This window comes from Streptomyces sp. CB02009 (genome assembly GCF_001905825.1).
Taxonomy (GTDB): domain Bacteria; phylum Actinomycetota; class Actinomycetes; order Streptomycetales; family Streptomycetaceae; genus Streptomyces.
Window position 1 is genome coordinate 283606 of the sequence record NZ_LIVV01000006.1, and the last position, 56730, is coordinate 340335.

Consider the following 56730-nt stretch of genomic DNA (forward strand, 5'->3'; position numbering starts at 1 on the left):
GGACGACGGTGGTGCCGTGCTCGTCGCGCAGCCGCCGCACCAGCGCCCACAGGTCGGCGCGGCTGCCGGGGTCGAGGCCGGTCGTCGGCTCGTCGAGGAAGAGGATCTCCGGCCGGTGGGTGAGCCCCATGGCGAGGTCGAGCCGGCGGCGCTGGCCGCCGGAGAGCGCCGGGGTCCTGCGGTCGAGGAGGTCGGTGAGCCCGAGGTCGTCCGCGAGTTCCTCGGCGCGGGCCGTCGCGCGGGCCCGGTTCATTCCGTAGAGCCGGCCCTGGGTGACGAGCTCGGAGCGGACGGTCTCCTGGGGGTCGAGGCCGCCGGACTGGGCGACGTACCCGATGCGGCGGCGGACGGCGGCGGGGTCCCGGACGAGGTCGTGGCCGGAGATGGTGGCGGCGCCGCCCGTGGGCGGCAGGAGCGTGGTGAGCATCCGGAGGGTGGTGGTCTTGCCGGCGCCGTTGGGGCCGAGCAGTCCGACGATCTCGCCGGGGCCGACGGTGAGGTCGATTCCGCGGACGGCCTCCACGGGGCCGCTCCTGGTCATGAAGGTCCGGGCGAGCCCGGCCGTGCTGATGACAAGGAGGACCTCTTCCTCGACCGGATGGACGGCGTCACCCAGCGCCTGGCCCGCGCGATCCGCGGCCGCGACCGGGGGGAGTCCGCCGCCCAGGCCGTCCTGCGGGAACTCCGCCAGGACATCGGGGCCGTGTCACCCGCGTACGGGCTCATGGACGGCTTCGACGCCTTCATGAACGTCATCGAGCACGCCCCCACCCTCAAGGCCCGGCTCTTCCACGTCCAGCAGCAGGTCCAGGGCGCCGTCGTCGCCACCCTCCGCGAGGAGACCGGCGCCGGCGCCGACGACCCGCTGCCGCTGCTCGTCGGCGGACAGCTCGCCTGGATCGAGAGCACCGTCGTCGGCCACATCACCCGCGCGATGACCGACGGCGGCAGGGCGACCGCCGTCTCCCGCGAGGCGCTCGTCCTCCTCGACGAGATCGAGGAGCTGCTGAGCGAGAAGGTGCTGAACTACGCGGTACGCGAGGGCTGAGAAGCGCCACCGGCCCGACCGCCACCCCGCTGGACCTACCCCCTGAGGGTATGCCGCGACCCCGGAGGCGCCCGAACGGGGTGCTGCGAGTGTGACGTCCGTCAAACAGGGCGTGACGCGCATTACTTCACGGTCACATGACGGCTCCCGACCGCTAATCTCCGCCGGAGAGCCAGAAGTGAACAGGCGTTAAGGGGTGGAACATCGTGGCCAGGAAGCTCGCCGTCATCGGGGCCGGACTCATGGGATCCGGCATCGCACAGGTCTCGGCACAGGCGGGCTGGGACGTCGTCCTGCGTGACGTCACCGACGCCGCCCTCACCCGGGGCACCGACGGCATCAAGGCGTCGTACGACCGGTTCGTCGCGAAGGGCAAGCTGGACGCCGCCGACGCCGAGGCCGCGCTCGGCCGCATCACCGCCACCACGGAGCTCGACGCCGTCGCCGACGCCGACATCGTCGTCGAGGCCGTCTTCGAGAACCTCGACGTCAAGCACGAGATCTTCCGCTCGCTCGACAAGATCGCCAAGGACGGCGCGGTCCTCGCCTCCAACACCTCCGCGATCCCGATCACCAAGATCGCCGCGGTGACCGGCCGCCCCGAGTCCGTCGTCGGCGTCCACTTCTTCTCGCCGGTCCCCATGATGCAGCTCGTCGAGCTCGTCCGCGGCTACAAGACCAGCGACGAGACCCTCGCCACCGCACGGGAGTTCGCCGAGTCCGTCGGCAAGACCTGCATCGTCGTCAACCGCGACGTGGCCGGCTTCGTCACCACCCGCCTCATCTCGGCCCTCGTCGTCGAGGCGGCCAAGCTCCAGGAGTCCGGCGTCGCCACCGCCGAGGACATCGACATCGCCTGCAAGCTCGGCTTCGGCCACGCCATGGGGCCGCTCGCCACCGCCGACCTCACCGGCATCGACATCCTGGTCAACGCGGCCAACAACATCTACACCGAGTCCCAGGACGAGAAGTTCGCGGTGCCCGAGCTGATGCGCCGGATGGTGGACGCGGGTGACATCGGCCGCAAGAGCGGGCAGGGCTTCTACAAGTACTGAGCCGGACCCGCCACCCCGCCTCACCCCGTGGGGTGAATTTCGGTATCGGTTCGCTGACAAGGCGCAACGTATCTGCCGGTGCGGCAGTCAGTTGTTGCGAAGACGGAGCACTCTCGGGGAGCGCATATGCACATCAGGGGCGACCATGTCGAGCTGGTCGTCGGGGGCCGCCTCGACGTCCGGAGCGCGGCGGACGCCCGTACGGTCCTGCACTCGGCCGTCGACGACGGCGTCGGCGACCTGGTGCTCGACCTGACCGGCCTCGACTCCTGGGACGCGACCGGACTCGGCGTCATCATGGGCGCCCACCGGCGCGCCGGCCGCTGCGGCCGACGGCTCGTCCTGCGCGGGGTGCCGCCCCAGATGCAGCGGCTGCTCGTCGCCACCAAGCTGCACCGCATCCTCGCCATCGAGGGCGGCCTCGCGCTGGAGTCCCTGCCCCGGGTGTGACCGCGGGACGACCAGCGGCGGCGCGTCTGTGAAGCAGCTGTGTGAACCAGGCGTCACGCTCAATCCTCACAAGACCGTGACGACTGGGTCTCCTGGGCACCCCACCTGTTCCCGAGCGCCTGACCACGGTCTAGGGTTCGGTCGCCTGCACATTGACGGACCCACCCGGCGGGCACCGGACACCGCTTCTTGGGGGCTTGGACCATGGACCCGATCAACCGGGGGCCGGAGGAGTACGGACACGACGGCGAGGGCGACGACGCCCGCCAGGGCCGCGGCACCCCCGCCCCGGCCCCCGCACCCGCGCGTGCCCGCGTCGTCCGGCTCGTCTCCGGCGACCTGCTCGTCACCGTCAACCCGGTCGACGGCAGCGAGATCGAACCCTGCCCGCCCGGCCACGAACCCTCGGCCCCCCGCCCCCGCACCGCCGAGGAACGCGCCGAGGCCGCCCGCGCCGCCGCCCCGCCCGTACCGCCCGGCCCCGCCGCGCCCACGCTGCCCCTCCTCGAACGCAAGGAACAGCGCGAGCGCCTCGTCGGCATCCTCGGCCGCGGCCGCTCCGCCCGCCTGAGCGGACCCGCCGGATCCGGCCGCACCGCCCTCCTCGACGCCGTCGCCGCCGACTGCGCCGACCTCGCGCCCGACGGAGTCGTCCGGCTCTCCGGCCACCACCGCACCCCCGCCGAACTCCTCCACGAGCTGTTCGCCGCCGTCCGGCACGCCCCGGACCACCGGCCCGGCAAGGCCGCGCTTCACGAACGGCTCCGCGAGATCGGCGCCGTCGTGGTCGTCGACGACCTGGAGTTCGGCGGCGCCGCCCTCGACGAGTTCCTGGCCGCAGCCCCCGAATGCGCCTTCCTGCTCGCCGCGGGACCCGACACCCCCGCCCCCTCCGCCGACTCCCACGTCGAGGACCTCCACCTCGCCGGACTCGGCCGGGGCGCCGCGCTCAAGCTCTTGGAGAGCGCCGTCGGCCGCACCCTCACCGACGACGAGGCCAACTGGGCCGGCGACCTCTGGTTCGAGTCCGAGGGCCTGCCCCTCCGCTTCGTCCAGGCCGGCGCCCTGCTCCGCCAGCGCGACCGGCTCCGCGTCACCCCCGCCGAGTTCGACGCCTTCGGCGCCCTCGAGGAGGCCTTCGGGCCCACCGACCCCGAAGCGGCCGCGGCCGCCGCCGCGGCGGCCTTCGACGGAGTCGACGACCCCGACGTCGAACTGCGCGAGATACCCCTGCCCAGCCTCGGCGAGGGCGCCGCGCCCGCCGCGCTGCTCGCCTCCCGCCTCAGCCGCTCCGCCCAGACGGCGCTGCGCTTCGCCGTCGCCCTCGGCGGCGAGGTCCCGCACCAGGCCCATCTGCCGGCCCTCGTCGGCGACACCCACGCCGACGCCGCCCTCGGAGAACTGCGGGCCTGCGGCCTGCTCTCCCCGGTCGGACCCCGCTACCGGCTGGCCGCCGGGGTCCTCACCCAGCTCCTCGCCCAGGGGTACGAGCCCGAGCACGCGGCCGCCGACCGCGCCCACACCGTCGCCCAGCACTACGCCTGGTGGGCCGCCCACCCCTCCGTCACCCCCGAGCGGGCCGCCGCCGAGTCCGACGCCCTGCTCGCCGCGCTGTCCGTGCTCGTCGCCGGCACCGGAGGCGACCCCGACACGGAGGCCGAGCACCGCGCCACCGCCGTCCTCCTCGCCCGCGCCGCCGCGCCCGCCTTCGCGGCGGGACTGCACTGGGGGGCCTGGGAGCGTGCGCTGCGCGCCGGACAGGAGGCCGCCCGGCTCACCGGCGAGGTCGCCGAGGAGGCCTACTTCCACCACGAGCTCGGTGTCCTGGCGCTGTGCGCCGGAAACCTGGAGCGGGCCCGGGCGGAGCTGGAGGCCTCCATCGGCATGCGGGGCGTGCTCGCCGACAAGCGCGGCACCGTCGCGGGACGCCGGGCCCTCGCCCTGGTCGCCGACCTCTCCGGGGAGCACACCGCCCCGGCCGCGACCCGCGCCGAGGAGCCCGTCTCGCCGCCCCGCGGCATCCCCTCCCTGCGCGGTCCCGGACGCAGACCCGCCGCCGATCCCTTCCCCGTGCCTCCGCCGGCCGGAGCCGCCGGAGCCATGGGGGCCGCGGCCCCGGCCCCGCTGCCCGGGGGACCCGGTCGCGGCCTGGCGAAGTCCCCGATGCCGGCGTTCCCCGACTTCGCCGACGAGGGCCCGACGCTCATCACCCGCCCCGACACCGAGAAGGGCTCCGGCCGCCCGAGCCTCAGGGGCGGCATCGTCAACGGCGCGCGCCGCAACCTCGCCGCCGTCGGCGCGGGCGCCCTCCTCGTCGCCGTCCTCGGCACCGTCGTGACCCTCGGCGCCACCTCGGGCAACGGCGAGGACCCGGCCACCAACCACGTCACCTCCGACAGCACGGCCACCGACGACACCACCGACGACGGCATCGACGGCGAGGAGCAGCCGGCCGAGGGCGAGACGGGCGAGCCCGGCAGGACCGGGGACGCCACCGGCTCCGGCTCCCCGAGCCCCTCCGCCTCCGGGAGCTCCGCCACGTCGAACCCGAGGGACCCGTCGAGCTCGGGCACCCCGGACACCTCGGGCACCCCGTCGTCCTCGGACGACCCGTCCACCACGGCGGCCCCCACGGAGACGACGGGACCGCCGCCGAGTTCGACCACCCGGCCGCCGCGCCCGACGACCTCGGGCCCGAAGCCGCCGACGAGCACGTCGAAGCCCCCGACGCCGACGGAGACCTCGGATCCGCCGACGGAGACACCCACCACCGAGCCGCCGACCACGGGCCCGACGCCGTCCGGATCCGCCAGCGAGGAGAACAGCCCCAGCATCTCCGCGTCCTCGTCCCTCGGCGGCCCGCCCGCCGCGGACGGGACCACCGGCTCCCCGACGCCCGCCTGACGGAGTCACGGAGCCCGGGCGCGGAGACGTACGGAGACGGGGACGGCCCCGGGCGCGTTCACCGCACCCGGGGCCGTCCCCGTACCGCCGTCGCCGTCCGCTAGAACAGCCGCAGCTTGTCGTCCTCGATGCCCCGCATCGCGTCGTAGTCCAGGACCACGCAACTGATCCCGCGGTCCGTCGCGAGGACCCGGGCCTGCGGCTTGATCTCCTGCGCCGCGAAGACGCCCCGCACCGGGGCGAGGTGCGGATCGCGGTTGAGCAGCTCCAGGTAGCGGGTCAGCTGCTCGACGCCGTCGATCTCGCCGCGCCGCTTGATCTCGACCGCGACCGTCGCGCCGTCCGAGTCCCGGCAGAGGATGTCCACCGGGCCGATCGCGGTCGGGTACTCGCGGCGGATCAGGGTGTAGCCCTCGCCGAGGGTCTCGATGCGGTCGGCGAGCAGCTCCTGGAGGTGCGCCTCGACGCCGTCCTTGATGAGACCCGGGTCCACGCCCAGTTCGTGCGAGGAGTCGTGGAGGATCTCCTCCATCGTGATGATCAGTTTCTCGCCCGCTTTGTTGATCACGGTCCAGACGCCCGCCTCGCCGTCCGCGCCCTCCTTGAGGGTGCAGGGCGGGGACATCCAGTTGAGCGGTTTGTACGCCCGGTCGTCCGCGTGGATGGAGACACTGCCGTCTGCCTTGATGAGGATCAGACGGGGCGCGGAGGGCAGGTGGGCCGTGAGCCGGCCCGCGTAGTCCACGGAGCAACGGGCAATGACGAGACGCATGGTCGGCAACGCTACAAGACGGGCGCTCTTCCGCGCGATTCGGGCATCACCCGGACCCCCTCCGGGCATGATCCTGAGCCGAACACCCGTCGGTTATCAGCCGGTTGTGTTCCCCATCTCCTGGTGCGTGCAGGACTGCGCGCTTACCGTGGAAGCTGGAGGTCGTCGTCCGTGCACGCTGCGTGGCGGGCGGCCCGGCCTTCGCCCCTGCCCGCAAGACCCCGTCCGCGGGGTCGCGAGAGGAGAACCCATGTCGCTCGACGTCTCACCGGCACTGTTGGAACAGGCCGAGCGAGGCGAGGTCGACGAAGCCGACTTCGTCGACTGCGTCCGGACCTCCCTGCCCTACGCATGGGAGATGATCAGTTCTCTGGTGGCCCAGCTGAAGGTCGACGGCGGAGAGTTCGCCGACAACCAGACGCCGCCGCCGAATGAGCAGGCACGTGGTCAACTGCTGCGCGCGCTCGCGAGCGACGCCATTCGTGGTGCGCTGCAGCGGCATTTCGGGGTGCGTCTCGCCTTCCAGAACTGCCACCGGGTGGCGGTCTTCCCGCTGGACCCGTCGGTGGACGAGCGGCTCGCCCGCTTCACGTCCGTCCGGGGGCAGCTGCTGAACCAGTCGCCGGAACTGCGCGACTGCTGAGACATGGTGCTGCCGCTCCGCATCGCGGGAGACGCGATCGATGCGTGTCGACGCGCATCGCCGCGCGGAGATGCCGGAGCGGCAGCACGGTCCGCCCCGAGTCCGTACGGTGCGCTCTTCCGTCCGTACGGTCGGAGGGAGCGGTGACCGCACGGTCAGACGAGCAGCGGCAGGACCTCCGCGCCGAGCCGCCGCACGTTCTCCTCGGTCGAGGCGAGGTCGCCCGTGCCCTCGGCGAGCAGGGCGAAGCGGGTGATGCCCGTGCGCTCGGCCGTCGCCGCCAGCCGGTCCGCCGCGTGCCGCGGGGTGCCCACCGGGTGCAGGCCGCACAGCAGCTCCGTGTACGCCACGGGGTCCCGCATCGCCCGGTGCCGGTCGTCGACCGTCACATGAGCGTCGAGGCCCTGCTTCAGCCAGCCCGGCATCGCCTTCACCAGTGCCTCGGCCGCGTCCGCCGCCCGGTCCGCGAGCTGGGCCACGCCCGCCGAGACGTGCTGGGAACCGATCCGCGCGATCTCGTCGGGGTCCCGCCCGGCCTCCCGCGCGGCGCGCGTCCAGGCCGTGACCATCTCGGCCTTCTCCTCGTCGCCGCAGTGCATCCCGAGCAGCATCGGCAGGCCCCGCTCGGCGGCCAGTCGCACGCTCTTCGGCGACGTGCAGGCCACCACGACCTCCGGGGCCGGGTCCCCGCCGATCAGCTCGTCGGCGCGGGGCACCACCGGTACCTCACGGAAGGCGAATCGTTCTCCCTCGGCGCCCACACGGGGCTCGGAGAGCCAGCGCAGCAGCAGGTCGAGCGATGCGGGGAAGCCGTTCTCGTACGCGTCGAGACCCGCGCCGAAGACCTCCAGGTCGACCCAGGGCCCGCCGCGGCCCACCCCGAGGGTGAACCTGCCGCCCGAGGTGAGGTGCAGCAGCGCCGCCTGCTCGCCCAGGGCGACCGGGTGGACGTTCGGCAGCACGCTCACCGCCGTGCCCACCCGCAGCCTCCGTGTGCGGCCCAGGAGCAGCGCGGCCAGTGTCACGGCCGAGGGGCAGACCCCGTACGGCACGAAGTGGTGCTCGGCCAGCCAGACCGAGTCGAGGCCCGCCTCCTCGGCGACCTCGGCGGTCCGCACCGCCCGGTGCAGGGCCTCTCCTTGTCCCTGGCCCGGGAACTGGGCTGCCAGAACGAACGTACCCACGCGCATCGCCTTGTGCCTCCTCTGCGGCCGACGCGTAACTCCCCTCGCACTGGCACCAACGTCTGACACGTGCCAAAGGCAACGGCCGTTCATGAAGTTCTTGCGATTTTCGGCTAAGCCGCCGCGGTCGGGGCCCGGGGCACCGCATCGCGGCCCGTAGGCTTGAGGGAACGGTCCGTGTTCCCAGACCCCGTGAGGTGTGCCCGTGTCCCCGCGCCACAACCGTTCCCGAGGCGGCGAGAAGCCCGAGCAGCAGCCGGGCGACCACGGCGACCGGTACGGCGGCGTGCAGCGTACCGAGACCTGGCAGGGCGAGGAGTGGTACGTCCGCCTCGTCGCCGGGGCGAGCGCGCCCGGCAAGCGCTACCGCTGCCCCGGCTGCGACCAGGAGATCCCGGGCGGCGCCCCGCACGTCGTCGCCTGGCCCGAGTACGGGGGAGTGGACGACCGGCGGCACTGGCACAAGGCCTGCTGGAACGCGAAGGACCGCCGCACCAGCAGGGTGCAGCGGTCCAGGAACGCGCCGAAGTACTGAGCAGGGGAGACGGCCCAGCCGCGGGTCACACGTCCCGGCTGTTCAGCAGGGCGTACGCGCCGGCCAGCGCGACCCCGGCGACCCCGGTCATGATCAGCAGCGGCTCCCAGCCCGCGGGGCCGTCGTCGCCGAACGGCGGCTGCGCGGCGTACAGCGCGATCATCTGCGAGGGGATCGCGTACGTGAAGAGCCACTCCTGGACCGACTTCAGCGCCTCCGAGAACATGAACATGGCCGCCACCAGCGGCAGCAGCAGCACACCGATCATCACCGTGATCGCACCGGCCGAGTGCCGGATCAGCGTGCCGAGCGCCAGCGAGAGCAGCCCGAGCGTCGCGAGATAGGCGCCCGCGCCGACCGTCGCCCGCAGCCACTCGCCCGCCGTCGGGGCGTCCGCCGTGTCCACCAGGGCGACCTGTCCCGCACCCACGAGCGCGGCGACCACCGTCGTCACCGTGAAGACGAGCAGGAAGAAGACGATCGCCTTCGCCGTGAGCACCCGGGCCCGGCTCGGGCAGGCCGTCAGGGTCGTGCGGATCATGCCGGTGCCGTACTCGGAGGCGATGGTCAGCACGCCGAGGGTGATCACGCAGATCGAGGCCGGCAGCATGCCGAAGAAGCCGAAGCCGAGGGCGGACTCCTCGCCCATCGGGGCCTCGGAGCTCGCGGCGATCGCCGCCACCCCCAGGCCGATGAGCAGCATCAGCAGGACCATGACGCCGAGCGTCCACAGCGTCGAACGCACCGAGCGGATCTTCGTCCACTCGGAGGCGAGGGCGTCACCGAGGGTCGCCCTGCGCACCGGGATGGGGGAGACGTAGGAGTGCGGCGCCGGAGCGTGGTGCGGGGCGGGGGCGGTCATCGGGCGTCCTTGGTGGTGTCGCTCGGCTGAGGGGCGGCCTGCTGCGGGGCGGCCGGAGGGGCGTACGGGCCCGGCGCGGGAGCCTGGCCGGGCGCCCCCGCGTACGGGTTCTGTCCGGGCGGCGGCGGGGCGTACCAGCCCTGCTGCGGCACGTCCTGCACCACCGGCTGCTGCGGCGGCACGCCGTACCCCGGGTGGCCGGGCTGCTGCGGCGGCTGCAGGTGCGCGAGCCGGTCGTCGGTGGAGCGGTAGTCCACCGCGCCCTGCGTCAGGCGCATGTACGCCTCCTCGAGGGAGGCCTGGTGCGGCGACAGCTCCCAGAGCCGTACGTCCGCGCCGTGCGCGAGGTCGCTGATCCGCGGCAGCGGCAGGCCCGTCACACGCAGCGCGCCGTCCGGCTCCGACATCACCTGGCCGCCGGCCTCCACGAGGGCCGCCGTCAGCTTCTCCCGCTGACCCGGATCGGTCTGGGGGGTCCGCACCCGGGCGAAGTCGGCGGAGTTCGCCGAGATGAAGTCCGTGACGCTCATGTCCGCGAGCAGCTGCCCGCGGCCGATCACGATCAGATGGTCGGCGGTGAGGGCCATCTCGCTCATGAGGTGGCTGGAGACGAAGACCGTCCGCCCCTCGGCGGCCAGCTTCTTCATCAGGTTGCGGACCCAGAGGATGCCCTCCGGGTCCAGGCCGTTGACCGGCTCGTCGAAGAGCAGCACCTGCGGGTCGCCGAGGAGCGCCGCCGCGATGCCCAGCCGCTGGCCCATGCCGAGCGAGAAGCCCTTGGAGCGCCGCTTGGCCACGTCCTGGAGGCCGACGACCCCGAGGACCTCGTCGACGCGCTGCGCCGGGATGCCGGCGAGCTGCGCGAGCGACAGCAGATGGCTGCGCGCGCTCCGCCCGCCGTGCACGGCCTTCGCGTCGAGGAGCGCGCCGACCTGACGGGGCGCGTTCGGCAGCTGCCGGAAGGGGTGGCCGCCGATCGTGACATGGCCCGCGGTGGGCTGGTCGAGTCCCAGGATCATGCGCATCGTGGTCGACTTGCCGGACCCGTTGGGCCCCAGGAATCCGGTGACGACACCGGGCCTCACCTGGAAGGAAAGGTTGTACACGGCCGTCTTGGCGCCGTAGCGCTTCGTCAGGCCGACTGCCTCGATCATTCTCCAGCCCCATCGACAGGTCGGTCGCACCATGGTCGGGGCGTGGCGGCCGTCGGCCGGAGCCCCCCGTATGAGCTAGGAGCTTATCCAGCCATTGACGGTTCCGGCGAAGTGGAGACGGCCTCCGCGCGGTCGTCGGGGAAACGTCAGGGGAAAACGTCAGGGTTCCCCCAGGGATCCTGACGTCCGATCCCGCGTCGCCTCAGGCGTCCCGCTTCTTCATCACCAGGTAGCCGCCGGCCAGCGCGGCCACCACCCAGATCACCATGATCCCCAGACCGGCCCAGGGGCCGTACGGAGCCTCCTCCGTGTTCATGGCGTCGGGGACGACCTGCATGATCTTCGATCCGGCCTGGTCGGGGAAGTAGCGGGCCACCTCCTTGGCCTTCGGCACGGCCGCCAGGATCTGCGAGACCAGGAAGAAGAACGGCATCAGGATGCCGAGCGACAGCATCGACGAGCGCAGCATCGCCGCCACGCCCATGGAGAACAGGGCGATGAGGCCCATGTAGAGGCCGCCGCCGATCACCGCCCGCAGCACGTTGTCGTCGCCGATCGAGGCCCGGTGCTCGCCGAGCAGCGCCTGCCCCAGGAAGAAGGAGAGGAAGCTCGTCGCGAGACCCACGGCGAACGCGAGGCCGCCCGCCACCGTGATCTTCGAGAACAGGAAGGTCGCGCGCTGCGGCACGGCCGCGAGGGAGGTGCGGATCATGCCCGAGGAGTACTCGGTCCCCACCACCAGGACACCGAAGACCACCATCGCCAGCTGCCCCAGGGTCATCCCGAAGAAGCTGACCAGGGTCGGGTCGAAGGTGGCCCGCTCGACCTCGCTCAGGTCGTCGAAGGTCGAGTTGAACACGGCGGACAGCGCCGCGCCGATCGCCACCGTGACGATCAGGGCGCTCGCCAGCGTCCAGACGGTCGACGACACCGTCCGGATCTTGGTCCACTCGGACTGCAGGACCGCGGATACCGCTGCCATGGTTCAGGCTCCCTGGGAGGTCGTGCCCCACTGGGGGCCGGGCGCCGGGGCGCCACCGTGTACATCGGTGCCGTGCGCGTGGTACTCCACCGCACTCGCCGTCATCTGCATGAAGGCCTCTTCGAGCGACGCGCGCTGGGAGCTCAGCTCGTGCAGGACGAGCCCGTTCTCGGCGGCGAGTTCACCCAGCTTCTCGGTCGTCGCCCCGTCCACCTCCAGGTTGCCGCTGCCCGCCTCCACGGCGACGAACCCGTGGGCGTGCAGCACGTCCCTGAGCCGCTCCTGCTGCGGCGAGCGCAGCCGTACATAACTCCGGGAATTCTCCTGGATGAAATCCGCCATCGACGTGTCGGCCAGCAGCTTTCCCTGTCCGATCACGATCAGGTGATCGGCCGTCAGGGCCATTTCACTCATCAGATGGCTGGAAACGAAGATCGTCCGGCCCTCGGCCGCCAACGCCTTCATCAGATTGCGGATCCAGTGAATTCCCTCGGGGTCCAGACCATTGACGGGTTCGTCGAACATCAGGATCTCGGGATCGCCGAGCAGCGCCGACGCGATGCCGAGGCGCTGCCCCATACCGAGGGAGAAACCTTTCGACTTCTTCCGCGCGACCGGTGTCAGACCCACCAGGTCCAGCACCTCGCCCACCCGGCGTTCCGGGATGCGGTTCGACTGCGCCAGGCACAGCAGGTTGTTGTAGGCGGAGCGGCCGCCGTTCATCGCCTTCGCGTCGAGCAGCGCGCCGATGTACTTCAGCGGCTCCTCGAGCTCCCGGTAGTGCTTGCCGTCGATCCGGACCGTCCCGCTCGTCGGGTTGTCCAGGTCCAGCATCATCCGCATCGTCGTGGACTTGCCCGCCCCGTTGGGCCCGAGGAAGCCCGTGATCACCCCAGGACGCACCTGGAAGGAGAGATGGTCGACCGCGGTCTTCGCCCCGTATCGCTTGGTCAGGCCCTCAAGCTCGATCATGCGTCCCAACCTACGGGTGCGCAAAACCCCCCGCCACCGGAATGACGGGGGGTTCTGGGGAACGCTGCGAACTCGTTACCGCTTGTGTGTCAGGTCGACGGTCACGACCCGGACGGCCGTACGGGGGGCGGCCGTACGCGTGACAGGCGTACGCGTGACGGGCGTCAGCGGGACTGCTGGGCCGGGACACCGGCCGGGCGCTCGTCGTCGATCGGCGAGCCGGCCGCCGCCACCGCGGCACCGGTCAGCGTCGCCAGCATCTCGCGGACGTTGGTCAGCTGGGCGTTGATCGAGTCCCGGCGGTTCGTCAGCGCCGCGAGCTCGCGCTCCGATTCGCTGCGGATCCGGTCGGCCTTGGCGTTCGCGTCGGCCACGATGTCCTCGGCCTGGCGCTGCGCCGTCTCCACCGTCTGACGGGCCCGGCGCTCCGCGTCCGTGCGCAGCTTCTCGGCCTCCAGGCGGAGCTGCTCGGCGCGGTGCTCGATCTCGGCGAGGCGCTTCTCGGCCTTGGCCTGACGCGAGGCCAGGTCGCGCTCCGACTGCTCGCGGCGCTTGGCCAGGTTGGTCTCGAAGTCCGCGGCGGCCTGGGCGGCCTTGGCGCGGGTCTCCTCGAAGAGGGCGTCCGCCTCCTCGCGCTTCGACTGGGCGTCCTTCTGCGCCTCGGCGCGCAGCGTGTTGGCCTCGCCCTGCGCCTTCTCGACGATGCGGACGCCCTCGTCCTCGGCCTTCGACTTGCGCTCGGCCGCGAAGGACTCCGCGTCGTTGCGCACCTGCTGGGCGGCCGACTCGGCCAGCTCGCGGTGCTGCTCGGCGGCGCGACGGGCCTCCTCACGCAGGTCCTTCGCCTCCTCCTCGGCGAGCCGGAGGATCTTCTCGACCCGGGCGCCGAGCCCCGCGTACGACGGCTCGGCGTCGGTGACCTGCGCCTGGGCGTTCTGCGTCTCGAGGTGGAGTTCCTCGATGCGCTTCTCCAGGGAGGTGATGCGGGACAGCGCACTGTCGCGGTCGGAAACGAGCTTGGTAATGCGGTCGTCCACCTGACCGCGGTCGTAACCGCGCCGCACGAGCTCGAAGCCGAAGGGGGAGGATGTGTCGCTCATGGGTTTCCTGTCGAATGAGACCGGTGAGGTGTTAGAGGGAATCCTAGGGGCCGAAGCGGCGTGTCATCGAGCGTATGCCCGTTTGATCTGGAGAATGTCCAGCCTTTTGAGTGGCTAGCCGTCCTGGGACTTGCCACTCGAACGAGTGGAGCCGGCCGACGCACCCGCCTTGGCACCCACTGCCCCGGCGGACTTGGCACCGGCGGACGGAGTCTCGAAAGACTCCAACGCCTCCAGCACGTCCTGGACACGGGAGATCTCGGCATTGATGTCCTTGCGGCGCCGCACGAGCACTTCCAGTTCGCGCTGGCCCTCCTCGATGGTCTGCTCCGCCTCGGACCGGGCCTCCGCCAGTACCCGCTCGGCCTCGGCCTTGATGCCCTCGGCCTCCGCGACCAGTGAGGCCTTCTTCTGCTCGGCCTCCTTGAGGAGCGCCTCGGCCTTGCGGACCGCGGCGATCCGGACCTTGCTGGCCTCCGAACTCGCCTCGGAGACCAGCTCCTTGGCCTTCTCGTCGGCCTCGGCCCGCTGTTCTGTCGCGGCCTTCATCAGGTTGTCGACCCGCTCGCCCGCCGTCTTCATCTGCTCGGCGCTCTCGCGGCGCGCCCGCTCGTGCAGCTCCTCGATCTCGCCCTCGATCCGGCCCCGCAGCTCCTCGGCCCGCTCCCTTATGGCCGTCGCGTCGCCGCGTGCCCCGACCAGGAGCTCGTCCGCGTCGGTACGGGCCTTCTCCACCAGCGAGTTGCCCTCGACGGTCGCCTCGGCGACGATCCGCTCGGCCTCCTTGCGGGCGGCGCCGACCATCAGGTCGGCCTGCGCCTCGGCCTCGGTGGTGGCGCGCAGCGCCTCCTCCTGGGCCTTGCCGATGAGCTGGTCGGCCTGCTCGGCCGCGTCCGAACGCTTCCGGGCACCGGCCTCCCGCGCCTCGTCGAGCGTCCGGTCCGCCTCCGCGCGGGCCTCCGAGCGCATCTGCTCGGCGGCCGCCTCGGCGGCGGCCTTGAGCCGCTCCGACTCGGTACGGATCCGCTCGGCGTCCTGCTGGGCGGAGCCCACGGTCGCCTCGGCCTCGGCCTGCGCCTCCGCCGTGACGGCGTCGGCGAGTTCACCGGCCTCGCGGGTGAGCCGCTCGGCCTCGGCGGTCGCCTCGGCGACGAGCCGCTCTGCCTCGGCGGCCGTCTCGCGGGTGAGGCGCTCGGCTTCCGAGGTCGCCTCGGCGAGGAGGGCGTCGGCCTGCTCGGCGGCGTCGCTGCGGCGCTTGTCGGCGGCCTTGCGGGCCTCGTCGAGGACCTGCTCGCCGTCGGCCAGGGCGGCGTTCCGCAGGGCCTGCGCGTGCGCCTCCCCGTCGATCTTGACCTGTTCGGCCTCGGTGCGGAGGCGTCGGGCGTCCTGCTCGGTGGTCTCCATGAGCTCGACCGCCTCGGCGGTGAGCCGCTCCGCTTCGGCGGCCGTCTCGCGGGTGAGGCGCTCGGCTTCCGAGGTCGCCTCGGCGAGGAGGGCGTCGGCCTGTTCGGCGGCGTCGCTGCGGCGCTTGTCGGCGGCCTTGCGGGCCTCGTCGAGGACCTGCTCGCCGTCGGCGACCGCGGCCGCGCGCAGCGCTTCCGCGTGCGCCTCGGCGTCCGCCTTGACCTGTTCGGCCTCGGTGCGGAGGCGCCGGGCGTCCTGCTCGGTGGTCTCCATCAGCTCGACCGCCTCGGCGGTGAGCCGCTCCGCTTCGGCGGCCGTCTCGCGGGTGAGCCGCTCGGCCTCCGAGGTCGCCTCGGCGAGGAGCGCGTCGGCCTGCTCGGCCGCGTCGCCGCGACGCTTGTCCGCCGCCTGACGCGCCTCGTCCAGGGCCTGCTCCGCCTCGGCGGCGATCCGGTCCGCCTCCGTACGGGCCTCGCCGACGACCGCCTCGGCGCGCTCGGCGGCCTCCGAGCGGATCCGGTTCGCGTCGTCGCGGGCGTCGGCCCGGGTACGGGCCGCGTCCTGCTCGGACGCGGCGAGCGAATCCGACACCTCGGTACGCACCCGCTGCGCGTACTCGGCGGTGTCCGCCCGCAGCTTCTCCGACTCGGCGATCGCGTCGGAGACCGTCCGCTCGGCCAGCGCCTTCGCGGCGTCCGTCTCCTCCTGCGCACGCGTCCGCGTGCGGGCGGCGTCCTCGGACGCCCGCTCCCGCTCCTCGAAGGCGTCGGCGCGGACCCGGTCCGCCTCCTCCTGCGCCTCGGAACGCGTCCGCTCGGCCGCGTGCTCGGCGGCGCTGCGCAGCCCGGTGACCTCCTCCTCGGCCTGCTCGCGCAGACCCGCCACCGAGTCCCGTACCTCCTGGGCGGCCCGCGAGGCCGCGGCGACCGTCTCGGTCGCCCGCGCGTCCGCCTCCTCGACCAGGCGCTGCGCCTCGACCTGCGCGTCCTCCACGCGCTTGCGGGCCGCGGCGAGCAGCTCCTCGGACTGCGCGCGGGCGTGCTCGCGCTCCCGGCCGGCCTCGGAACGGGCCGACTCGAGCGTCTCCTCGGCCTCCCGGCGACGCCGGACGGCCTCCTCCTGGGCGGCGGCCAGCGCCTCCGCGGCCTCGGTGGCCACCCGCTCGGCCGCGGCGGCGGCCTCGGCCCGTACCCGGTCGGCGGTCTCCTGGGCCTCCGAGCGCAGCCGCTCGGCCTCCTCGGCGGCCTCCTTGCGGAGCCGTCCTGCGGCGCCCTCGGCCTCGGTACGGGTGGTGGACGCGTCCGACGCGGCCTCGGCGCGCAGCCGCTCGGCCTCCTGCTCGGCCTGCTCCCGGAGCGTACGGATGCGCTCCGCGGCCTCGGTCCGCAGCCGCTCCGTCTCCTCGGCGGCCTCGCGCCGGATCAGCTCGCCCTCGGCACGCGCGTCGGTGAGCTCCTCCCCGGCCGCCGCGACCTTCGCCTCGGCGTCGGTGTGCAGCCGGGTCAGCTCCGCGGCGGCCTCGGCGCGGCGGGCCTCGGCGGCCCGCTCGGCGTCGGCGCGCAGCCCGGCCGCGGCCTCCTCGGCCGCCGCCTTGACCGCCTCGGCCTGCTCCTCGGCCTCGGCGCGCAGCCGCTCGGCCTCGGCGCGGGTCCGCTCCAGGGTCTCCTCGGCCTGGGTCCGGAGCGTCTGGGCGCGCTCCATGGCCTCGGACTTGACCCGCTCGCTCTCGGCGCCGGCCTTGGCCCGCATCTCGTCGGAGTCGGTCCGGGCCTTGGTGAGGAGCTCCTCGGCGCTGCTGGCCGCCTCCTCGATCTGCTGGACGGCCTCGCGGCGGGCCTCGCCGCGGATCCGCTCGCCCTCCGCGATGGCCTCGGCGCGCAGCTGCTCGGCCTCGCCGCGCAGCCGGCGGGCCTCCTCCTGCAGCTCGACGGTCTTGGCGCGGTACTCCTTCGTGTCGTCCTTCGCCGAACCGAGGAGTTCGTCCGCCTGCTCCTCGGCCTGGGAGCGCAGCCGGTCGATCTCCGCCTCGGTCTCGCGGCGGATCCGCTCGGCCTCCTCGGAGGCCTTGCGGGTGGTCTCCCTGGCGTCCTCTGACGCCTTAGTGAGGATCTCCTCGGCGTTGCGCGCGGCCTTGGCGAGCGCGGCGGCGGAGTCCTCCGCGGCGACCGTACGGGCCTTCTCGGAGGCCTCGGTGACGAGCTTCTCCGCCTCGGCGGTCGCCTCGCGCAGCTTCTCCGCGGCCTCGGCCTTGAGCGCCTCGGCGTCCTTGGTGGCCTCGCCGACCAGCCGGGCGATCTCGGTCTTCGCGGTGCGGGTGCGCTGCTCGTTGACCGACTCGGCGGTGGCGAGCTGCTTGGCGGCGGTCTCCTTGGCCTCGTTGAGGGCCTTCTCGGCCTCCGCGCGCGCGACGCGCAGCCTCTCCTCGGCCTCCTGCATGCGCTGCTCGGCGGCGCGGGAGAGCTCGGTGGCCTGACGGCGGGCCTGGTCGGTCTCGGCGGTGGTGGTGGAGCGGAGCTGCTCGGCGTGGCTGGTGGCCTCCTGCGCCTGGCTGGAGGCGGCCCCGAGGAGCCGCTCGGCGTCCTTGCGGGCGCGCAGCAGAATCGCTTCGGCCTCGGCACGGGCGGCCTCGGCCTCGGAGCCGACGCGCCGGCTGGTCTCCTCGGCGAGCCGGGTGGCCTCGGCGCGGGCGGTGGCGAGCGCCTGCTCGGCCTCCGCGCGGGACTCCTCCATGAGCCGGCGGGCCTGGGACTCGGTGCGGGCGCGGAGCTGCTCGGCCCAGGCGACGTTCTCGTTGACGTGCGCCTCGACGGTCTGCCGGCGCTCGCTGAGCTCCTGGTCGAGCTGCTGGCGGCGCTGGACCGCCTCGTTGTGCAGTTCGGCCTGGAGCCGGGACTGGTGCTCCGCGTGCTCCTGGAGGATGCGCTGCGTCTGCGCGCGGGCGTCGCGGAGCTCGCGCTCGGCGTCCTGGCGGAGCTGTTCGGCCTGCGCCTGCGCGTTCCGCAGCAGCTGCTCGGCCTGGTATCCGATGTCCGCGCTGTCGTAGGCGGGCCGGGACGCGATGGTGCGCCGCGCCTCGTGGAGCTTGGCGCGCAAGACCTCGACCTGGTATCCGAGATCCTCGGCGTGCTGAACGGCCTTCTCGCGCTCGGTCTTCAGCCGGTCCATCTCGGCTTCGAACCGGGCGAGATGGTCGTCTTCAGCTCGGTGGCTCTCCTGGCGTTCGTAGCCCCGCACTGCGCGGTCCATCCTTCCCCGAGCTCTTCGAGCAGGGGAGACCCCAACCCTGGTCGCAACTCCGACGAGCCGCCCTCACGGCCGAGGACGGACCCCCGGGGAATCGTGGCAGATCGGACGACCCCGACATCCCGACTACGGTGCCGCACGGAGCGGCCCCGACCGGCCCCGGCCCGGAGTCGCCCACTCTACCGGGCCAGGAATCCGGAGGTCAGTGCTCCGCTGAGGAGTGGTCAGCCGACGGCTCTGCCGAGGTGACCAGTTCCGTGAGGACGCCGTGGCAGTCCTTGGGGTGCAGGAAGGTGATCCGGGAGCCCATGGAGCCGATCCGCGGCTGGTCGTAGAGGACCCGGACGCCCTTGCCCCGGATGTCGTCGGCGTCGGCGTCGACGTCCGCCGTGCCGAAGGCGATGTGGTGCACGCCCTCGCCGTTCTTGGCGAGCCACTTGCCCACCGCGGAGTCCTCCCGGGTCGGCTCCAGGAGCTGGAGGTACGAGGCTCCGCCGTCCGAGGTCTCATTGATCTTGAGCATGGCCTCGCGGACGCCCTGCTCCTCGTTGACCTCGGAGTGGAAGACCTCGAAACCGTACGTGGCACGGTAGAACTCGACAGTCTTGTCCAGGTCGAAACAGGCGATCCCGATGTGGTCGATTCGCGTCAGCATGCCTCCAGTGCAACGCCGTGAGGATGGTTACGCAACGTGCGCGCCGTCACACCGACCGGCCGGTGACCCGGCGGTCCGCCGCTCAGTACATTGGCGGTAAACCCTCGTTCACTTCTCATCCCTAGGGGCCGTGCCTCATGTCTGGAACGACCGGTACCACCTCAGTGATCGTCGCGGGCGCCCGCACGCCCATGGGTCGCCTGCTCGGCTCGCTCAAGTCCTTCTCGGGCGCCGAGCTCGGCGGCTTCGCCATCAAGGCCGCGCTCGACCGGGCCGGCATCGGCGGCGACCAGGTCCAGTACGTGATCATGGGCCAGGTGCTCCAGGCGGGCGCCGGCCAGATCCCCGCCCGCCAGGCCGCGGTCAAGGCCGGCATCCCGATGAACGTCCCCGCGCTCACCATCAACAAGGTGTGCCTGTCGGGCCTCGACGCCATCGCGCTCGCCGACCAGCTGATCCGCGCCGGTGAGTTCGACGTGGTCGTCGCCGGCGGCCAGGAGTCGATGACCAACGCGCCGCACCTGCTGCCGAAGTCCCGCGAGGGCTTCAAGTACGGCGCCATCGAGATGCTCGACGCCATGGCGTACGACGGTCTGACCGACGCCTTCGAGAACATCGCCATGGGCGAGTCCACCGAGAAGCACAACAGCCGTCTGGGCATCCGGCGTCCCGAGCAGGACGAGATCGCCGCGCTCTCGCACCAGCGCGCCGCGGCCGCCCAGAAGAACGGCATCTTCGAGGCCGAGATCACCCCGGTCGAGATCCCGCAGCGCAAGGGCGAGCCGGTCGTCTTCTCCCAGGACGAGGGCATCCGCGCGGAGACCACCGCCGAGTCCCTCGGCAAGCTCCGCCCGGCCTTCGCCAAGGACGGCACCATCACCGCCGGCACCTCCTCGCAGATCTCCGACGGCGCCGCCGCCGTCGTCGTGATGAGCAAGGCCAAGGCCGAGGAGCTGGGCCTGGAGTGGATCGCCGAGATCGGCGCCCACGGCAACGTGGCGGGCCCGGACAACTCGCTCCAGTCGCAGCCGTCCAACGCCATCCTGCACGCGCTGAAGAAGGAGGGCCTGACCGTCGGCGACCTCGACCTGATCGAGATCAACGAGGCCTTCGCCGCGGTGGCCGTCCAGTCAATGAAGGACCTCGGCGTTACCCCCGAGAAGGTGAACGTCAACGGCGGCGCCATCGCCCTCGGCCACCCGATCGGCATGTCCGGCGCCCGCGTGGTGCTGCACCTGGCCCTGGAGCTCAAGCGGCGCGGCGGCGGCATCGGCGCGGCCGCCCTGTGCGGCGGTGGCGGTCAGGGCGACGCGCTGATCGTCCGCGTCGCCGGCAAGTAAGTCACCTCGGCACGGTCAGGCAAGGAGCTCAGCGCATGGTGGACGTCCCCGCTCTGGTCGCCCAGGCACGGGAGGGCCGGCCGCGGGCCGTGGCCCGGCTGATCTCGCTCGTGGAGGGGGCGTCCCCGCAGCTGCGCGAGGTCATGGCGGCGCTCGCGCCGCTCGCCGGCGGCGCGTACGTGGTGGGCCTGACCGGTTCGCCCGGCGTCGGCAAGTCCACGTCGACGTCCGCGCTGGTCTCCGCCTACCGGCGGGCGGGCAAGCGGGTCGGCGTCCTGGCCGTCGACCCGTCGTCGCCGTTCAGCGGCGGGGCGCTCCTCGGCGACCGGGTGCGGATGTCGGACCACGCCTCGGATCCGGGCGTCTACATCCGCTCCATGGCGACCCGCGGTCACCTGGGCGGTCTCGCCTGGTCCGCCCCGCAGGCCGTCCGCGTCCTGGACGCGGCCGGCTGCGAGGTGATCCTCGTGGAGACCGTGGGCGTCGGGCAGTCGGAGGTCGAGATCGCCTCCCAGGCCGACACCTCGGTCGTCCTGCTCGCGCCGGGCATGGGCGACGGGATCCAGGCCGCGAAGGCGGGCATCCTGGAGATCGGCGACGTGTACGTGGTGAACAAGGCCGACCGGGACGGCGCGGACGCCACCGCCCGCGAGCTCAACCACATGCTGGGCCTGGGCGAGGCGCGCGGTCCCGGCGACTGGCGGCCGCCGATCGTCAAGACGGTCGCGGCGCGCGGCGAGGGCGTCGACGAGGTCGTGGAGGCGCTGGAGAAGCACCGCGCCTGGATGGAGGAGCGCGGGGTCCTGGCGGAGCGCCGCCGGGCCCGTGCGGCGCGCGAGGTCGAGACCATCGCGGTCACGGCCCTGCGGGAGCGGATCGGCGATCTGCACGGCGACCGGCGCCTGGACGCGCTCGCGGAGCGGATCGTGGCGGGCGACCTCGATCCGTACGCGGCCTCGGACGAGCTGGTCGCGAGCCTGACGGGCAATTGAGCGGCGCGCGGGCGACGGAGCGGCGCGCGCTGCTCCACGGGTACGAACCAGGGCCTCACCGGGACGACCGGTGGGGCCCTACTTCGTCAGGTCCGCCCGGCGGCGCCGCCGCTACGGCTTGCCGCGCCGGCCGCGCAGCTGGTCCGCGACCGGCTTCAGGGACTCGCGCAGGTCGCCGAGGGCGTCCGTGCCGATCTGGTCGATGAAGTGCTTGCGCACCGACTCGACGTGGTGCGGGGCGACCTTGTGCATGGTCTCCATGCCCGCGTCGGTCAGCACGGCGTACAGTCCGCGGCGGTCGGACTCGCAGTTCTCGCGCCGGACGAGTCCGGCGTTCTCCATGCGGGTGATCTGGTGCGAGAGCCGGCTCTTCGACTGGAGCGTGGCCGCGGCCAGATCGCTCATGCGCAGCCGCCGTTCGGCCGACTCCGAGAGGTTCACGAGGATCTCGTAGTCGTTCATCGTCAGTCCGAAGGGCTGGAGGTCCCGCTCCAGCTGGTACGTCAGCATCCTCTGGACGTCCAGGAATGTGCGCCACGCACACTGCTCGGCGTCGGTGAGCCACGGGGTGGCGGTCTCGGTCTCCATGTATGGATTCTACCTAAGAAGTTGAATACTTGACGAAGTCTGGGAGCGTGCGTTCGAAGACGTCACCCTCCGCAGACTACCGCTCACAGACCGAAGCGACGCTGGAGGTCGCCGAGCTGGCCGGGAAGTCGCGGTACCGAGCCTTGCACAGACTGGCCGGAACCGGGCGATCCATGGCCCCCCGGCACCCCCGCCTGGGCCGGCGGTCCGCCGATCGCGCGGTCCGCCATCAGGATCTCCGTCGACTGCAGCAGGACCGTGCCCGCGCCCACGAACTCGAACTGGTGCTCCTCGCCCGAGGTGCCGCCGATGCCCGTCAGCGCGCGGACGCCGCCCATCACGCCCGTCATGTAGCCGTGGTCGTAGTGGTGGCACGGCGAGGGGCAGTCCGCCCAGCCCACCAGGGCCTGCGGGTCCACCCGCATCGGCGGCTCCATGAAGACCACCGGGCCGTTCGACGCGGCCACGAACTTCCCCGTGCCGATCAGCGTCACGAAGCCCGGCACGATCGACTGCTTCAGGGCCAGCGTCGGCTGGTAGGCGAGCAGGTTTCCGGAACGGATCGTCAGATTGCCCTCGTCGAGGTCGAACGAGTTCACGTCGAAGGCCCGGTCCGCCAGCAGCATCTTCCCGCTGCCCTCGGCCACCACCCAGTCGCTCGCGTGCAGCGGCGAGTGGAAGGACGTCCGGACCAGGCGGTCCAGCCGGCCGTGCCCGATGCCGTTGAACTCGATCCGCCCGTAGTAGGCGATCATCTTGCCCTTCTGCAGGAACCACTGGGAGCCCTTGAGCTCCACGCAGAAGGTGTACGGGTTCACGTTGTCGTCCGACGGCAGGGTCGTCGGGTCGTGGATCACGGGACCGGTCACAGCTTCTCCTCCGAGGCCTGCACGTACACCGCGCCGCTGCCGCTCAGCTCCAGCTGGAACGCCTCGCCCGAGCCGCGCCCCACCATGTCGCGCCAGCCCAGCGCGGTGGAGAGCTTGTTCCGTACGTCGCCGTGGTGGGCCACGTACGCCTGCGGGTCCACGTGGACCGGGCGCCCCGGGGTGATCGGCAGCTCGATGACGCCGCCGTGCGCCATGACGGCCACCGCGCCGTGGCCCTTCAGGGTGGTGGTGAAGAGGCCCTGGCCGGTCACCTGGCCGCGGACCATGCCCATGACGCCGCCCTGCGAGCCCATGAACATGGTGCCCTGCTCCAGGGTGCCGTCGAAGGCGAGGAGGCGGTCGGCCTCCACGTACAGGGTGTCGCCGGTCAGCCCGATCACCTGGATGTGGTGACCGCCGTGCCCGAACATCACGGTGCCGCTGCCCTCGACGGTCATCAGCGGCGTCGCCTCGCCGGCCACCCGGCGGCCGATCATCGACATCACGCCGCCCTGGCCGCCCGCCGTGTTCGGCGTGAAAGTGACGTCGCCGCGGTACGCGAGCATGGCGCCGCGCTGGCTGAACATGCGCTGCCCCGGGATGACGGTCGCCTCGACCATCTTCGAGTTGATCTCGCGGAACGGCACTAGACGTCTCCCCCGATCGTGTTCCGCTCGCTCGGCTGGACGTACACGAGGCCGTCCCCCTCGAAGCGGATCTGGAAGGCCTCGCCGCCGCCCTCGCCCATGAGGGTGCGGAAGGTCACACCCGACTGGAAGTGCTGCTGGAGGTTTCCCTGGTGCGCGATGTACGCGCCGGGGTCGACCTGGAGCGGGTACTGCGGGGTCACCCGCAGCACCACCGCCGGGCCGTCGGACATGATCGCGGCCTGGCCGGTGCCCTCCACGGTGGTGGTGAAGAGGCCGTTGCCGGTGGCCCCGCCGCGCAGGCCCGTGAACGTGGTGCCGGTGCGCAGCCCCGCGTCGGTGCAGAGCAGATTGCTCGCCTCGACCCAGAGCTTGTCGCCGTGGAGCGAGACGAGGTTGATCTCGGAGGCCCGGTCGGCGAACCAGCAGGTCCCCTGGCCGCGTACCTCCATCACCTCCATCTGCTCACCCGTGAGCCGGCGGGTGACCATGCCGCGCAGGCCCTCCCCACCACCGCTCATCTTCTTGAACGCCATCTGGCCGTCGTAGGCGACCATCGAGCCGTTCTTCGCCTTGACGGCGTCGCCGGTCATGGACACGGCGAGCACCTTGCTGCCCTGGAGTCGGAACGTTGCCACCCGCTGAAGGTACTGGGGACCCGGATAAAGAGACAGCAAAGTCGGCGTGCACAATGGACGGGCCCTTGTGCATCCGTTCACAAGATCGAACGAAGGTGACCCCCTCCGTGGACATCAAGACCGCTTCCTCCCTCCACCGGCTCCGGCTCGTCTCCGCGCCGGAGGCCGTCTCGTTCCTGCTCCTGCTGGTCTGCTCGGTGCTCAAGCGGACGACGGACTTCAACGCGGTGCCGGTCATGGGCGCGATCCACGGCGTGCTGTTCATCCTCTACGTGCTCTTCTGGCTGGACGCCTGGAACCGGACCAAGTGGAGCTTCGGGACGGCCGCCCTCTACTTCGCGCTCTCCGTGCTCCCCTTCGGCGGCTTCTACGCCGAGCGCAGGCTCAAGGGCGAGGCCGAGGACGCGGTCGTCGCCTCCCGCGCCCGCGCCGCGGCCGCCGAAGGCGCGGTGAAGGCGTGATCGTCGCGTTCTCCGTCACCCCGCTGGGCGTGGGGGAGGAGGTCGGCGAGTACGTCGCCGACGCCGTCCGCGTCGTCCGCGAGTCCGGGCTCCCGAACCGCACCGACGCGATGTTCACCTCCGTCGAGGGCGAGGACTGGGACCAGGTCATGGACGTCGTGAAGCGCGCGGTCGCCGCCGTCGAGGCGCGGGCCCCGCGGGTCTCCGTGGTCATGAAGGTCGACATCCGCCCCGGTGTCACGGACGGTCTCCACAGCAAGGTCGCCACGGTGGAGCGGTACCTGGAGGGCTGAGGCCCCCGCTCCCGATCCCCGGCGAGAAGCCCCCGGCCCCCCTGCGGAGCCGGGGGCTTCGTCATGCCGGGAGACCTGCGGGGCCCGGGGGCTTCGGCATCCCGGGAGACCCGTCTTGAGCGACTGCTCAAAATCGGCTACCTTCAGCCGCGGGGCAGTTTTGAGCAGTCGCTCAAAATGCCGTACGAGCTGGGGGGACACCCATGGGTCTCTACATCGAGACACAGGTCCGCGCGGACCTGGAGACGCTCTGGGAGCACACGCAGGACCCCGCCCGCCATCAGCGGTGGGACCTGCGGTTCACGGAGATCGCGTACCTTCCGCGCGCCGAGGGCGAGCCCCAGCACTTCCGGTACGCGACACGCGTCCTGCCCTTCCTGGTCGTCGCCGGCACCGGTGTCTCCGCGGGGGAGCGCCACCGGGCCGGCGGCGACCGGGTCTCCGCCCTCCGGTTCTCCTCGCCGCACCCGCTCTCGCTGCTCGCCGAGGGCAGCGGGTACTGGCGCTACGTCCCCACCCGGGACGGCATCCGCTTCCTCACCGGCTACGACTACCGGCCCCGCTGGGGCCGCTCCGGCCGCCTCGCCGACCGGCTCGTGTTCCGGCCCCTCATGGGCTGGGCCACCGCCTGGTCCTTCGACCGGCTGCGGCTCTGGTGCGAGCGGGGCATCACCCCGGAGCGCTCCCGGAACCACTGGCTGCTCGAACTCCTCGCCCGGGTGCTGCTCGTGGCCGTGCCGTGGGCCGCCACCGCGCTGCCCCTGGGGCCTGTGTCGTTCGCCGCCGTGCCGTTCACCGTCCTCGGGATCGCCCTCGCCGTGCTCGTACCGCCCTCGTCGCGCACTCCCGCGGCCCGGCGCTGTCTGCGCACCCCGCCCGCCCGCACCCGGGAGCCCCGGCTCCTCGCCGCCCTGGAGCAGCTGTGACCACGACCGCGCCCTCCACCGCGTCCCCTGCCGAGCCGTCCACCGCTCCGTCCACCGCGCCCTCCATCTTCCGCGCGGCCATGGGGGACGCCGCCTTCGGGCGGCTGCACCCCGAGCTCCAGCGGCGCTTCTCCGTCGGGCTCGCGAGCGGCGAGCTGTGCGTCGGGCGGGGCGTCATGGACCGGATCTGGCACGGCCGGGCCGTGGTGAAGCCGTTCCTCGCGGTCGGCGGGCTGCGGAACATCCTGCTGCCCCGCACCGGACGCGACGTGCCCTTCGTCATCGAGAACGTGCCGTATACGGACTCGTACGGGCGCGAGACCGTCACCTTCGTCCGGACCTTCGCCCTGACCGGCGGCCCCCGGCGCTTCGACGCCACCATGGTCCACAGCCCCGAGCGGGACTGCGTCCTCGACTACCTCGGCACCCACCAGCACCTCGCCAGCGATCTGCACCTGTCCGCCGAGCCCGACGGCTCGCTCCTCATCCGCTCCGGCGAGCACCGGTTCCGCGAGGGCCCGCTGGACGTGCGCGTCCCCGAACTGATCGGCGGCCACGCCGAGGTGCGCGAGTCCTTCGACGAGCGCACGGGCCGCTTCCGCATCGCCGTCCGGGTGGAGAACAGGTACGTCGGCCCCGTCTTCGGCTACGAGGGCTCGTTCGTCGCCGCGTACCGGGACCTACGATCCCGGGGGGTGCGCGCGGGGCTGCGCCCGGTGCGCGAGGAGGTACGGGCATGAGCGGGGACGTCAAGGACCGGCGGGCGGGCGAGCCCCGGGGGCGGGACGCACGCAGCCAGGAGACCCGCGAGAAGCTGCTCGCGGGCGCCCTGCGGACCCTCGTCGAGCAGGGCATCACCAAGGCCTCCGCCCGCACCGTCGCCGCCGCGGCGGGGGTGAACCAGGCCCTCGTCTTCTACCACTTCGGTTCCGTCGACGAACTGCTCGCCGAGGCCTGCCGGTACGGCGCCGAGCAGCGCGTCGCCCGGCACCGCGAGCGGCTCGCCGCGGTCGGCAGCCTCACCGAACTGCTCGCCTTCGGGCGCGAGCTGCACGAGGAGGAGCGGGCGGCCGGCCATGTCGCCTTCCTCGGGCAGCTGCTCGCCGGAGCGCAGGCGCATCCCCGCCTGGCGCCGGCCACGGTCGCGGGTCTCGACCTGTGGATCGCCGAGATCGAGCAGGTGCTCGTCCGGGTCCTGGCGGGGACCCCGTTCGCCGAGTTCACCGACCCCGCCGGGCTCGCCCGCGCGGTCGGCGCCTCGTTCGTCGGCCTCGAACTGTACGAGGGCGTCGATCCGGCGGGCGCCGAGGCGGCCTTCACGGCCCTGGAGCAGCTGGGCGCCCTGATGGCCGCCGTGGAGGAGCTGAACCCCGTCGCCAGAAAGGCCGTCGCCTACACGCTCCGGCGGCAGAGCGCCCGTACCCGATAGCCCGGCCCGGCCGACCAACCCAGTCGGACTACTCCAGTCGACACGCCGATCGTTTGCCCCTTTCGTTGGCATATCGATCCGTTCGAAGACAGCTGGAGGCGCCGTGCGGCCGGGAGCCTACGACTACGACACCTACAGCCGACTCGCCGGCCCGCTCACCGAACCGGAGCCCGGGAACTACCGGGTGAGGTACCGGAGTCTGCTCTCCAGGGAGCCGCACCGCATACGCGCGGTCCTCCTGATGAGCCTCGCGCCGCTCCTCTCGGCGCTGCTCCTCGCCTACCTCGTCTGGCCCAGCCACTGGACCGTCCGCGAGGGCGGCGACCGCCGGCTCGTCCACCTCGACACCGTGATGCTCGTGTCGATCGGGCTGATCTGCTTCTTCATGCTGGTGAACGTCACGGCGATCGCCCACGCCACCATGGTCGCCCGCGACCCCATACCCGTGTACGCGGAGAAGGGCACCCGCGTCGCCTTCCTCACCACGTACGTCCCGGGCAAGGAACCGCTCACCATGGTCCGCGGCACCCTGGAGGGCGCCACCCGGCTGCGCCACGACGGCCCCCTCGACGTCTGGCTCCTCGACGAGGGCGACTCCGCCGAGGCCAGGGCGCTCTGCGCCGAACTGGGCGTACGCCACTTCACCCGGGCCGGCGTCCCCGAGTGGAACCGGGGGAAGGGCGTCCACAAGGCGCGCACCAAGCACGGCAACTACAACGCCTGGCTCGCCCGGCACGGCGACGCCTACGACTACTTCGCCTCCGTCGACACCGACCACGTCCCGCTCCCCGACTTCCTGGAGCGGATGCTCGGCTACTTCCGCGACCCCGACATCGCCTTCGTCGTCGGACCGCAGGTGTACGGCAACTACACCAACACCGTCACCAAGGCCGCCGAGTCCCAGCAGTTCCTCTTCCACGCCCTCGTCCAGCGCGCCGGGAACCGCTACCACGCCCCGATGTTCGTCGGCACGAACAACGCCGTCCGGATCTCCGCCCTCAAGCAGGTCGGCGGGCTGTACGACTCGGTCACCGAGGACATGGCCACCGGCTTCGAACTGCACCGCAGTAAGAACCCGGGCACCGGCCGCTACTGGCGCTCCGTCTACACCCCCGACGTCCTCGCCGTCGGCGAGGGCCCGGCCTCCTGGACGGACTTCTTCGCCCAGCAGCTCCGCTGGTCCCGGGGCACGTACGAGACGATCGTCAAGCAGTACTGGAAGGCGCCCTTCCGCACCCCGCCCGGCCGCTTCCTCAACTACACCCTGATGCTCGCCTACTACCCGATGACCGCGGTCAACTGGCTCCTCGGCATCCTCAGCAGCGTCCTCTACCTCTGGTTCGGCGCCTCCGGCACCCAGGTCTCCACCTCGGTGTGGCTGATGATCTACAGCGACGCCGTCGCCCTCCAGATCGGCCTCTACCTCTGGAACCGGCGGCACAACGTCTCGCCCCACGAACCCGAGGGCTCCGGCGGCCTCGCCGGCATGGCGATGTCCGCGTGCTCCGCCCCGATCTACCTCAGGTCCCTCGGCTCTGCGGTCCTCCGCACCCGCGGCACCTTCGTCGTCACGCCCAAGGGCGGCAGGTCGAGCCCCGACCGGTTCCTGACCTTCCGCATCCACCTCTTCTGGGCGGTGGTCCTGCTCGCCTCCCTCGCCGCCTCCGTCCGCCTCGGGCACACCCACGCGGCCATGCGCGTCTGGGCACTCCTCGCCCTGGCCATCGCGCTCGCCCCGGTCGTCCTCTGGGGCCTCGCGGCCCTCGGGGGGCGGCGCGCGCTCCGCGTCCGCGCGCGAGCCCGCGCCCGCGTCCGGGCCCGCGGTCTCCCCGACGCCCGCGAAGGGACCGAGGCCGTCACCCCCGTCGCCGCCCCGGCCGTCGCCCCGGTCGCCGCCCCGCAGCCGACCGCCCCCGCGGCCCCCGCCGCCCCCGCCCCCACGACGACCGGAGGGAACTGAGCCATGGCCCACCGACCCTCGGGGAAGTTCCGGAGGACCCTGCTCGGCAGCGCCGCGGTGCTGGTCCTCGCGGCGCTCAACGCCCCCGCCGCCGTCTCCTTCGCCGAGCGGAAGTACCACGCGTACAAGATCGCCCAGCCCGACTACCAGCGGCGGTTCGGCTCCTGGACCGAGGTCGAGGTCCCCGGCCGGTACCGGATCAACGCCATCCACGCGGCCCTGCTGCACACCGGCAAGGTGCTGCTGATCGCCGGCTCCGGCAACAGCCAGAAGAACTTCGACGCAGGGACCTTCGAGACCGTCCTCTGGGACCCCGTCGAGAACACCTTCAAGAAGATCCCCACCCCCGTGGACTTCTTCTGCTCCGGCCACACCCAGCTCCCCGACGGCCGGCTGCTCGTGGCCGGCGGCACCGCGCGGTACGAGATCCTCGACGGCGAGGTCAAGAAGGCCGGCGGCGGCATGCGCGTCAAGAACGAGAGCCCCGACAAGGCGGTCACCCTCAGGAAGGGCACCGTCTTCCGCTCGCCGTCCGGGGTCGAGTACGTCTCCCAGACCGACGTCACCGTCCCCAGGGCCACCCGCGCGTTCGACATCGCGTACTTCGCGAGCGGCCAGATGAAGCCGTGGACGACCAAGGTCACCGCCGCCGAGGCCCGGGTCTTCGTCGAGGCCCGCGAGGAGGGACCGCAGGCCCTCACCACCGAAGCCGCGCAGTACGAGGTCGTCGGCCTCAAGGGCGACGACGCCGACAACGTGTACGGCCTCGCGCAGAAGCTCACCACCGAGAAGCAGGACTTCCAGGGCATCAAGGGCGCCTACGAGTTCGACCCGAGGGCCGAGAAGTACATCCCGGTCGCCCCCATGAAGGACGCCCGCTGGTACCCCACCCTCGTCACCCTCGACGACGGCAAGGTCCTCGCCGTCTCCGGACTCAACGACGTCGGCGACGTCGTCCCCGGCGACAACGAGATCTACGACCCCGCGACCAAGAAGTGGACCGAAGGCCCCTTCCGCTACTTCCCCACCTACCCGTCCCTCTTCCTCACCAAGGGCGGCAAGCTCCTCTACACCGGCTCCAACGCCGGCTACGGGCCCGCCGACAAGGGCCGCGAACCGGGCCTGTGGGACCTGCGGAAGAACTCCTTCACCAAGCTGGCCGGGCTCACCGACCCCGACCAGCTGGAGACCTCCGCCTCCCTGATCCTGCCCCCCGCCCAGCACCAGAAGGTCATGGTCCTCGGCGGCGGCGGGGTCGGCGAGTCGTCCCGGTCGACCGCCCGCACCTCGATCATCGACGTGTCCGGGGACAGCCCCGTCCTCACCGACGGACCGGCGCTCCCGCAGGGCACCCGCTACCTCAGCAGCGTCCTGCTGCCCGACGACACCGTCCTCACCACCGGCGGCTCCGAGGACTACCGGGGCCGCGGCGGCAGCGACATCCTCAAGGCGCAGTTCTACGACCCCAGGAGCAACGCCTTCACCGCGGCCGCCGCGCCCACCGTCGGCCGCAACTACCACTCCGAGGCGCTGCTGCTCCCCGACGGCCGGGTCGCCACGTTCGGCTCCGACCCGCTCTTCGACGACAAGGACAACACCAGGCTCGGCACCTTCGAGCAGCGGATCGAGGTCTTCACCCCGCCCTACCTCCACAAGGCCGGCGCCGACCGGCCCGTCCTGGGGGAGGGCCCGCAGGAACTCGACCAGAACGGCCGCGCCACCTTCAAGACCAGGGACGCCGCCCGGATCGCCGGGGCCCGGCTGATGCGGCCCAGCGCCGTCACCCACACCACCGACGTCGAACAGCGCTCGGTCGAGCTCGGCCTGACGAAGAGCCCGAACGGGACGACGGTCACCGTCGACGTACCGGAGGACCGGACCCTCGTCCCGCCCGGCTGGTACATGCTCTTCGTCACCGACGCGGACGGCATCCCGTCCGAGGCGAAGTGGATCCAGGTGGACTGAGCCGGAGCCGGTCCCCTACGGCTACGACTACGACTACGACGCCGCCCTGCGCGCCAGCCCCAGGGCGTAGTCCGGCCACCACGTGCCGGCGGCCGGGCCGCCCCGGCACGGACCGTCCGAGTCGCCGGGGCGCTTGATCCACAGGTACGCGTCGACCAGGTCGTCCCCGGTCCGGTCCGTCGGCGGTACGCCGAGGGCCCGGCCCGGCGGGTTGCACCAGGCCTCCGGCCGGTCGTCCGGGAGCGGGCCGGCGCCGTTGCGGCTGGTGTCCACGGTGAAGTGGGCGCCGCCCAGCAGCCCCGACAGCGTCGTGCCGAAGCGCCGCACGGTCTCGTTCGTCTGGAAGTTGGAGACGTTCAGCGAGAAGCCGTCCGCGCGGGCCACCCCCGCCCGGCGCAGCGACTCCACCAGCCTGCCCGGATCGCCGATCCAGGCCGGGTTGCCGGCGTCCAGGTAGACCCGGGTGCGGGGCTGCCGCTTGAGCCGCTCGACGGCCTCGGCGAGCAGCCGGTACCGCTCCTCGTGGTACTGGTCCGGGGTGCAGCCGTCCACCATGTGCGGCACCGCGTCCGGCTCCAGGACGACGATCGCCGAGGACTCCCCGAGCGCGGTGGCGAAGGAGTCGATCCAGGTCCGGTAGGCCCGCGCGTCGTGCGAGCCGCCCGCCGAGTACAGACCGCAGTCGCGGTGCGGGATGTTGTACGCGACGAACACGGCCGTACGGTCCTCCGCCGCCGCGCCCCGCGCCGCCCGGGTGATCTCCGGCACGGGATCGTCCCCGGCCGGCCAGTCCGCGACCGGGCGGTCCGCGATCCGCCTCAGGACCCTCGCGTCCTCGGCCCTGCCCTGCTCCTCGTACCGGCGCACCTGCCGGGCCGCGTCGCTCTCCGGGTCGACCCAGAACGGCGAGCTGCTCGCGGGGGCCGCCCCGTCCCGCGTGGACGGCGGACCGACGGGGCCCTTCGGGGGCCCGTCCTCGCCGCACCCGGCCAGGAGCAGCGCGGAGACGAGGGCCAGGGCGGCGGCGGTGACGGTGCGGCGGGACATCCGGCCCCCAGGGTCGGGTACGGCGAGCACGGCGCCTCGTACGGACGGCGGGACGATCCGGGTCATCGTGACATGTCGGTCAGCCGCTCCCGGGCTGTGACACCGCGATCCCCAGCGGGGTCCGTTCGTACAGCACCTGGTGGCCGTACCGCCGCGAGGCCAGCAGCCCCGCGTCCCGCAGCACCGCGAGGTGCGCGGAGACGGTGGACGGGGCCCGGCCCAGGAGGTGGGAGAGCGCCGTCGTCCCCATCGGCTCGGCGAGCGCGCACAGGACGTCCGCCCGCACCGGGCCGAGCAGCCGCCCGAGGGCCTCCGGCGTGCGGTCCCCTGACGCGGACCACAGCCCGCCGATCCCGCGCGCCGGGTAGACCACCGTCGGCTGCCACGGCGGATCGAAACCGCTCACCACGTCCGGCCAGGTGAACACGGACGGCATCAGGACGAGCCCCTGCCCGTCCAGCGGGCGGATGTGCTCACCGCGGTACGCGACCTCCAGCGTCGCCGTCCCCGCGTCCCACGCGAAGGCCGGATGCAGCTCGCCCAGGAGCCGTTCGAGCCCGCCCTCCGCGAGCCGCCGCGAGTGGTACGCCACGTCCGCCTCCAGGAGCGCCCGCAGCCGGGGCCAGTCCGGGGCGATCAGCGCCTCCCACGCGGTCCGGAGCAGCTCCGCCAGCCGCAGCACCGCCCCGGCGGGATCCGCGAGCAGCCGCCGGCCCTCGGCGGTCCCGGCCGCGCCCGGGGTGTCCGCGAGCGCCCGCTCGAAGTCGTCCAGGACGAGCGCCGGATCGGTCTCCCGTACGGCGGCGATCTCGTCCTCGAACGAGGCGGCGGGGCCGAGCGGCGGCGGGTAAAGGAAGTCCGGACTGTGCCCGTGCAGGGGCATCAGCAGATGCAGCGGCCCGAGGTCGAGCTCCCGCGCGGCGGACGCGATCCGCCGCATCCACGGCAGGTGGTAGCCCTGCTTGCCGGGCCGGGCGAGGACCCGGACGGCGGAGTGGGTCTCCCAGAGCGGGGAGATCGCGAACCGGATCCGCAGCGGGTCGGCCTCGCCGAAACGCAGGTGGTACGGCACGGGCCCTCCGGGGGACGGGGCGGAAGATTCGTCTGGGGCCGAAAGTCTAGGGCGGGCGCCGTAGCCGACGGCACGCTGCGTGCCATGCCGAAGCACGACGACCCCACCACCGAGCTGCCCGGAACCGGGACCGGGACGACCACCGCCGATCTGAGCGGGACCAGGACCGGGCCGATCGCCGCCGATCTGGGCGGGACCGGCTCCGGAGCGACCGCCGCCGCGCTGCCCGGGACCCGGACCGGAGCGGCCGCCGCTGAGCTGGGCGGGACCGGGACCGGGACCGGAGCGATCGCAGCCGCGCTGCCCGGGACCGGGACCGCAGAGACCGCCGCCGAGCTGCCCGGGACCGGGACCGGAGCGACCGCCGCCGAGCTGCGCGCGACCGGGTCCGGACCGACCGCAGCCGCGCCTGCGCCCTGGCCCGGCCTGGCTCACGCCGGCCCGGTCCACACCGGCCAGGCCCCCGCGGGCCGGCCTTCCGCCGGCCCGGTACCGATCGCCGCCGAGCTGCGCGCGACCGGGTCCGGACCGACCGCGGCCGTGCCTGCGCCCTGGCCCGGCCTGGCTCACGCCGGCCCGGCGCAGACCGGTCAGGCGGACGCCGGCCCGGTCCACACCGGCCAGGCCCCCGCGGGCCGGCCGTCCGCCAGCCCCGCCGCGCCCGCCGCGCCCGCCGCACCCTCCGCACCCACCGGCCCCGCCGCCCCCGGATACCGGGCCGTCTTCCGGGTGCGGGAGTTCCGCGTCGTCTTCGTGGCGCATCTGTTCTCCCTGCTCGGGGTCGTCGTCAGCGAGCTCGCGCTCACCGTGCTCGTCTACGACCTCACCCGCTCCCCGCTCCTCTCCTCCCTCACCTTCGCCCTCGGCTTCCTCCCCTACCTCGTCGGCGGCACCCTGCTCGCCGGGCTCACCGACCGGCTCCCGCCCCGCCGGATCCTCGTCGTCTGCGACCTCGTCTGCGCCGGCTGCGTCGCGCTCATGGTCGTCCCCGCCACGCCCGTCGCCCTGCTGCTCGCGCTGCGCTGCGCCATCGCCGTCGTCTCGCCCGTCTTCAACGGCACCCGCATGGCGACCCTCGCCGACATCCTCGGCGAGGGCGACCTCTTCGTCCTCGGCCGCTCCCTGCTGCGGATCGTGTCCCAGAGCGCCCTGCTCACCGGCTTCGCCGTCGGCGGTGTGCTGCTCACCGTCGTCCCGCCGCGCGGCGCCCTCGCCGTCACCGCCGGCACGTTCCTCGTATCGGCGCTGCTGCTCCGGCTCGGCACCGTCCGCCGTCCCGCCCGCGGGTCCGGGGCCGCGGGCGGCGGGCTCTCCGGGACCTGGGCGGTGCTGCGGAACCGGCGCGTGCGGGCCCTGATGCTGATGTTCTGGGTGCCGCCGCTGTTCGCCGTCGTCCCGGAGGCGCTCGCCGCCCCGTACGCCGACGAGATCGGGGTCTCCACCGCCGCCCTGGGCCTCCTGATGTGCGCGCTGCCCGTCGGCACCATCACGGGCGAGCTCCTCGCCGGATCGTTCCTCTCCGCCGCCGTCCGCTCCCGGATCGTGCTGCCGCTCGCCGTGACCGGCGTCCTGCCCTACCTCCTGTACGCCCCTGAGCCCGGCGTGCCCCTCGCGGCCGCCGCGCTCTTCCTGGCGGGCGCCACCGGCGCGTACACCCTCGGGCTCGACGCCTGGTTCGTCGCCGCCGTCCCGGAGGAGCAGCGGGGGAGGGCCATGACCCTGATGACCGCGGGCATGATGACCGTCCAGGGCATCGGCATGGCGGGGGCCGGGGTCGCCGCCGAGTTCGCCCCCGTGCACGTGGTCGTCGCCGGCACGGGCGTCCTCGGCACGGTCTGCCTCCTCGCCGCCGCCGCCGAGCTGCGGGCCGCCGGGGCGGCCGGCGACCGAAAGGCGAGACGGGGCTGACCGGCATATGACCAGTCGGTAAGGTCGACGCGTGCCGAAGCCGCTCAGTCTCCCCTTCGACCCCATCGCCCGCGCCGACGAACTCTGGCAGAAGCGCTGGGGCCCGGTCCCCTCGATGGCCGCGATCACCTCGATCATGCGCGCCCACCAGATCCTCCTCGCCGAGGTCGACGCCGTCGTGAAGCCGTACGGGCTGACCTTCGCGCGGTACGAGGCCCTGGTGCTGCTGACCTTCTCGAAGGCCGGCGAGCTGCCGATGTCCAAGATCGGCGAGCGGCTGATGGTCCACCCCACCTCGGTGACGAACACGGTGGACCGGCTCGTGAAGTCCGGTCTGGTCGACAAGCGGCCCAACCCGAACGACGGCCGCGGAACGCTGGCCTCCATCACCGAGAAGGGCCGCGAGGTGGTCGAGGCGGCCACCCGCGACCTGATGGAGATGGAGTTCGGGCTCGGCGCGTACGACGCGGAGGAGTGCGCCGAGATCTTCGCGATGCTGCGTCCGCTGCGGGTCGCGGCGGACGACTTCGACGAGAAGTAGCCGCTCGCGCCGCGAGGGCCGACCCGGGCGAGGCGCGAGGGCCGACCCGGGCGAAGATCGCCCGGAACGTGCCGTTACGCTCGACGGCATGAAATCCAGCGTGCTGACCCGTTACCGCGTCATGGCGTACATCACCGCCGTCATGCTGCTCGTGCTGTGCACCTGCATGGTCTTCAAGTACGGGTTCGACATGGGCGAGGACGTGACCTTCGCGGTCTCCCAGGCCCACGGTGTCCTCTACATCATCTACCTCGTCTTCGCCTTCGACCTGGGCTCCAAGGCCCGCTGGCCGTTCGGGAAGCTGCTCTGGGTCCTGGTCTCGGGCACCATCCCGTTCGCCGCGTTCTTCGTCGAGCGCAAGGTCGTCGCCGAGACGCTGCCGCTGATCGGCGGCGCGCGGCCGGAGCCGGTCAAGGCCTGACACGGACCCCCGCACCGAGGTGCGGGGGTTTCCCTTCGACAGGTACTAGGACGTCCTAGTAAATTTGGTCCATGGACGCTGACGCCATCGAGGAGGGCCGCCGTCGCTGGCAGGCCCGCTACGACAAGGCCCGCAAGCGGGACGCCGACTTCACCACCCTCTCGGGCGACGCCGTCGAGCCCGTGTACGGGCCCCGGCCGGGCGACACCTACGAGGGCTTCGAACGCATCGGCTGGCCCGGCGAGTACCCGTACACCAGAGGCCTCCACGCGACCGGCTACCGCGGCCGGACCTGGACCATCCGCCAGTTCGCCGGCTTCGGGAACGCCGAGCAGACCAACGAGCGCTACAAGATGATCCTCGCCGCCGGCGGCGGCGGCCTCTCCGTCGCCTTCGACATGCCCACCCTCATGGGCCGGGACTCCGACGACCCCCGCGCGCTCGGCGAGGTCGGCCACTGCGGTGTCGCCGTCGACTCCGCCGCCGACATGGAGCTCCTCTTCAAGGACATCCCGCTCGGCGACGTCACCACCTCGATGACGATCTCCGGCCCCGCCGTGCCCGTCTTCTGCATGTACCTGGTCGCCGCCGAGCGCCAGGGCGTCGACCCGGCCGTGCTCAACGGCACGCTCCAGACCGACATCTTCAAGGAGTACATCGCGCAGAAGGAGTGGCTCTTCCAGCCCGAGCCCCATCTGCGGCTCATCGGCGACCTGATGGAGCACTGCGCGCGGGCCATCCCCGCGTACAAGCCGCTCTCCGTCTCCGGCTACCACATCCGCGAGGCCGGGGCGACGGCCGCGCAGGAGCTCGCGTACACCCTCGCCGACGGCTTCGGCTACGTCGAGCTCGGCCTCAGCCGCGGCCTCGACGTGGACGTGTTCGCCCCCGGCCTGTCCTTCTTCTTCGACGCCCACCTCGACTTCTTCGAGGAGATCGCCAAGTTCCGCGCCGCCCGCCGGATCTGGGCGCGCTGGATGAAGGAGGTGTACGGCGCCCGGACCGACAAGGCCCAGTGGCTCCGCTTCCACACCCAGACCGCCGGTGTCTCGCTCACCGCCCAGCAGCCCTACAACAACGTCGTACGGACCGCCGTGGAGGCCCTCTCCGCCGTCCTCGGCGGCACCAACTCCCTCCACACCAACGCCCTCGACGAGACCCTCGCGCTCCCCAGCGAGCAGGCCGCCGAGATCGCGCTCCGCACCCAGCAGGTGCTGATGGAGGAGACCGGCGTCGCCAACGTCGCCGACCCGCTGGGCGGCTCCTGGTACGTCGAGCAGCTCACCGACCGCATCGAGGCCGACGCCGAGAAGATCTTCGACCAGATCAAGGAGCGCGGCCTCCGCGCCCACCCGGACGGGCAGCACCCGATCGGGCCGATCACCTCCGGCATCCTCCGCGGCATCGAGGACGGCTGGTTCACCGGCCGGATCGCCGAGTCGGCCTTCCAGTACCAGCGCTCCCTGGAGAAGGGCGCCAAGCGGGTCGTCGGCGTCAACGTCCACCACGGCTCCGTCACCGGCGACCTGGAGATCCTCCGGGTCAGCCACGAGGTCGAGTGGGAGCAGGTCCGGGTCCTCGGCGAGCGCAAGGAGCGCCGCGACGACGCCCGGGTCCGCGCCTCGATCGACGCCCTGCTGGCGGCCGCCCGGGACGGCTCGAACATGATCGCCCCGATGCTGGACGCCGTCCGCGCGGAGGCCACCCTCGGCGAGATCTGCGACGCGCTGCGGGACGAGTGGGGCGTCTACACGGAGCCCCCGGGCTTCTGACCCCTGCCCGGCCCCCGCCCCGTACCGCCCCGTACGGGTCCTCAGCCGGCCGCGGCCGCCGCTCCCAGGCCGCCCACCAGGAGCGCCGACAGCCGTGCCACCCACGGCCCGTCGACCGGCTCCGCGCTCACCAGGGCGCGGTGCACCACGGCGCCCGCGATCACGTCGAAGATCAGGTCGTCGGTGGCGTCCACCGCGACCGGGTCCCGGTCCGCCGGGAGTTCACCGCGCCGCTGCGCCCGCATCCGGCCCTCCAGGACGAGCCGCTTCTGCCGGTCGACGATCGAGGCCCGTATGCGCTCGCGCAGCGGCTCGTCGCGGGTGGACTCGGCCACCACCGCCATCAGGGCCGTCTTGGTCTCGGGGCGTTCGAGGAGGGCGGCGAACTGGAGGACGACGTTCTCGATGTCGGCCTGGAGGGAACCCAGGTCGGGCAGTTCGAGTTCGTCGAAGAGGACGGCGACGGCGTCGACGACGAGTTCGCTCTTGTTGGCCCACCGCCGGTACAGGGTGGTCTTGGCGACCCCGGCCCGGCCCGCCACGTCCCCCATCGTGAGCTTGGACCAACCCAGCTCGACCAGGGCCGCCCGGGTCGCTTCCAGGATGGCCGTGTCGGCCTCGGTGGAGCGGGGGCGTCCGGTACGGCTGATGCGGTTGGTGCGGCTACACATGGAGGTCGACCATACCCGCCGGTAGGTACGGCGCCAGAGGGCCGGCGTGTGAGGCAGTTCACCGTGCGGATCCGGCCCGCGCCCTCCCCTCGGATCACCCGGGAGAGTTACGCTACGACCTGTAGCGAAAGGCATTGAGCGGCCTGAGCGACAACCAAGCACCGGGTGGGGACCCGGTGCGAGCGGGCACCGGATGGGGATCCGGTGCGAAGCGAAGACGAAGAACCGTGTCGCCCCACGTCTCGCACACCGGCGGGAGACGTGCGGACGGCACGGTTCAGCCATGACTTACCGGTTACGCGCGCGGAAGGGGGAGGATGTACGTATGCAGCCCCGAAACATGTCCATGAGCGGCGTCGTCGACCTCGCCGCTGTGAAGGCGGCCGGAGAGGCCAAGGCGAAGGCGGAGCAGACGCGCGCCGCCACCGCCCGGCAGGGAGGCCCCGCCGCCGTGCCCCCGTCCGCCCTGGTGATCGACGTCGACGAGGCGGGCTTCGAGCGCGACGTGCTCCAGCGTTCCGCCGAGGTCCCGGTCGTCCTCGACTTCTGGGCCGAGTGGTGCGAGCCCTGCAAGCAGCTGAGCCCGCTCCTGGATCGGCTCGCCGTCGAGTACAACGGCCGCTTCCTGCTCGCGAAGATCGACGTCGACGCCAACCAGATGCTGATGCAGCAGTTCGGCATCCAGGGAATTCCGGCCGTTTTCGCGGTGGTCGCCGGTCAGGCGCTGCCGCTCTTCCAGGGCGCCGTGCCCGAGGCCCAGATCCGCGAGACCCTCGACCAGCTGATCCAGATCGGCGAGGAGCGCTTCGGTCTGACCGGCATCGTCGTCGACGCGAACGGCGAGGGCCCCGACGGCGGTACGGCCGCGGCCGCGCAGCCCGTCGGCCCCTATGGCGCGCTCCTCGAAGCGGCCATGTCCGCGCTCGACGCGGGTGATCTGGCCGGTGCCGTCCAGGCGTACAAGAACGTGCTCGCCGACGACCCGGCGCACCCGGAGGCCAAGCTCGGTCTGGCCCAGGCCGAACTCCTCGCCCGGGTGCAGGACCTCGACCCGGCCGCGGTCCGCAAGGCCGCCGCCGACGGTCCGGCCGATGTGACCGCGCAGATCGCCGCCGCCGACCTCGATCTGGTGGGCGGTCATGTGCAGGACGCCTTCGGGCGTCTCGTCGAGACCGTGCGCCGCACGGCCGGCGAAGACCGGGACGCGGCGCGGCTGCGGCTCCTGGAGCTCTTCGAGGTGATCGGCGTCGACGACCCGCGGGTCACGGCGGCCCGGCAGGCCCTGGCGCGGGTGCTGTTCTAGTCCGTTCGGTGCGCCCGATCGTCCGACGATTTGGCAGCAGGGTGACAAAAGGCGGCCGCGCTTTACCAAAACTTGGTAATCGCGGCCGCTGTTACTTGCAGTAAATCGAACCTGTGGTTCTGTCCGTATTCTTCCGGCAATCTGCCGACATTCCTCACCACGTGAACGCACCCTCCGTGCCCATTCGGTCCCGTCCCGCCATGGCGTGGTTATCCACCCGTTACTAGCCAGTAACGAACCCCCTTGTGCGGGGGCCCGGAATGGACCACGATCGGCGACGCTCGGTCCGAACCGCACCACCCCGGCAACCACCCGGGACGCGGCGAGGGTCCCCACCGGGTGGACCGGTGTTCCGGCACCGGTCGTGGACAGGGGGGTTCCCGCTCTCACCGAACGGGGCCTGTCCAATCAGGTCGCGCTCCAAGGCGCGGCCCATGGTTGTCGCTCGGGGGTGATCGCCGGTGATTCGGACGCGCAACGCGCCGCCTGACGCCTCGGCGCTCTCCTTCCCGAGGACGTAGCTCTTCTCCCATCCCAGGACGGGCCCCGCGCCCTTCCGGAGATGTACGTCCGAGAAGGAGGAATTCTCATGAAGTCCCAGGTTCGTGGCGGGACCAGATGGAAGCGGTTCGCCGTCGTCATGGTCCCGAGTGTGGCCGCGACGGCCGCGATCGGTGTCGGCCTGGCCCAGGGCGCGCTGGCCGCGTCCTTCAGCATCTCCGGCCAGGAATTCAAGGTTAAGGCGAACAGCCTCGTCGGCACGAACTTCGTGCAGTACGGCAGCGTCGACGCCGGCAAGGACCTCGAGGGCAAGGACTTCGCCGCCCCGGTGGCGGTGTCCGGCTTCTCCGAGGCCTGGATCACGAACATGTGCCAGTCGGTCGTGACGCCGAAGGTGCCGTTCATCGGTGACGTCACCCTCCGTCTGGAGGCGGGCACCGCCGCCGCCAAGTCCGGCAAGACCGAGGACAAGGTCTACGCGAAGGGCATCTACCTCGATGTCTCCGAGCTCAAGGCCGACGCCGAGTTCACCAACATCGACATCGGCGTCGCGGCCGGCCAGCTCAACGCGGGCCCCGACGGCAAGCCGGTTCCGGGCAAGCCGGGCATCCAGCCCAACACCAAGGCCAACCCGTACGGCTTCGGCCAGCGTGCCGAGCAGGCGACGCTGAACAACGTGGAGCAGAAGGCGTGGGCCACCACGGCCGGCACCTTCAAGCTCCCCGACCTTCACCTGTCCCTGAGCCGGGGCACGTCGCAGGAGTGCTACTAGGACTGACCGGTCCATGAGGACCAGGTCGTCCTGAGGGTGGGGCCGCCCCGTGCGGTCCCACCCGCCAGGCACCCTCTCTTCAACTTCTCAGCAACACCGCTTCCAGGGAGCTGTTCCATGAGCGCCGAGATCCCCGCCTCCCGCGAAGTCCCCAAGAAGGAGAACCGGTTCAAGGTCTGGCGGCAGACCCGGCCCTTCTGGGCGGGACTGTTCACCATGATCGGCGGCGTGCCGATCGCCTACCTTCCGTACGGGGACATGCGGCTCGGCAATGTCACCCTCGCCATGCAGACGACCGCCGGAGCCGGCGCGCTGATCATCGGCGTCCTGCTCATCACGCTCGGTCTGACGATGTGGTTCCAGCCCATCGTCCGGGTGTTCGCGGGTGTCGCGACGATCGTCCTGGCGCTCGTCTCCATCCCGGTCTCGAACTTCGGCGGCCTGGTCGTCGGCTATCTGTTCGCGGTCATCGGCGGCGGCATGTCCGCCGCGTGGGCGCCCGCCCCACCGGCCGAGGAGAACGACGAGGCAGAGGCCGACGCAGAGCACGACGGCCGGCCGGAGGCCTCCGAAGAGGCCGCGCCCGTCCCCGCCCTCGACCCCGAGACCGAGGCCATGGTGGCGGCCGTATTCCCGGAGCAGCGCGAGGGCACGCAGCCGCTGACCGACACGACGATCGACGCCAAGGGCGGGAGGAACAGTGCGGGGTGACGAGACCCAGCCGGCGCTCGCGAAGGAGGGCCCGCGGCACGCGGCCCCGCGCAAGTCGCTGCTGAACAGGATCCAGGGCCCCGCGGGCAAGGCGATGGCGCTGGCCGCCATGCCGACCGCGGTGTTCGTGGGCATGGGCCTCACGCCCAGGCTCGCCCTCGCCGACGAGAAGGACATCCCCTTCGCCCCCGGCCCCTGCGTGACGCGCTCGGACGAGCCGACGCAGGAGGAGACGGAGAAGCCGGCCGAGACGGCGAAGCCGACGCCCACCGCCACCGCCACCGCGACGCCCTCCACCACCGCGACGGCCACCCCCACCGCCACCGCGACCCCCACCGCCACCGGAAGCCCGACGCCGACCGCGACGGAGACCGAGCAGGCGGCCACGCAGGCGCGGGAGCAGGCGAAGACCACCGCCTCGCCGACCGCCACGCCGACCCCGACGGCCACCCCCACGCCGACGAAGTCGAAGAACCCGCTCGACCCGCTGGGCGTCGGCGACGCGCTCAAGGACCTGTTCGACGGCCCGGACCCGAAGCCGACGGAGACGCCCACCACGGCGGCCCCGACGACCCAGGCACCCACCCCGAGCGCCTCCGCGACGGCACCCGCCGACGAGCCGGAGACCGCCGACGAGCCGGCCGCGACCACCCCGCCGAAGTCGACCGCCGCGCCGAAGGCCACCGCCGACCCGGGCGCGGAGAAGACGAAGCGGCAGATCGAGCAGGCCGCCGAGAAGGCGGGCGCGAAGGTCGAGGAACTGCCGGAGAGCGCCAAGGGCCTGGACGCCAAGAAGGACGAGTCCATACCCGACGGGGCCAAGCCCCGCTTCCCGTGCCCCGAGCCGGACGCCGAGGCACTCGCGGCCGCCGACATGGAGCAGGGCATCCCGCTGCTCCCGGACGAGCCGTGGCGCCTGGAGAGCTCGCTGCTCACCCTGAAGGGCCTCAAGTACCACGGCATCGTCGAGGTCAAGACGGGCAGCGGCAAGCTCAAGAAGGTCCTGAAGTTCACCGCGACGGGCGTCGACATCAAGGACCTGCACCAGCTGACGGTCCACTCCGAGGGCCGCACCGGCCACGTCCGGTCCGACAAGGGCTCGACGTCGACCATCACCAACGGCACGGTGACCATGTACACGGAGGAGCTGAAGGGCAACCTCTTCGGCATCATCCCGATCACCTTCGGCCCGGAGAGCCCGCCCCCGCTGGACGTCCCCTTCGCGTTCTTCACCCAGGTGAAGCTGAAGCAGGCGGGCCAGTTCGGCGGCACCCTCAAGGTCCCGGGCCTGCGCAACACGATCGAGCCGAGCTGATCCCGTACGTTCCAAGAGCCGTACACCCTGTGGGCCGCATCCATGTCATCGGATGCGGCCCACAGGGCATGGCGCCCACCACGATCCAGAGGCGAAGTCGATGACCGAGAAGCGCTACCTCCCATTGCCGGGCAGCTGATGAGGAGCATCGTCGAACTGACTGCCCTGTCGGCCGGGGGATACCGGGTGGTGTTCACCCCGGAGCAGGGGCTCGCGGCCTACTCGGCCCTGAGTGCCCTCTCGGGCAGTTCCTTCACGGACACCGCGGTGCGGGTCCAGACGGGCATGGGCAGGAACGAGCTGCACGCGCTGGCCCGCCGGATCCCCACCGCACCCGACGACCCCGGGGCCGACGGGCTGGAACTGCGCGAGGAGGAATTGCGCGCGATCCACGCGGCCGTCATGGCCGTCGCCACCCTCTTCCTGGTCAACTCGGCCTACTTCGCCCAGGATCCGTACCAGATGCGGGTGGGCTACCTCCGCGAGCACATGGACGCCTTCGCGCTGGGGCTCGCGAACGCCGTCTCCGACGTGACCGGCCCGTCCTAGGGCTCGGGCCCGAAGGCCTGTGGGCCGTACTCCCCGGAGGGAGTACGGCCCACAGCTGTAGCGGTGTCCGTGGCGGACGTCAGGCGCGCTCGCCGCCGCCCAGGTGGTGGACGCGGACCATGTTCGTCGTGCCGGGGACGCCGGGGGGCGAGCCGGCGGTGATGACCATGGTGTCGCCCGCGTTGTGGCGCTGGAGCTTCAGGAGCTCGGCGTCCACCAGGTCGACCATCGCGTCCGTGTTGTCCACGTGCGGGACGACGAAGGACTCGACGCCCCAGCTCAGGGTGAGCTGGTTGCGGGTGTTCTCGTCCGTCGTGAAGGCGAGGATCGGCTGCTGCACGCGGTAGCGCGAGAGGCGGCGGGCGGTGTCGCCGGACTGGGTGAAGGCGACCAGGGCCTTGCCGCCGAGGAAGTCGGCGATCTCGCAGGCCGCGCGGGCGACGGAACCGCCCTGGGTGCGCGGCTTCTTGCCCGGGACCAGGGGCTGGAGGCCCTTGGAGAGCAGCTCCTCCTCGGCCGCGGCGACGATCTTCGACATCGTCTTCACGGTCTCGATCGGGTACGCGCCGACCGAGGACTCGGCCGACAGCATGACCGCGTCCGCGCCGTCGAGGATCGCGTTGGCGACGTCGCTCGCCTCGGCGCGGGTCGGACGGGAGTTGGTGATCATCGACTCCATCATCTGGGTCGCGACGATCACCGGCTTGGCGTTGCGGCGGCACATCTCCACGAGGCGCTTCTGCACCATCGGGACCTTCTCGAGCGGGTACTCGACGGCGAGGTCGCCGCGGGCCACCATGACCGCGTCGAAGGCCGCGACGACGGCCTCCATGTTCTCGACTGCCTGCGGCTTCTCCACCTTGGCGATGACGGGGACCCGGCGGCCCTCCTCGTCCATCACCTTGTGGACGTCCTTGACGTCGTCGGCGTCGCGGACGAAGGAGAGCGCGACCATGTCGCAGCCCATCCGGAGCGCGAAGCGGAGGTCGTCGACGTCCTTCTCCGACAGGGCGGGGACGTTCACCGCGGCGCCGGGCAGGTTGATGCCCTTGTGGTCGGAGATGACACCGCCCTCGACGACGATGGTCTTGACCCGGGGGCCCTCGACCTCGACGACCCGCAGTTCGACGTTGCCGTCGTTGATCAGGACCTGGTCGCCCTTGGAGACGTCGCCGGGCAGGCCCTTGTAGGTGGTGCCGCAGATGGACTTGTCACCGGGGACGTCCTCGGTGGTGATGGTGAACTCGTCACCGCGCACCAGCTCGACCGGGCCCTCGGCGAAGGTCTCGAGACGGATCTTGGGGCCCTGGAGGTCGGCGAGGACGCCGACGGCACGACCGGTGTCCGCGGAGACCTGCCGGACGCGGTCGTACCGCTCCTGGTGTTCCGCCTGGGATCCGTGGCTGAAGTTGAATCGGGCCACGTTCATGCCGGCCTCGATGAGAGCCTTCAGCTGCTCATAGGAGTCGACGGCGGGGCCCAGCGTGCAGACGATTTTGGAACGGCGCATGAGGCGGATCCTATCGGTTTGTTTCACTGCGGAATATTCCGACTGGCGGAAAGTACAAATGGGCGCGGGGTCGCTCAGGCGTTCACTTCTCCGAGTGTTTGTCCGGGTGCTCCGACCCCTTCCCCGGATACCTCCCCGCCCACCAGGGCGAAGGCCTGACGGGCGATCTCCAGCTCCTCGTCCGTCGGCACCACGGCGACCGCCACCCGCGCGTAGTCCGGCGAGATCAGCCGTGCCTCGTCCGACCGCACCGCGTTGAGGTCCGCGTCCACCGCGAGCCCCAGCTCCTCCAGGCCCGTGATCGCGGCCTCCCGCACCGGCGCCGCGTTCTCCCCGACCCCCGCCGTGAACGCCACCGCGTCCACCCGGCCCAGCACCGCGTAGTACGCCCCGATGTACTTCTTCAACCGGTGGACGTAGATGTCGAAGGCGAGCGCCGCACGCGCGTCGCCCTCGTCGATCCGGCGGCGGATCTCCCGCATGTCGTTGTCGCCGCAGAGCCCCACCAGGCCGGACTTCTTGTTCAGCAGGACGTCGATGTCGTCGGCCGACATGCCCGCCACCCGCTTGAGGTGGAAGGTGACCGCCGGGTCGATGTCGCCCGAGCGGGTGCCCATGACCAGGCCCTCCAGCGGAGTCAGACCCATCGAGGTGTCCACGCACCGGCCGCCGCGCACCGCGGAGGCGGACGCGCCGTTGCCCAGGTGCAGCACGATCACGTTCACCTCCTCCGGCTGCTTGCCGAGCAGCTTCGCCGTCTCCCGCGACACGTACGCGTGCGAGGTGCCGTGGAAGCCGTACCGCCGGATCCGGTACGCGTCGGCCGTCTCCACGTCGATCGCGTACCGCGCCGCCGACTCCGGCATCGTCGTGTGGAAGGCCGTGTCGAAGACCGCGACCTGCGGCAGGTCCGGGCGGAGCGCCGTCGCCGTAAGGATGCCCGTGAGGTTCGCCGGATTGTGCAGCGGCGCCACCGGCACGAGCCGCTCGATCTCCGCCAGCACCTCGTCGTCGATGACCGTCGGCTCGGTGAACCGCAGTCCGCCGTGCACCACCCGGTGGCCGATCGCCGCCAGCTCGGGGGAGTCCAGGCCCAGCCCGTCCGCCGCCAGCTCCTCGGCGACCGCCTTCAGAGCGGCCGCGTGGTCGGCGATCGGGCCCTTCTTCTCGCGCTTCTCGCCCCCGCCGCCCTGCAGCGGGGTGTGCACGAGCCGCGAGGTCTCCTCGCCGATGCGCTCCACCAGGCCCTGGGCGAGACGGCTGTCGTCGCGCATGTCGAGCAGCTGGTACTTCACCGACGAGGAACCTGAGTTGAGGACCAGGACGCGAGAGGGGGAGACCGGGCGGGGCTCGTCGGGCAGGGCGGTGGCGGGCGACGGGTGGGCTGTCATGCCGGGATCTCCTGGGCCTGGGACTGGATCGCCGTGATGGCGACCGTGTTGACGATGTCGCTGACGAGCGCGCCGCGCGAGAGGTCGTTCACGGGCTTGCGCAGACCCTGCAGCACCGGGCCGACGGCCACGGCGCCGGCCGAACGCTGCACGGCCTTGTAGGTGTTGTTGCCGGTGTTGAGGTCCGGGAAGATCAGCACGGTCGCCTGCCCCGCCACCTCCGAGTCCGGCAGCTTCGTCGCCGCGACCGAGGGCTCGACGGCGGCGTCGTACTGGATGGGCCCCTCGATCCGCAGCTCCGGGTGCGCCTCGCGGACCAGCTTCGTCGCCTCCCGCACCTTGTCGACGTCGGCGCCGGAGCCCGACGTGCCGGTCGAGTACGAGAGCATCGCTATCCGCGGGTCGACGCCGAAGCGGGCCGCGGTGGCCGCCGACTGGACGGCGATGTCCGCGAGCTGCTCGGCGTTCGGGTCCGGGTTGACCGCGCAGTCGCCGTACACGAGGACCCTGTCGGCGAGGCACATGAAGAAGACCGACGAGACGATCGACGCGTCCGGCTTGGTCTTGATGATCTCGAAGGCCGGGCGGATCGTCGCCGCCGTCGAGTGCACCGAACCGGACACCATGCCGTCGGCCAGCCCCTCCTGCACCATCAGCGTGCCGAAGTAGTTGACGTCGGAGACCACGTCGTACGCCAGCTCCACGGTGACGCCCTTGTGGGCCCGCAGCGTCGCGTACTTCTCGGCGAACGAGTCCCGCAGCTCCGAGGTCGCCGGGTCGATCAGCTGGGTGCCGGCGAGCGCGATGCCCAGGTCGGCCGCCTTCTTGCGGATGACCTCGACGTCGCCGAGCAGCGTCAGATCGCACACGTCACGGCGCAGCAGCACGTCGGCGGCGCGCAGCACCCGCTCCTCGCTGCCCTCCGGGAGCACCACCCGGCGCCGGTCGGCGCGCGCCTGCTCGATGAGCTCGTGCTCGAACATCATCGGGGTGACCCGGCCGCTGCGGGCCACCGAGACCCGCTTGAGCAGGTCGGCCGTGTCCACGTGCCGCTCGAACAGGCCGAGCGCGGTCTCCGCCTTCCGCGGGGTGGCCGCGTTCAGCTTGCCTTCCAGGGCGAAGAGTTCGGTGGCGGTCGGGAAGCTGTTGCCCGGTACGGAGATGACCGGCGTGCCCGGTGCGAGACGGGCCGCCAGGGTGAGGATCTCGTCGCTGGGCCGCTCGTTCAGGGTGAGCAGCACCCCGGCGATCGGCGGGGTGCCGGCCGAGTGCGCGGCCAGCGCCCCGACGACCAGGTCGGCCCGGTCCCCGGGGGTGACGACCAGACAGCCCGGGGTCAGCGCGTTGAGGAAGTTCGGCAGCATCGCGCCGCCGAAGACGAAGTCCAGCGCGTCGCGCGCGAGGCCCGCGTCGTCGCCGAGGACCACGGAGGCGCCGAGCGCGTGCTTGATCTGGGCGACGGTGGGCGCGGCGAGCGCCGGCTCGTCCGGCAGGACGTAGCAGGGGACGGGCAGCCGGGCCTTGAGCCGCTCGGCGATGACCTCGCGGTCCTCGCCCGCCACCCGGTTGACGACCATCGCGAGTACGTCGCAGCCGAGTCCGTCGTACGCCCGGAAGGCGTTGCGCGCCTCGGACCGTACGGACTCCGCCGACTGGCCCTTGCCGCCGACGACCGGGATGACGGAGGCGCCGAACTCGTTGGCGAGCCGGGCGTTGAGCGCGAGTTCGTCGGGGAGCTGGGTGGCGGCGAAGTCGGTACCGAGGACGAGCACGACCTCGTAGTCGCGGGCCACCGCGTGGAAGCGGTCGACCAGCTGCGACACCAGTTCGTCGGTGCCGCGCTCGGCCTGCAGCGCGGAGGCCTCGTGGTAGTCCATGCCGTAGACCGTCGAGGCGTCCTGCGAGAGCCGGTAGCGGGTGCGCAGCAGGTCGAAGAGCCGGTCGGGGCCGTCGTGCACGAGGGGCCGGAACACCCCCACCCGGTCCACCTGGCGGGTGAGGAGCTCCATGACTCCCAGCTCGACGACCTGGCGGCCGTCACCGCGGTCGATCCCGGTCACGTACACGCTGCGCGTCACGCCGTGGTCTCCTGTCCAGTCCTGTGGAAAACGGGACTCACGGAGCCGGGGCGAGCCATGTCCTCGCGGCACGCTCGCGGCCCGTACCGCCGCTCGACGCCGTTCCCTCTCACGTCAACCGGCTGTGCTCAGAAAGCCCCGATAGGGCGGCATTACCCCCTTGACAATACCCCCGCCGATGGTTAGGTCGCCCGCCGGACGAAGGGCCCGGAACCCCGGGACGAAAGGCCTCCGCGACCGCCCTGGGAGGGACGCGCGGAGCGGCGGCGAGCGCGCCCCTCAGGCCGGGCGTGTGAGAATCGCTCTGGCTCACCCAGGAACGCGACCGAGCAGGAGACACAGCACGATGCGCATCGGAGTCCTCACCGCAGGCGGCGACTGCCCCGGCCTGAACGCAGTGATCCGGTCGGTCGTGCACCGGGCGCTGACCGGCCACGACGACGAGGTCATCGGCTTCGAGGACGGCTTCAAGGGCCTCCTCGACGGCCACTACCGACCCCTCGACCTCAATGCCGTCAGCGGCATCCTGGCCCGCGGCGGCACCATCCTGGGCTCCGCGCGCCTGGAGCGGAACCGGCTGGCCGAGGCCGCCGAATCCGCCCCCGACCTGGCCCGCGAGTACGGCATCGACGTCCTCATCCCGATCGGCGGCGAAGGCACCCTGACCGCCGCCCGGATGCTCTCCGACGCCGGCATGCCCGTCGTCGGCGTCCCGAAGACGATCGACAACGACATCTCGTCCACGGACCGCACGTTCGGCTTCGACACCGCCGTCGGCGTCGCCACCGAGGCCATGGACCGCCTCAAGACCACCGCCGAGTCCCACCAGCGGGTGATGGTCGTCGAGGTGATGGGCCGCCACGCCGGCTGGATCGCCCTGGAGTCCGGCATGGCCGGCGGCGCCCACGGCATCTGCCTGCCCGAGCGGCCCTTCGAGGTCGACGACCTGGTCAAGATGGTCGAGGAGCGCTTCGCCCGCGGCAAGAAGTTCGCCGTCATCTGCGTCGCCGAGGGCGCCCATCCGGTCGAGGGCTCGATGGAGTACAAGAAGGGCGAGATCGACCAGTTCGGCCACGAGCGCTTCCAGGGCATCGGCAACCAGCTCGCCGTCGAGCTGGAGCGGCGCCTGGGCAAGGAGGCCCGCCCGGTCATCCTCGGCCACGTCCAGCGCGGCGGCACGCCGACCGCGTACGACCGGGTGCTCGCGACCCGCTTCGGCTGGCACGCGGTGGAGGCCGCGCACCGCGGCGAGTTCGGCAGGATGACGGCGCTGCGCGGCACGGGCGTCGAGATGGTGCCGCTGGCCGAGGCGGTCACCCGCCTCAAGACGGTCCCGGAGGACCGCATCCGCGAGGCGGAGTCCGTCTTCTAGGGACGCCGGGTCCGTACGGCCCCGCAGAGCGGCCGGTCCGTAGGTGCGGCCTCGTCCGTACGGCCCCGACCCTACGGCCCTGCAGGAGCGGCCCGGTCCGTACGTCCCCGCCGTCGGGACCTCCGTCCCGACCTGTCCCGGATTCCCGCCGGGACCCCGGCACACCCGAGTGGCCCCGACCGTCCCCCCGTGGACGGTCGGGGCCACTCCGCTGTGCCCGGCATCACCCCTGGAAATGCCGGGTTCCACTCTTGAGCCGCGGCGTGCGATCAACAAGGCTTGGGGCTTGTCCCGGACATGTCCCAACCCCTGTCCGGCGGAGTTCGGTCGGCCCGTTCGAAGGGAAGAGGCGCGGATGACACCGGGGCGGCACACCCCTGACCCACGCGAGGCACGCACCCCCGCCGAGTTCCTCGCGCGCCTCCAGGCCCTCAAGGACCGGTCGGGCCTCACCTACCGCGAGCTCTCGGTCCGGGCCGAGGCCCGCGGGGACGTCCTGCCCCGGTCCACCGTGGCGAACATGCTGGCCCGCGCGACCCTGCCCCGCGAGGAACTCCTGACCGCCTTCGTCCGCGCCTGCGGGGCTACCCCGGACGAGCTGGCGGAGTGGCGGACGGTACGGACGGAGCTGGCGGGACGGGGGGCGTACAGGACGGCCGACGCGGACCAGGATGGCGACACGGACCCGGATACCGATACGGCGGATGTCGACCCGGCGCGAACCGACCCGGCGGATGCCGACCCGGCGGAGACCGCCGGACCGCCCCCCGCCTGGCCCGGGCACGAGGCAGCAGCCGTAGCCGTAGCCGCCCCGCAGGGCGGTCCCGGCACCCCGTCCCGGACCCCTCCCGCCACGTCCCGCATACGGCGCGCGCTCGTCGCCGCCGTGGCCGTGGCCGGGCTCGTCCTCGCCGGGTTCAGCGTCGTCGCCCTCCTCCGCGACGGCGGCACCGGCCGCGCGGGCCGCCCGCCCGGCACCCCCGCCGCCGTGGCCCCCGCCGTCGGAGACGTACGCATCCGGGTGACCGGCACCGACTTCTGCCTCGCCGAACGGCGCGGCACCCGCACCGGGCAGGTCCATCAGGTGCCGTGCGCGGAGCCGGACTTCCCCCGCTACTCGCTCGCGACGGTGGGCACCGGCCGGTGGAGGATCGTCTCCGACCACCCCGACTTCGGCCCCGGCTGCTCCGGGATACCCTCCGGCGGCCGGATACCCGACTCGGCGTACGAGGACTCCGAGTGCGGGGACCCCAGCCGGGTCGAGGCCTTCGCCCTGGAGCCGTACGGCACCCCCGAGGGGGCCGTACGCGGCTACCGGATCGTCCCGGTCGGCTCCGCGACCCCCGGCACCTGCGTCACCGTCGTCGGCGACCGAGAGGCGGCCTGGGCGAAGCTGGCCCAGGCGCCGTGCACCCCGGACGCGGCCGGCCAGCTGTTCTCCTTCGAACGGCGGGACTGAGCGGGGGCGCGGCGCGACATCGGCCGTTCGTCCCGGGACCGTCGTTCCCGGACGGTCCCGGGGCCGTCGTTCCCGGACGGTCCCGGGACCGTCGCTCCCCGACCGTCCCCGGGACCGTCGCCTCGGACCTCAGCGTGACGGCGACGCCTGCTCGACCAGTCGGGCCCTGAGCGCCGTCACCACCGCCGGATCGAGCCCGACGTGGCCGGTGACGTACGCGTCCACGGAGCCGTACCGCGCGCGCAGGTCCGCGAGGAAGAGCCGGATGACGTCGGCGGGCGCCCGGCCGTAGCCCGGCCAGCGGAGTTCGCGGCCGGGGTGGGCGGCCCGCCAGTCGGCGATCAGCCGCTCCGTGGCCAGCTCGGTGAGCGCGAAGTCCGCGAGGATCTCCTCGTCCGGAACGCCCAGGAGGGCGAGGACGACGGCGGCGAGCAGCCCCGTACGGTCCTTTCCCGACGCGCAGTGGAAGACGAGCGGCCCGTCGGCGGAGGCGATCACCTCCAGGGCCGTACGGAGTTCCACCGCGCCGTCCTCGGCGACCTCGGCGAACCGGTCGGCGAGGTAGCGCCAGGGGTCGAGGTCCGGATCGATCTCCGCCTGGTCGTAGGGGCGGTGCTCGATGGAGAGGTTGTGCCAGGAGATGTCCGCCGTCTCCGGGAGGCGGCCCTTGGCGGCGATCTCCCACGGGTAGCGCAGGTCGATCACCGTGGTCACGTCGAGCGCCCGGAAGCGCTCCCGGTCGGCGGGGTCGGCGTCCGCCAGCTTGGCGAGGGAGTCGGAGCGGTAGAGGGTCGCCCACCGCACGGTTCCGCCGTCGGCGGTCCGATATCCGCCCAGGTCGCGGAAGTTGTGGAGTCGTTCGAAGGGTATGTGTCGTATCACCGCGCCAATGTACGGGCGGGGGTGCGGAATCCGGCGCTACGCGCCGACGGCGGCCCAGAAGTGCCCGGTGATCCCGTCGAGATAGGCGCGGCCCTCGTTGCCGGTGCCGGCCGAGGCGCCCCAGCTGCTGGTCGCCGCCATCCGTGCGTGGTACTCGGTGTGCAGCCGCTGCAGGGCGTACTCCAGGGTCTTCCTGGGCAGCGGCAGCATCTTCACGGCCGGTTTCACGTAGGCCTGCCAGCGGTGGGTGGTGGCGGCGTTCCGCAGCAGCTCCGCGAGGTCCTCGTCGCCGCCGGTGGCGGTGATCAGGGCGCGCGGGCCGAGACCGAGCACCTCGGCGAGGGCGGCCGTCTGGCGTTCGGTGCCGCGCCAGCGGCCCTCGTCCTCCATGCGCTGGTACGCGGCGGCCGAGACGCCGACCCGCCGGGCCAGCTCCTCGGGGGCGAGGCCGCGCGTCATCCGGTGCTCGCGGAGGGTGGTGGCGGCGGCGATGAGCTCGGCGGGGGCGCACCACAGGACGCCCGCGAGGGCGGTGAGCTCCTGCTCGTCGGGGACGGCGCGGCCGCGTTCCCACGCGACGACGGCGTCGGGATCGACGAGGAGCCCGTACTGCGCGCGCATGCCGTACGCGACGTGACCGGGGGTCATGCCGAGACCCTCGCGCAAGCGCCGCGCGGCCAGGGCGTTGAAGGGTGGTGAGGGTTGGTGCACCCGGTCAACGTAGGTGCGGAGGGTGACGGCGGGCTACGGTGCGTTCCCCCAAACCTCAGAAGTCGTAGGAACGTGGGAACTGGCCGGTAACCGCCGGTGGCGGGGGCGAAGACGATCAGTGACCGCGGTCGGGGCCGTCGAGCCAGCGGTACTGGAGCTCCGGCCGCCCGATCTGACCGTACTGCGGGGCGCGCACCGCCCGGCCCTCGGTCACCAGGTGCTCGAGGTAGCGGCGCGCGGTGATCCGGGAGATCCCGACGGCCGCGCCGGCCTCGGCGGCGGTGAGCCCGGCCGGGGTGGACCGGAGGGTCCGGGTGACGGACTCCAGGGTGGGCGCGCTCAGGCCCTTGGGAAGGGTGGTGGGGTGCGGGGCCCGGAGGGTGGCGAGCGCCCGGTCGACCTCGTCCTGCCCGGAGGCCTCGCCCGCCGTCGCCCGGAACTCGGCGTACCGGGCGAGCCGGTCCCGCAGGGTCGCGAAGGCGAAGGGCTTGAGGACGTACTGGACGACGCCGAGCGAGACGCCCTCACGGACGACGGCCAGGTCGCGGGCGGAGGTCACGGCGATGACGTCGGCCGAGTGCCCGGCGGCGCGCAGCGCGCGCAGCAGCTGGAGGCCGTGGCCGTCGGGGAGGTACAGGTCGAGCAGGATCAGATCGACGGGCGTCCGCTCCAGCAGGCGCACGGCGGCGGCCCGGGAGTGGGCGACGCCGACGACGGTGAACCCGTCGACGCGGCCGGCGTACAGGGCATGGGCGTCGGCGGCGACGGGATCGTCCTCGACGACCAGCACCCGCAGGGGAGGCACGCTCACGAGACCACCTCGGAAGAGCCGGCGGGGGGCGTGCCGGGTGTGCCGCGCGGCACCGACACGGCTGCCGGCACCGGCACGGCTGTCGGCACCGGTACGGCCGCCGGCACCTGTACGGCCTTCGGCACCTGCACGGCTGTCGGCACCTGCGCGGCCGCCGGCATCGGCGCCGGCAGGGGGAGGCGGACCGTGAAGGCCGCCCCGCCCGCCTCCGCGTCCGTCACGTCCAGCGTGCCCGTCGCGCGGGACACCGCCTGGCCCACCAGGGCCAGGCCCAGGCCCCGCCCCGGGCCCCTGGTGCTCCAGCCCCGGCCCAGGACCGCGTCGCGGTCGGCGGGGCGGACGCCGGGGCCGTTGTCGGAGACCCGGAGGAGCAGTTCGCCGTCTCCCGTGCGCGCCGCGACCGTGACCGTCACGCGGGCGTGCGGGGTGCCTCCCGCCGCCTCCACCGCGTTGTCGATGAGGTTCCCGAGGATCGTCACCAGGTCCCGGGACGGCAGCGCCGACGGCACCAGGCCGTCGTCGATGCGGCTGTCCTCGGTCAGGACCAGCTCCACGCCCCGCTCGTTCGCCTGCGCCGCCTTGCCGAGCAGCAGCGCCGCGAGCACCGGTTCCCCGACGGCGTCCACGACCCGGTCCGTGAGCGCCTGGGCCAGCTCCAGCTCCGCCGTCGCGAACTCCACGGCCTCCGCCACCCGGCCCAGCTCGATGAGCGACACGACCGTGTGCAGCCGGTTCGCCGCCTCGTGGGCCTGCGAGCGGAGCGCCTCCGTGAATCCCCGCTCCGAGTCCAACTCGCCCGACAGCGCCTGGAGTTCCGTGCGGTCCCGGAGCGTGGCGACGGTGCCGCGGCGCTCCCCGCCCACCACCGGCCGGGTGTTGACCACCAGCACCCGGTCCGCCGTCAGATGCGTCTCGTCGACCCGCGGCTCCGAGGACAGCAGCGCGCCCGTCAGCGTCGCGGGGAGGCCGAGTTCCGCCGCCGGCCGGCCGACGACCCCCTCGTCCAGCCCCAGCAGCTCCCGCGCACCGTCGTTGATGAGCGCGATCCGCCGCCGCCCGTCGAGCATCACGAGCCCCTCGCGGACCGCGTGCAGCGCGGCCTCGTGGTAGTCGTGCATGCGGCTCAGCTCCGCCGCGTTCATGCCGTGGGTGTGCCGCCGCAGCCGCGCGTTGATCACGTACGTGCCCGCCCCGCCGAGCGCGAGCGCCGCGCCCGCCATGCCGAGCAGCGCGGCGACCTGCTCCCGTACCTGCTCGCTGATCTTCTCGATCGTGATGCCCGCGCTGACCAGCGCCACGACCCGGCCGCCTCCGTCGAAGACCGGTGCCACCGTCCGCACGGAAGGGCCGAGCACCCCCAGATGGGTCTCGGAGTGCGTCCGGCCCGCCACCGCCTCCTCGATGTGACCGAGGTACGTCCGGCCGATCTGCTCCGGCTCGGGGTGGGTCCAGCGCGTGCCGTCCGGCGCCATGATCACCACGAAGGCCACGCCCGCGTGGCGGCGCAGCGCCTCGGCGTACGGCTGGAGCACCGCCGTCGGGTCGGCGGACCGCGCCGCGGCGAGCACGGACGGGGAGTCGGCGACGGCGGCGGCGGTCGCGGTGGCCTGGCGCCGCGCGTTCTCCTCGGCCTGCGCCCGGTCCGTGACGTATGCGAAGACCGCGCACCCGGCCACGACGACGGCCACGAGCACGACCTGCATCGCGAAGAGCTGGCCGGCCAGGCTGCGGGGGCGGGGGAGGGGGAGACGCATGCGGGTAAGTGTGCACGTGGGACGGTGCGCCGACGCATTGCGTTCCCGAATCGTTCCCTCGCCGCCGTCCCCCGCCGTGCCTCCTCCGCCCCGTCCGCACGGTTCGGTCGTGAACGAAACGTACGTAACCGTGACCCCGGTCACAGGCTGTTGGATGCTCTCGGAGTCCACCGGGACGTGGACACCCATCAGCACGAGGAGGACCCCGTGGCCGCAGGGCGGGACCGTACGCACTATCTGTACCTGGCCGTGATCGGAGCCGTGGTGCTCGGCATCGCGGTCGGATTCCTGGCACCCGGCGTCGCCGTCGAGCTGAAGCCGCTGGGAACCGGCTTCGTCAACCTGATCAAGATGATGATCTCGCCGATCATCTTCTGCACGATCGTGCTCGGCGTCGGATCGGTCCGGAAGGCCGCGAAGGTCGGCGCCGTGGGCGGTCTCGCCCTCGGCTACTTCCTCCTGATGTCGACCGTCGCACTCGCGATCGGCCTCGTCGTCGGCAACATCCTGGAGCCCGGCTCCGGGCTGCACCTCACCAAGGAGCTGGCCGAGGCCGGCGCCAAGCAGGCCGAGGGCGCGAGCGAGTCCACGCCGGACTTCCTCCTCGGGATCATCCCCACGACCATCGTCTCGGCCTTCACCGAGGGCGAGGTCCTCCAGACCCTCCTCGTCGCGCTGCTCGCCGGCTTCGCGCTCCAGGCCATGGGCGCGACGGGCGAACCGGTGCTCCGCGGGATCGGGCACATCCAGCGGCTCGTCTTCCGGATCCTCGGCATGATCATGTGGGCCGCCCCGGTCGGCGCGTTCGGCGCGATCGCGGCCGTCGTCGGCGCGACCGGCGTCGACGCCCTGAAGTCGCTCGCCGTCATCATGATCGGCTTCTACCTGACCTGTGCGATCTTCGTCTTCGTGGTCCTCGGGACGCTCCTGCGGCTGGTCGCCGGGCTCAACATCTGGACCCTCCTCCGGTACCTCGGCCGCGAGTTCCTGCTGATCCTCTCCACCTCCTCGTCCGAGTCCGCGCTGCCGCGGCTCATCGCGAAGATGGAGCACCTGGGCGTCAGCAAGCCCGTCGTCGGCATCACCGTGCCGACCGGCTACTCCTTCA

50 protein-coding genes and 1 pseudogene (2 of these 51 cut by a window edge) are annotated in these 56730 nt (G+C 72.5%); 27 read left to right on the top strand and 24 right to left on the bottom strand.

The annotated features are described in order from the left end of the window. Positions 1 to 541, bottom strand: the 5' portion of a protein-coding gene (locus AMK27_RS25110) for an ABC transporter ATP-binding protein (protein WP_073912450.1). The gene continues 194 nt to the left of window position 1, outside the view; 541 of the gene's 735 nt are visible here — the first part of the coding sequence; the start codon lies at positions 539 to 541; its stop codon lies beyond the left edge, outside the window. A 33-nt stretch (positions 542 to 574) separates the two neighbouring features. Between AMK27_RS25110 and AMK27_RS25115 the strand changes: the two are divergent. The 4 genes and pseudogenes from AMK27_RS25115 to AMK27_RS25130 form a co-directional block, all read left to right on the top strand. Then, positions 575 to 1048 (top strand): annotated as a pseudogene (locus AMK27_RS25115) (TetR/AcrR family transcriptional regulator); the annotation flags it as partial. A 206-nt stretch (positions 1049 to 1254) separates the two neighbouring features. After that, positions 1255 to 2103 (top strand): 3-hydroxyacyl-CoA dehydrogenase family protein, encoded by an 849-nt coding sequence (locus AMK27_RS25120; protein ID WP_073912452.1) that lies wholly within the window; start codon positions 1255 to 1257, stop codon positions 2101 to 2103. A 126-nt stretch (positions 2104 to 2229) separates the two neighbouring features. Beyond that, a complete protein-coding gene (locus AMK27_RS25125; protein WP_015036221.1) occupies positions 2230 to 2553 on the top strand; it encodes an STAS domain-containing protein in 324 nt (107 codons plus the stop codon). Positions 2554 to 2757: 204 nt separating this feature from the next. Next, positions 2758 to 5457: an ATP-binding protein gene (locus tag AMK27_RS25130; protein ID WP_073912454.1), complete on the top strand. Its 2700-nt coding sequence runs from the start codon at positions 2758 to 2760 to the stop codon at positions 5455 to 5457. Positions 5458 to 5557: 100 nt separating this feature from the next. Here the strand turns inward: AMK27_RS25130 and nucS are convergent, their stop codons facing one another. Further along, positions 5558 to 6229 (bottom strand): endonuclease NucS, encoded by a 672-nt coding sequence (gene nucS, locus AMK27_RS25135; RefSeq protein WP_198955939.1) that lies wholly within the window; start codon positions 6227 to 6229, stop codon positions 5558 to 5560. A 250-nt stretch (positions 6230 to 6479) separates the two neighbouring features. Here nucS and AMK27_RS25140 point away from each other — a divergent pair, with 250 nt between their 5' ends. Beyond that, positions 6480 to 6872 carry an SCO5389 family protein gene (locus AMK27_RS25140; RefSeq protein ID WP_015036224.1) on the top strand — a complete coding sequence of 131 codons (393 nt, stop codon included), beginning with the start codon at positions 6480 to 6482 and terminating at the stop codon, positions 6870 to 6872. A gap of 155 nt (positions 6873 to 7027) precedes the next feature. Here AMK27_RS25140 and AMK27_RS25145 read toward each other — a convergent pair whose 3' ends face one another. Continuing rightward, a complete protein-coding gene (locus AMK27_RS25145; RefSeq protein WP_073912458.1) occupies positions 7028 to 8062 on the bottom strand; it encodes an LLM class flavin-dependent oxidoreductase in 1035 nt (344 codons plus the stop codon). A 199-nt stretch (positions 8063 to 8261) separates the two neighbouring features. On the opposite strand from AMK27_RS25145, the gene AMK27_RS25150 reads away from it, so the two are divergent. Then, the gene (locus AMK27_RS25150) at positions 8262 to 8591 is read left to right on the top strand and encodes an ATP/GTP-binding protein (protein WP_073912461.1); all 330 of its coding nucleotides are present in this window, start codon (positions 8262 to 8264) and stop codon (positions 8589 to 8591) included. A gap of 25 nt (positions 8592 to 8616) precedes the next feature. On the opposite strand, the gene AMK27_RS25155 is transcribed toward AMK27_RS25150, so the two are convergent. The 7 genes from AMK27_RS25155 to mce all read right to left on the bottom strand — a co-directional run bounded on the left by AMK27_RS25155 (position 8617) and on the right by mce (position 18963). Continuing rightward, the gene (locus tag AMK27_RS25155; protein WP_073912462.1) at positions 8617 to 9453 is read right to left on the bottom strand and encodes an ABC transporter permease; all 837 of its coding nucleotides are present in this window, start codon (positions 9451 to 9453) and stop codon (positions 8617 to 8619) included. Continuing rightward, positions 9450 to 10607 carry an ABC transporter ATP-binding protein gene (locus AMK27_RS25160; protein WP_073912465.1) on the bottom strand — a complete coding sequence of 386 codons (1158 nt, stop codon included), beginning with the start codon at positions 10605 to 10607 and terminating at the stop codon, positions 9450 to 9452. Before AMK27_RS25160 ends, AMK27_RS25155 begins: the two co-directional genes overlap by 4 nt. Before the next feature lie 202 nt (positions 10608 to 10809). Beyond that, the gene (locus AMK27_RS25165; protein ID WP_073912467.1) at positions 10810 to 11589 is read right to left on the bottom strand and encodes an ABC transporter permease; all 780 of its coding nucleotides are present in this window, start codon (positions 11587 to 11589) and stop codon (positions 10810 to 10812) included. 3 nt (positions 11590 to 11592) lie between these two features. Further along, entirely contained in the window at positions 11593 to 12561 is a 969-nt protein-coding gene (locus tag AMK27_RS25170; protein WP_073912469.1) for an ABC transporter ATP-binding protein, read from the bottom strand. 164 nt (positions 12562 to 12725) lie between these two features. Beyond that, on the bottom strand, positions 12726 to 13661 hold the full coding sequence (locus AMK27_RS25175) for a cellulose-binding protein (protein ID WP_030321132.1): 936 nt from the start codon (positions 13659 to 13661) through the stop codon (positions 12726 to 12728). Positions 13662 to 13775: 114 nt separating this feature from the next. Next, positions 13776 to 18299: a polarized growth protein Scy gene (gene scy / locus AMK27_RS25180; protein WP_079188585.1), complete on the bottom strand. Its 4524-nt coding sequence runs from the start codon at positions 18297 to 18299 to the stop codon at positions 13776 to 13778. Positions 18300 to 18510: 211 nt separating this feature from the next. Beyond that, the gene (gene mce / locus AMK27_RS25185) at positions 18511 to 18963 is read right to left on the bottom strand and encodes a methylmalonyl-CoA epimerase (RefSeq protein ID WP_073912475.1); all 453 of its coding nucleotides are present in this window, start codon (positions 18961 to 18963) and stop codon (positions 18511 to 18513) included. 137 nt (positions 18964 to 19100) lie between these two features. Here mce and AMK27_RS25190 point away from each other — a divergent pair, with 137 nt between their 5' ends. Beyond that, on the top strand, positions 19101 to 20303 hold the full coding sequence (locus AMK27_RS25190; protein ID WP_073912478.1) for an acetyl-CoA C-acetyltransferase: 1203 nt from the start codon (positions 19101 to 19103) through the stop codon (positions 20301 to 20303). A 35-nt stretch (positions 20304 to 20338) separates the two neighbouring features. Next, positions 20339 to 21295, top strand: a complete 957-nt coding sequence (gene meaB, locus AMK27_RS25195; protein WP_073912481.1) for a methylmalonyl Co-A mutase-associated GTPase MeaB — start codon at positions 20339 to 20341, stop codon at positions 21293 to 21295. Positions 21296 to 21406: 111 nt separating this feature from the next. Here meaB and AMK27_RS25200 read toward each other — a convergent pair whose 3' ends face one another. The 4 genes from AMK27_RS25200 to AMK27_RS25215 form a co-directional block, all read right to left on the bottom strand. Further along, positions 21407 to 21883 carry a MarR family winged helix-turn-helix transcriptional regulator gene (locus tag AMK27_RS25200; protein WP_073912482.1) on the bottom strand — a complete coding sequence of 159 codons (477 nt, stop codon included), beginning with the start codon at positions 21881 to 21883 and terminating at the stop codon, positions 21407 to 21409. Between the two features lie 83 nt (positions 21884 to 21966). After that, positions 21967 to 22752, bottom strand: a complete 786-nt coding sequence (locus AMK27_RS25205; RefSeq protein ID WP_073912485.1) for an AIM24 family protein — start codon at positions 22750 to 22752, stop codon at positions 21967 to 21969. Continuing rightward, positions 22749 to 23399, bottom strand: coding sequence for an AIM24 family protein (locus AMK27_RS25210; protein ID WP_073912486.1), 651 nt, complete (start codon positions 23397 to 23399; stop codon positions 22749 to 22751). The genes AMK27_RS25205 and AMK27_RS25210 overlap by 4 nt, the downstream gene beginning before the upstream one ends. Continuing rightward, a complete protein-coding gene (locus tag AMK27_RS25215; RefSeq protein WP_041662875.1) occupies positions 23399 to 24037 on the bottom strand; it encodes an AIM24 family protein in 639 nt (212 codons plus the stop codon). The genes AMK27_RS25210 and AMK27_RS25215 overlap by 1 nt, the downstream gene beginning before the upstream one ends. Before the next feature lie 107 nt (positions 24038 to 24144). On the opposite strand from AMK27_RS25215, the gene AMK27_RS25220 reads away from it, so the two are divergent. From AMK27_RS25220 to AMK27_RS25250, 7 genes are all read left to right on the top strand, one after another. Continuing rightward, complete coding sequence (locus AMK27_RS25220; protein WP_073912489.1) at positions 24145 to 24498, top strand: DUF3817 domain-containing protein; 354 nt, start codon at positions 24145 to 24147, stop codon at positions 24496 to 24498. Beyond that, entirely contained in the window at positions 24495 to 24791 is a 297-nt protein-coding gene (locus AMK27_RS25225) for an MTH1187 family thiamine-binding protein (RefSeq protein WP_073912490.1), read from the top strand. The genes AMK27_RS25220 and AMK27_RS25225 overlap by 4 nt, the downstream gene beginning before the upstream one ends. 203 nt (positions 24792 to 24994) lie before the next feature. Continuing rightward, entirely contained in the window at positions 24995 to 25717 is a 723-nt protein-coding gene (locus AMK27_RS25230) for a hypothetical protein (protein ID WP_073912493.1), read from the top strand. 80 nt (positions 25718 to 25797) lie between these two features. After that, positions 25798 to 26457, top strand: a complete 660-nt coding sequence (locus tag AMK27_RS25235) for a DUF4166 domain-containing protein (protein WP_073913210.1) — start codon at positions 25798 to 25800, stop codon at positions 26455 to 26457. Then, positions 26454 to 27146 (top strand): TetR/AcrR family transcriptional regulator, encoded by a 693-nt coding sequence (locus tag AMK27_RS25240; protein WP_073912495.1) that lies wholly within the window; start codon positions 26454 to 26456, stop codon positions 27144 to 27146. Before AMK27_RS25235 ends, AMK27_RS25240 begins: the two co-directional genes overlap by 4 nt. 103 nt (positions 27147 to 27249) lie before the next feature. Next, positions 27250 to 29106: a glycosyltransferase family 2 protein gene (locus tag AMK27_RS25245; RefSeq protein ID WP_073912497.1), complete on the top strand. Its 1857-nt coding sequence runs from the start codon at positions 27250 to 27252 to the stop codon at positions 29104 to 29106. A 3-nt stretch (positions 29107 to 29109) separates the two neighbouring features. Beyond that, a complete protein-coding gene (locus AMK27_RS25250) occupies positions 29110 to 31071 on the top strand; it encodes a kelch motif-containing protein (RefSeq protein WP_073912499.1) in 1962 nt (653 codons plus the stop codon). Between the two features lie 33 nt (positions 31072 to 31104). Here the strand turns inward: AMK27_RS25250 and AMK27_RS25255 are convergent, their stop codons facing one another. Further along, complete coding sequence (locus AMK27_RS25255; RefSeq protein ID WP_073913211.1) at positions 31105 to 32118, bottom strand: glycoside hydrolase family 6 protein; 1014 nt, start codon at positions 32116 to 32118, stop codon at positions 31105 to 31107. Between the two features lie 79 nt (positions 32119 to 32197). Beyond that, positions 32198 to 33190 (bottom strand): ArsR/SmtB family transcription factor, encoded by a 993-nt coding sequence (locus AMK27_RS25260; RefSeq protein WP_073912501.1) that lies wholly within the window; start codon positions 33188 to 33190, stop codon positions 32198 to 32200. 84 nt (positions 33191 to 33274) lie between these two features. Between AMK27_RS25260 and AMK27_RS44595 the strand changes: the two genes are divergently transcribed. From AMK27_RS44595 to AMK27_RS25280, 4 genes are all read left to right on the top strand, one after another. Continuing rightward, positions 33275 to 35098 (top strand): MFS transporter, encoded by a 1824-nt coding sequence (locus AMK27_RS44595; RefSeq protein WP_445194872.1) that lies wholly within the window; start codon positions 33275 to 33277, stop codon positions 35096 to 35098. Positions 35099 to 35129: 31 nt separating this feature from the next. Then, complete coding sequence (locus AMK27_RS25270) at positions 35130 to 35639, top strand: MarR family winged helix-turn-helix transcriptional regulator (protein WP_073912503.1); 510 nt, start codon at positions 35130 to 35132, stop codon at positions 35637 to 35639. 88 nt (positions 35640 to 35727) lie between these two features. Continuing rightward, positions 35728 to 36060 (top strand): DUF3817 domain-containing protein, encoded by a 333-nt coding sequence (locus tag AMK27_RS25275; RefSeq protein WP_030321174.1) that lies wholly within the window; start codon positions 35728 to 35730, stop codon positions 36058 to 36060. 71 nt (positions 36061 to 36131) lie between these two features. Further along, on the top strand, positions 36132 to 37832 hold the full coding sequence (locus tag AMK27_RS25280) for an acyl-CoA mutase large subunit family protein (RefSeq protein ID WP_073912505.1): 1701 nt from the start codon (positions 36132 to 36134) through the stop codon (positions 37830 to 37832). A gap of 41 nt (positions 37833 to 37873) precedes the next feature. Here the strand turns inward: AMK27_RS25280 and AMK27_RS25285 are convergent, their stop codons facing one another. Continuing rightward, entirely contained in the window at positions 37874 to 38503 is a 630-nt protein-coding gene (locus tag AMK27_RS25285) for a TetR/AcrR family transcriptional regulator (protein WP_073912508.1), read from the bottom strand. 325 nt (positions 38504 to 38828) lie between these two features. Between AMK27_RS25285 and AMK27_RS25290 the strand changes: the two genes are divergently transcribed. The 5 genes from AMK27_RS25290 (at position 38829) to AMK27_RS25315 (ending at position 43654) form a co-directional block, all read left to right on the top strand. After that, positions 38829 to 39806, top strand: a complete 978-nt coding sequence (locus AMK27_RS25290) for a tetratricopeptide repeat protein (RefSeq protein ID WP_073912510.1) — start codon at positions 38829 to 38831, stop codon at positions 39804 to 39806. 589 nt (positions 39807 to 40395) lie between these two features. After that, positions 40396 to 41079 carry a DUF6230 family protein gene (locus AMK27_RS25300; RefSeq protein WP_073912512.1) on the top strand — a complete coding sequence of 228 codons (684 nt, stop codon included), beginning with the start codon at positions 40396 to 40398 and terminating at the stop codon, positions 41077 to 41079. Positions 41080 to 41196: 117 nt separating this feature from the next. Further along, entirely contained in the window at positions 41197 to 41790 is a 594-nt protein-coding gene (locus AMK27_RS25305; RefSeq protein ID WP_073912514.1) for a DUF6114 domain-containing protein, read from the top strand. Beyond that, on the top strand, positions 41780 to 43105 hold the full coding sequence (locus tag AMK27_RS42755) for a hypothetical protein (protein ID WP_073912516.1): 1326 nt from the start codon (positions 41780 to 41782) through the stop codon (positions 43103 to 43105). The genes AMK27_RS25305 and AMK27_RS42755 overlap by 11 nt, the downstream gene beginning before the upstream one ends. Before the next feature lie 138 nt (positions 43106 to 43243). Then, positions 43244 to 43654, top strand: a complete 411-nt coding sequence (locus AMK27_RS25315; protein WP_073912518.1) for a hypothetical protein — start codon at positions 43244 to 43246, stop codon at positions 43652 to 43654. Positions 43655 to 43733: 79 nt separating this feature from the next. Here the strand turns inward: AMK27_RS25315 and pyk are convergent, their stop codons facing one another. The 3 genes from pyk to pta form a co-directional block, all read right to left on the bottom strand. Next, positions 43734 to 45164, bottom strand: a complete 1431-nt coding sequence (pyk, locus tag AMK27_RS25320; protein ID WP_073912520.1) for a pyruvate kinase — start codon at positions 45162 to 45164, stop codon at positions 43734 to 43736. Positions 45165 to 45238: 74 nt separating this feature from the next. Further along, positions 45239 to 46555: an acetate kinase gene (locus AMK27_RS25325; protein WP_073912522.1), complete on the bottom strand. Its 1317-nt coding sequence runs from the start codon at positions 46553 to 46555 to the stop codon at positions 45239 to 45241. Then, a complete protein-coding gene (pta, locus tag AMK27_RS25330; protein ID WP_073912526.1) occupies positions 46552 to 48633 on the bottom strand; it encodes a phosphate acetyltransferase in 2082 nt (693 codons plus the stop codon). The genes AMK27_RS25325 and pta overlap by 4 nt, the downstream gene beginning before the upstream one ends. A gap of 346 nt (positions 48634 to 48979) precedes the next feature. On the opposite strand from pta, the gene AMK27_RS25335 reads away from it, so the two are divergent. Both AMK27_RS25335 and AMK27_RS42425 read left to right on the top strand, forming a co-directional pair. Then, on the top strand, positions 48980 to 50005 hold the full coding sequence (locus tag AMK27_RS25335) for an ATP-dependent 6-phosphofructokinase (protein ID WP_030321192.1): 1026 nt from the start codon (positions 48980 to 48982) through the stop codon (positions 50003 to 50005). A gap of 355 nt (positions 50006 to 50360) precedes the next feature. After that, positions 50361 to 51464, top strand: a complete 1104-nt coding sequence (locus AMK27_RS42425; RefSeq protein ID WP_073912529.1) for a helix-turn-helix domain-containing protein — start codon at positions 50361 to 50363, stop codon at positions 51462 to 51464. Positions 51465 to 51593: 129 nt separating this feature from the next. Here the strand turns inward: AMK27_RS42425 and AMK27_RS25345 are convergent, their stop codons facing one another. From AMK27_RS25345 to AMK27_RS25360, 4 genes are all read right to left on the bottom strand, one after another. Further along, entirely contained in the window at positions 51594 to 52346 is a 753-nt protein-coding gene (locus AMK27_RS25345) for a tyrosine-protein phosphatase (protein ID WP_073912532.1), read from the bottom strand. A gap of 36 nt (positions 52347 to 52382) precedes the next feature. After that, positions 52383 to 52994 carry a helix-turn-helix domain-containing protein gene (locus AMK27_RS25350; protein WP_241847598.1) on the bottom strand — a complete coding sequence of 204 codons (612 nt, stop codon included), beginning with the start codon at positions 52992 to 52994 and terminating at the stop codon, positions 52383 to 52385. Between the two features lie 178 nt (positions 52995 to 53172). Further along, positions 53173 to 53868: a response regulator gene (locus AMK27_RS25355; RefSeq protein ID WP_073912537.1), complete on the bottom strand. Its 696-nt coding sequence runs from the start codon at positions 53866 to 53868 to the stop codon at positions 53173 to 53175. Beyond that, positions 53865 to 55622 carry a sensor histidine kinase gene (locus tag AMK27_RS25360; RefSeq protein WP_241847599.1) on the bottom strand — a complete coding sequence of 586 codons (1758 nt, stop codon included), beginning with the start codon at positions 55620 to 55622 and terminating at the stop codon, positions 53865 to 53867. The genes AMK27_RS25355 and AMK27_RS25360 overlap by 4 nt, the downstream gene beginning before the upstream one ends. A 177-nt stretch (positions 55623 to 55799) precedes the next feature. On the opposite strand from AMK27_RS25360, the gene AMK27_RS25365 reads away from it, so the two are divergent. Further along, positions 55800 to 56730, top strand: partial view of a cation:dicarboxylate symporter family transporter gene (locus tag AMK27_RS25365; RefSeq protein WP_073912539.1) — the 5' portion only. It continues 458 nt past the right edge of the window; only the first 931 of its 1389 coding nucleotides appear in the window; the start codon lies at positions 55800 to 55802; its stop codon lies off the right edge, out of view.

Excerpts from the sequence above, each read along its gene's own strand:
- AMK27_RS25125 (WP_015036221.1), top strand. The coding sequence starts at position 2,230 with ATGCACATCAGGGGCGACCATGTCGAGCTGGTCGTCGGGGGCCGCCTC.
- AMK27_RS25130 (WP_073912454.1), top strand. The coding sequence starts at position 2,758 with ATGGACCCGATCAACCGGGGGCCGGAGGAGTACGGACACGACGGCGAG.
- nucS (WP_198955939.1), bottom strand. The coding sequence starts at position 6,229 with ATGCGTCTCGTCATTGCCCGTTGCTCCGTGGACTACGCGGGCCGGCTC.
- AMK27_RS25140 (WP_015036224.1), top strand. The coding sequence starts at position 6,480 with ATGTCGCTCGACGTCTCACCGGCACTGTTGGAACAGGCCGAGCGAGGC.
- AMK27_RS25145 (WP_073912458.1), bottom strand. The coding sequence starts at position 8,062 with ATGCGCGTGGGTACGTTCGTTCTGGCAGCCCAGTTCCCGGGCCAGGGA.
- AMK27_RS25155 (WP_073912462.1), bottom strand. The coding sequence starts at position 9,453 with ATGACCGCCCCCGCCCCGCACCACGCTCCGGCGCCGCACTCCTACGTC.
- AMK27_RS25160 (WP_073912465.1), bottom strand. The coding sequence starts at position 10,607 with ATGATCGAGGCAGTCGGCCTGACGAAGCGCTACGGCGCCAAGACGGCC.
- AMK27_RS25165 (WP_073912467.1), bottom strand. The coding sequence starts at position 11,589 with ATGGCAGCGGTATCCGCGGTCCTGCAGTCCGAGTGGACCAAGATCCGG.
- AMK27_RS25170 (WP_073912469.1), bottom strand. The coding sequence starts at position 12,561 with ATGATCGAGCTTGAGGGCCTGACCAAGCGATACGGGGCGAAGACCGCG.
- AMK27_RS25175 (WP_030321132.1), bottom strand. The coding sequence starts at position 13,661 with ATGAGCGACACATCCTCCCCCTTCGGCTTCGAGCTCGTGCGGCGCGGT.
- mce (WP_073912475.1), bottom strand. The coding sequence starts at position 18,963 with ATGCTGACGCGAATCGACCACATCGGGATCGCCTGTTTCGACCTGGAC.
- AMK27_RS25190 (WP_073912478.1), top strand. The coding sequence starts at position 19,101 with ATGTCTGGAACGACCGGTACCACCTCAGTGATCGTCGCGGGCGCCCGC.
- meaB (WP_073912481.1), top strand. The coding sequence starts at position 20,339 with ATGGTGGACGTCCCCGCTCTGGTCGCCCAGGCACGGGAGGGCCGGCCG.
- AMK27_RS25200 (WP_073912482.1), bottom strand. The coding sequence starts at position 21,883 with ATGGAGACCGAGACCGCCACCCCGTGGCTCACCGACGCCGAGCAGTGT.
- AMK27_RS25230 (WP_073912493.1), top strand. The coding sequence starts at position 24,995 with ATGGGTCTCTACATCGAGACACAGGTCCGCGCGGACCTGGAGACGCTC.
- AMK27_RS25235 (WP_073913210.1), top strand. The coding sequence starts at position 25,798 with ATGGGGGACGCCGCCTTCGGGCGGCTGCACCCCGAGCTCCAGCGGCGC.
- AMK27_RS25240 (WP_073912495.1), top strand. The coding sequence starts at position 26,454 with ATGAGCGGGGACGTCAAGGACCGGCGGGCGGGCGAGCCCCGGGGGCGG.
- AMK27_RS25250 (WP_073912499.1), top strand. The coding sequence starts at position 29,110 with ATGGCCCACCGACCCTCGGGGAAGTTCCGGAGGACCCTGCTCGGCAGC.
- AMK27_RS25255 (WP_073913211.1), bottom strand. The coding sequence starts at position 32,118 with ATGTCCCGCCGCACCGTCACCGCCGCCGCCCTGGCCCTCGTCTCCGCG.
- AMK27_RS44595 (WP_445194872.1), top strand. The coding sequence starts at position 33,275 with ATGCCGAAGCACGACGACCCCACCACCGAGCTGCCCGGAACCGGGACC.
- AMK27_RS25275 (WP_030321174.1), top strand. The coding sequence starts at position 35,728 with ATGAAATCCAGCGTGCTGACCCGTTACCGCGTCATGGCGTACATCACC.
- AMK27_RS25280 (WP_073912505.1), top strand. The coding sequence starts at position 36,132 with ATGGACGCTGACGCCATCGAGGAGGGCCGCCGTCGCTGGCAGGCCCGC.
- AMK27_RS25285 (WP_073912508.1), bottom strand. The coding sequence starts at position 38,503 with ATGTGTAGCCGCACCAACCGCATCAGCCGTACCGGACGCCCCCGCTCC.
- AMK27_RS25290 (WP_073912510.1), top strand. The coding sequence starts at position 38,829 with ATGCAGCCCCGAAACATGTCCATGAGCGGCGTCGTCGACCTCGCCGCT.
- AMK27_RS25300 (WP_073912512.1), top strand. The coding sequence starts at position 40,396 with ATGAAGTCCCAGGTTCGTGGCGGGACCAGATGGAAGCGGTTCGCCGTC.
- AMK27_RS25305 (WP_073912514.1), top strand. The coding sequence starts at position 41,197 with ATGAGCGCCGAGATCCCCGCCTCCCGCGAAGTCCCCAAGAAGGAGAAC.
- AMK27_RS25315 (WP_073912518.1), top strand. The coding sequence starts at position 43,244 with ATGAGGAGCATCGTCGAACTGACTGCCCTGTCGGCCGGGGGATACCGG.
- pyk (WP_073912520.1), bottom strand. The coding sequence starts at position 45,164 with ATGCGCCGTTCCAAAATCGTCTGCACGCTGGGCCCCGCCGTCGACTCC.
- AMK27_RS25325 (WP_073912522.1), bottom strand. The coding sequence starts at position 46,555 with ATGACAGCCCACCCGTCGCCCGCCACCGCCCTGCCCGACGAGCCCCGC.
- AMK27_RS25335 (WP_030321192.1), top strand. The coding sequence starts at position 48,980 with ATGCGCATCGGAGTCCTCACCGCAGGCGGCGACTGCCCCGGCCTGAAC.
- AMK27_RS42425 (WP_073912529.1), top strand. The coding sequence starts at position 50,361 with ATGACACCGGGGCGGCACACCCCTGACCCACGCGAGGCACGCACCCCC.
- AMK27_RS25350 (WP_241847598.1), bottom strand. The coding sequence starts at position 52,994 with ATGACCCCCGGTCACGTCGCGTACGGCATGCGCGCGCAGTACGGGCTC.
- AMK27_RS25360 (WP_241847599.1), bottom strand. The coding sequence starts at position 55,622 with ATGCGTCTCCCCCTCCCCCGCCCCCGCAGCCTGGCCGGCCAGCTCTTC.